Here is a 56,836-nt window from a genome sequence, read left to right on the forward strand (position 1 = left end):
CGCCGGTAGGCCGACCGCTGCCCCATCCTCTTTTTGATCAGGGCGCCGCGGTGGTCGAGCCGGAGCGCGAACCGGCCGCGCCGCTCGCCCCCGCGGGCGGTGAACACGGCCACTCCGGTGTGCTTGGACCCGGGGTCGATACCGACGTCGACGCCGTCGACCTCGGAGTTCTCCACGGTGCGGTCTTTCAACCGGATGGTGAAGGGGGTGCGGCGGTGCACGACCGCCCGGCCCTTATCCAGGAGTTGGCGGGCGCGTGCCGGGTGGCACGGCTGCAACGGCACGCGGTTGGTGTCGAGCACGAAAACGTGCGGGGGCACCTCACGGTGCTGCTCCCCGACCTCGGAGGGCGCGGGGGTGGCGCCGGCGCCGCCGGGGGAAGCGGCGCCGGTCTCCTCTCGCACATGTCCCGCACCGGGTGCCTCACGGCGCCCGCCCCCCGTTTCGTCCCTGTTCCCGGGGTTGTCTGCTGGGGCGGGTTCCAGAGTAGGCCGCTGAGGAGGCACGGCCTGGTGGGTCTTCTCTCCTGTGCGGAACGTAGCCAACGCGGTTCACCTCCCATGGTGTTGGCTGGTGCTGGTAACGGCGGGCCTCCACCCGGGTGGGTGGAAGGCCCCCGCCTTCAGGCAGGGGAACCCGTTACCGTCGCGCGCCTCCTCTGCCCTGGTCCGGGTCGGCGCCGCCGGTGAGCAGGAAGTGCAGCAGCGCCTTCTGCGCGTGGCGGCGGTTCTCGGCCTGGTCCCAGACCGCGCTGTTGGGCCCGTCGATGACCGAGGCGGCGATCTCCTCGCCGCGGTGGGCGGGCAGGCAGTGCAGCACGACGGCGCCGGGCGCGGCCAGGGCCAGGGCCTGCTCGTCGACGGCGTAGCCGAGGAAGGGGGTGACCCGCTGTTCGGCCTCGTCCTCCTGGCCCATCGAGGTCCACACGTCGGTGGCCAGCACGTCGGCGCCCGCGGCGGCCTCGGCGGGATCGCCGGCGACGGTGACCGAGGCGCCGGTGGCGCCGGCGATCTCGCCCGCGCGGGAGAGCACGCCGGCGTCGGGCCGGTAGCCCTCAGGCGCGGCGATGCGCACGTGCATGCCGGCCAGGGCGCCGCCCAGCAGGTAGGAGTGGGCCATGTTGTTGGCGCCGTCGCCGAAGTAGGCGAGGGTGAGCCCGGCGAGGCGGCCCTTGCGCTCGCGGACGGTCTGCAGGTCGGCGAGGATCTGGCAGGGGTGGAAGGTGTCGGTGAGGGCGTTGACCACCGGGACCGAGCCGGCTTCGGCCATGGTCTCCAGGCGCCGCTGGGCGAAGGTGCGCCAGACGACGGCGGCGACCTGGCGGTCCAGGACGCGGGCGGTGTCCTCGACGGGTTCGCCGCGCCCCAGCTGGCTGCCCTGGGCGTCGATGACCAGGGGGTGGCCGCCCAGCTCGGACACACCCACGGCGAAGGACACGCGGGTGCGCGTTGAGGGCTTGTCGAACAGCAGCGCCACGGTGCGCGGGCCCTCCAGCGGCCGGTAGGCGTAGGGGTCCTTCTTCATGGCGTCGGCGAGGTCGAGAACCGCGGCCTGCTCGGCGGGGGTGAGGTCGTCGTCGCGCAGGAAGTGCCGTAGGGGGTGGGGGGATGCGTTCATCGTGCCTCCTCGAGGATGGCCGGCAGGGCGGCGGTGAACTCCAGGACCTCGTCGCGGGTGATGGTCAGCGGCGGCGCGAGCCGCACCGTGTCGGGGGTGAGTGCGTTGACCAGGAATCCGTGTGCCGCGGCGGCGGCCTGGAATCCGGCCGAGGCGGCGTCGTTCAACCGGATGCCCAGCCACAGGCCGCTGCCGCGGACGCCTGCCAGCAGCGGGTGGTCGAGGGCGGTGATCTCGTGTTCGAGCAGTGTGCCCAGTTCGGCGGCCGAGGCCAGCAGGTTGTCGCCGTCGATGGTGTCGAGCACCGCCAGGGCGGCGGCGCAGGCCACGGGGTTGCCGCCGAAGGTGGAGCCGTGGTCACCCTTGGCGAAGGCGGTGGCGTAGCGGCCCAAGCCCACGCAGGCGCCGATGGGCAGGCCGCCGCCCAGTCCCTTGGCGAGGGTGAGCACGTCGGGGGTCACACCGTGGGCCTGGTGGGCGAACCAGCGGCCGGTGCGGCCGATGCCGCTCTGGATCTCGTCGAGGACGAAGGCGGCGCCCGCGGCGTCGCAGATCCTGCGGACCTCGGCGAGGTAGCCCTCGGGTGCCGGCACCACGCCGGCCTCGCCCTGCACGGGTTCGACGACGACGGCCGCGCAGGTCTCGTCGACGGCCTCGTGCAGGGCGTCGGCGTCGCCGTGGGGCACGAAGACCACGTCGGTGCCGTGCGGGCCGAAGGGGTCGCGGATGGCGGGTTTGCCGGTGATGGACAGGGCGCCCAGGGTGCGGCCGTGGAACCCGTCCTCGGTGGCCACGATGCGGGTGCGGCCCTCGCCCGCGGCGCGCTTGACGAGTTTGAGCGCGGCCTCGTTGGCCTCGGTCCCGGAGTTGGCGAAGAAGACACGCGCCTCGCCCGCGCCGGTGTCCAGGAGGGAGACGAGCCGCTCGGCCAGCTCGATCTCGCGCTCGTGCAGGAACAGGTTGCTGGTGTGGGCGATGGCCGCGGCCTGGTCGGCGACGGCGGCCACCAGCGCGGGGTGGGCGTGGCCGAGCGCGGAGACGGCGATGCCGGCGATGAGATCGAGGTAGGCCCTGCCGTCGGCGTCGAAGACCCGGCGGCCCTCGCCGCGGACCAGCGCCAGAGGCGGGGTGCCGTAGTTGGGCATCAGCACCGCCTCGAAGCGGGCCTGCAGGTCGGTGGTGGCGCTCACAGGTCACTCTCGCCTTCGAAGATGTCCACGGGCTCTGTGGGTTCCGCGGCCTCCGCGACGACCATGGTGCCGATGCCCTCGTTCGTGAAGATCTCCAGCAGCATGGAGTCGGGGGTGCGCCCGTCGAGGACGTGGGCCTGCGGGACCCCGCCCCGCACGGCCTGCAGGCACGCCTCCATCTTGGGCACCATGCCCGAGGACAACTCGGGCAGCATGGCCTCCAGTTCGCCGGCGGTGAGCCTGCTGATCAGCTCCTCGCAGGCGGGGTAGTCGGCGTAGAGGCCCTCGACGTCGGTGAGGACGACGAGCTTGCCGGCGCCCAGGCCCACGGCGAGCGCGGCGGCGGCGGTGTCGGCGTTGACGTTGAAGACGCCTTCGTCGGAGCGGGCGACGCTGGAGATGACGGGGATGCGCCCGTCGTCGAGGAGGGTGCGCACGACGCCGGGCTGGACGTCGACGACCTCGCCGACCTGGCCGAGGTCGACGGGGGCGCCGTCGACCCAGGCGGACTTGCGCTCGGCGGTGATCAGGTGGGCGTCCTCGCCCGAAAGGCCCACGGCGAAGGGGCCGTGGGCGTTGATCAGTCCGACGATGTCGCGGTTGACCTGGCCGACCAGGACCATGCGGACGATGTCCATGGTCTCGGGCGTGGTCACCCGCAGGCCGGCGGCGAAGGTGCTGGTGACGCCTAGGCGGTCCAGGTGCGCGCTGATCTGCGGGCCGCCGCCGTGCACGACGACGGGGCGCAGGCCGGCGTAGCGCAGGAAGACGATGTTCTGGGCGAAGCGCTCGCGCAGCGCGGGGTCGGTCATGGCGTTGCCGCCGTACTTGACCACGACGGTCTTGCCGTGGAACCGGCTGAGCCAGGGAAGGGCTTCGATCAGCGTGTTGGCCTTGTCCAGGGCCTGTTTGCGAGAGTTCATCGGATTCGCGGTGCGGGCGCCGCGCCGCGCGCGGAGCCCGGGCGCACCGTTCTTCCCTCCCTTTCCAACGTGTTCGCCCCGAAGCGGTGGCGTCAGGAGCTGTAGTCGGCGTTCTCGTGCACGTAGCCGGTGGTCAGGTCGGTGGTCCACACGGTCGCGGCCTCGCTGCCCGCCGAGAGGTCGACGGTCACGGTGACGTCGCGCCCGCTCAGGTCCACCTTGGCGCGGTCGTCGCCGATGGCGCCCCGGCGGCACACCCACACGCCGTTGATGGCGACGTTGACCTCGTCGGGCTCGAAGGCCGCCCCGGTGGTGCCCACGGCCGCCAGTGCCCGGCCCCAGTTGGGATCCTCGCCGAACAGGGCGCACTTGAACAGGTTGCTGCGGGCGACGGATCGGGCCGCCTCGACGGCGTCGTCCTCGCTGGCGGCGCCGACGACCTCGACGGCGATGGACTTGGTGGCGCCCTCGGCGTCGGCGATGAGCTGGCGGGCGAGGTCGTCGCAGACCTCGGTGAGCAGCGCGCCGAACTCCGCCTCGTCGGGGGCGGTGCCCGAGGCGCCGCTGGCCATGAGCACGACCGTGTCGTTGGTGGAGGCGCAGCCGTCGGAGTCGACGCGGTCGAAGGTGCGCCGGGTGGCGGCACGCAGCAGGCCGTCGCACTGGGCGGGGGTGAGGTCGGCGTCGGTGGTGATGACGCAGAGCATGGTGGCCAGGGCGGGCGCGAGCATGCCGGCGCCCTTGGCCATACCGCCGATGGTGTAGCCGGTGCCGCGCTTGAAGGCGATCTTGGCGACGGTGTCGGTGGTGCGGATGGCGTCGGCGGCGTCGGGGCCGCCGTCGCGCGCGGCCGACTCGGCGGCGGCCTGGACGCCCTCCAGCAGGCGGGGCATGGGCAGCCGCTCGCCGATGAGTCCGGTGGAGCACACGATGATCTCGCCGGCGGAGTCGTCCAGGGCCGCGGCGACGTGCTCGGCGGTGGCGTGGGTGTCCTGGAACCCGGCCGGGCCGGTGCAGGCGTTGGCGCCGCCGGCGTTGAGCACCACCGCGCGCACCCGGCCGCCCTTGGCCACCTGCTGCGACCACAGCACCGGGGCGGCCTTGACGCGGTTGCGGGTGAAGACCGCCGCGGCGGCGCGGGAGGGTCCGTCGTTGACGACGAGGGCGACGTCGCGGGCGCCGTCCCGCTTGAGGCCGGCGCTTACTCCGGCGGCGCGGAACCCGTTGGGTGCGGTGACGCTCACGGTGAGGGCCTTTCACGTGCGTTCGGATGCGGATGCGGCGGCCGCGGGGGCCCGCGGAGCGCTAGGGCGCGACGCCGGTGACGGGCAGGCCGGCGGCCTCGGGCAGCCCCAGGGCGATGTTGGCGCTTTGCAGGGCGCCGCCGGCGGTGCCCTTGGTGAGGTTGTCCAGCGCGGCCACGGCGACCATGCGCCCGGCGTCGGGGTCGACGGTGACCTGGACGAGCGCGGTGTTGGCGCCCAGCGTCATGGCGGTGCTGGGCCAGGTGCCCTCGGGCAGCAGGCGCACGAAGGGCTCGTCGGCGTAGCGGTCGCGGTAGGCGGCGGTGATCCGCTCGGCGGTGGCGCCGGGGCGCAGCGGCGCGGTGCAGGTGGCCAGGATCCCGCGGGGCATCGGGGCCAGCACGGGAGTGAAGGAGAGGGTGACCGGGGTGCCCGCCGCGCCCGACAGGTTCTGCACGATCTCGGGGTTGTGCCGGTGGGCGCCGCCGACGCCGTAGGGGCTGACCGATCCCATGACCTCGCTGCCGACCAGGTGGGGCTTGGGCGCCTTGCCGGCTCCCGAGGTACCGGTGACGGCGACGACGACGGCCTCGGGTTCGACCAGCGCCTCGGCCATCGCCGGGAAGAGCCCCAGGGTGGCGGTGGTGACGTGGCAGCCGGGCACCGCGATGCGGCGGGTGCCGGCCAGCGCCTCGCGCGCACCGGGGAGCTCGGGCAGCCCGTAGGGCCAGGTGCCGGCGTGCGGCGTGCCGTAGTAGCGCTCCCAGGCGGCGGAGTCGGTGAGGCGGAAGTCGGCGCCGCAGTCGACCACGAGGACGTCGGGGCCCAACTGCTCGGCGATGGCGGCGGACTGGCCGTGCGGCAGCGCCAGGAAGACGACGTCGTGGCCGGCGAGGGTGTCGGCGGTGGTGTCGGCCAGCACCCGGTCGGCCAGGGGCACCAGGTGCGGCTGGTGCTCGCCCAGCCGGCTGCCGGCGCTACCGCCGGCGGTGAGGGTGCCGACCTCCATCTCGGGATGCCCCAGCAGCAGGCGCAGCAGCTCGCCCCCCGCGTAGCCGCTGGCCCCGGCGACGGCCGCCGTGTATCCCATCGTCGCCCCCTTGTGGTGCACCCTCCGCAATCCTTGAACCATCATGCATCACCCTGCAAGATTATGCAAGTGGTGTGAGTGGAGCGGCAGCGGGTGCACGCCACCGCCCCTACGTCCTGTTCAAGAAGCCGGACACCACAGCACAGCGGCTGCGGCAATGGGGCTGTGATGCGCGAATCCCACCCGTCACCCGCCACCGCCCCTAACGGAGGCGCTGCGCGCCACGAGCCCATCGTGCCCGTCACCCGCCACCGCCCCTAACGGAGGCGCTGCGCGCCACGAGCCCATCGTGCCCGTCACCCGCCACCGCCCCTAACGGAGGCGCTGCGCGCCACGTACTTGTTCTGCGCCGGCTTGCCGCCGAGCGCACGGCGCACTTTTGCGCCGGAGGTCCGCCACCGGTGGTGCGGCTCCACCGGGGAAGAACCGCGTGCGCTCGGCGGCAAGCAAACACGTGACGCGAAGCGTCCCCGCTGGGGCGGTGGCGGGCTGACGGGCGGGCACGTGACGCGAAGCGTCTCCGTTGGGGCGGTGGCGGGCTGACGGGCGGGCACGTGACGCGAAGCGTCTCCGTTGGGGCGGTGGCGGGCTGACGGGCGGGCACGTGGCGCGAAGCGTCTCCGTTGGGGCGGTGGCGGGCTGACGGGCGGGCCGCGCTACGCGAGACGCGCCCATTGCCGCAGCCGCGATGGCGGCCGCCCCGGGTGGTACCCGGCGGGTTCCTGGAAAGCCGCGCCCCCGCCGTTCTTCAACACGGGCTATCGCCCCGCCAAACGCCCCGCGATGTCGGCGAGGCGGGAGGTGCGCGAGACCCGGTCGGACTCGCGGCGGTCGGCGCCGCGGTAGAGGCCGTAGACGAGGTGCGTGCCTACCCAGCGCAGCGGCTCGGGCTCCCAGCCGCGCACGCTGCGGCCCACCCACGGCAGCTGGGTCAGCTCGGTGGTCTCCCCCAGCACCAGGTCGCGCAGGGTGCGCCCGGCCAGGTTGCTCGTGGTCACGCCGCTGCCGACGTAGCCGCCGGCCCACCCCAGGCCGGTGCGGGGATCCAGGTTCACCGTGGGGCACCAGTCGCGCGGGACGCCGAGCACGCCCGACCACGCGTGGACGATGGGCACCTCGGCGGCGACGGGGAACAGCCGGGCCAGCACGCGCCACAGCTCGGCGATGGTCTGGGGCGGGGTGGCGCCGTCGACGTCGCGGGCGGAGCCGAAGCGGTAGGGCACGCCGCGCCCGCCGATAACGATGCGGCCGTCGGCGGTGCGCTGGGCGTAGCAGTAGGCGTGCGCCTGGTCGCCCAGCACCTCCTGGCGCTCCCAGCCGATGTGGCGCCACATCACATCGGTGAGCGGCTCGGTGGCGATCATGGAGCTGTTCATCGGCAGCCACTGGCGGCGCTGGCCCTGGAGGGTGGCGGTGAAGCCCTCGGTGGCGCGGATGACGTGGTCGGCGCGCACCGTCCCGTGCGGTGAGACGGCGCAGGCGCGCTCGGCGCCGGTGCGCGGGCGGATCTCGGTGACCGGGGTGTCCTCGAAGATGTCGGCGCCCAGCCGCTCGGCCGCCGCGGCGAGGCCGAGCACCAGCTTCGCGGGGTGCACGCGCGCGGCGTGCGGGCTGTAGGCGGCGGCCACGGCGCCGTCGACCTGCAGGCGCGGCTCGCCGCAGGGGTCGATCAGGTGCAGGTCCTCGGGCCAGTAGCCCCATTCGTGCAGTTCGGCGACCTCCTCCTGCAGCCGGGACTTCTGCGCGGGGTTGGTGGCGACCAGGCGCATGCCGCCCTTGGCGATGTCGGCGTCGATGCCCTCGTCGCCGGCCACCGCGATCACCTCGTCGACCGAGGACATCATGGCGCGCTGCAGGGCGACCACCGCGGCCTTGCCGTGGGTGGCCGCGTAGCGGCGCTTGGACCCGGCGAACTCGGCGGAGAGCCACCCGCCGTTGCGCCCGGAGGCCCCGTAGCCGGCGAACTCGCGCTCCAGCACGGCGACGCGCAGGTCCGGGCGCGCCTTCTTCAGGTAGTAGGCGGTCCACAGGCCGGTGTAGCCGGCGCCCACGATGCACACGTCGTAGTCGGCGTCGCCGGGCAGGGCGGCGCGCCTTTCGGGCAGGCCGACGTCGCGGAACCAGTAGGAGACCCCGCCGTTGCGGAAGCCCGTGGAACGGGGGACGGCGCGCATCTCGGCGGCGACGGTGAACGGACTCATGGGCGGCCCCCGGCTGGTCGGCTCTTCCGCGGGCGTGCCGGGCCTCGCTCCTGCGCTCGTCAGTCCAGACGCCGCCGCGCCCCGCACGCCCGCTCGTGTTCCTGCTGCACGTGACAGCCGATCAGACTACCGGGGCGCCGCCGCACGTCTGCGCGCGGAGGGTCCGGACGGAATCAATGGAATCCCCCGCGGGCGGCGGCGGCCCGCGCCGGCCGCGGCTCAGGCCTCCCGGGCGCTGTCGCGCAGGCGGCGGGCGAGTTCGGCCAGGCGGCGCAGCCCGTCCTCGCCGAGCGGGCCGAGTACGTGCTCGCGCAGCAGCAGCACGTGCTGGGCCCGGGCCTTGTCGGCGAACTCGCGGCCCGCGGGGGTCAGCTCCGCATAGACCACGCGCCGGTCCTCGGGGCAGGAGGTGCGCACGAGGTAGCCCTTGCGCTCCAGGCGGTCGGCGAGCTTGGTGAACCCGCCGCTGCTGAGGCTGACCTCGCGGGCCAGGCGGCTCATCGGCAGGCGGTTGCCCGGCGAGCGCTGCAGCCGGATCAGCACCTCGAACCAGGGGCCGGACATGTCGCCGCCGCTGGGGTCGACACCGCGCAGCAGCAGCGGGGACGTGTCGTGCAGGGCCTCGACCAGCAGCCCCCAGGCGGTGATGAGCTCGTCGTCGCCGATTCCGGCGCCGGTCCCGGCGTCCATCTGCCCGCTCACCTCTTGGCCCCCGCTTCCATCGACCCCCTACCTTGCTCGCCTACTTATATTACCGAAGAAATATCTTTCTCGTTAACGAATTGCTCGTCTGCGCCGGGCCTGCGCATAGGCGGGGCGCCGCGGCACGGCCGCGGCGCCCCCCGGCTCGGCTCGGCCGGGTGTCACTGGTGCCGGTCGCCGACGGCGTCCAGCGCGGAGCGGAGCGTGGAGACCAGGTGGTCGATCTGCTCCCAGCTGATGATCAGCGGCGGCGAGATCAGCAGCGAGTGCGGGATCGCCCGCAGGATCACGCCGCGGGCGCGGGCCTCGGCGAAGACCTCGGCGGTGGTGATGCCGCGCTCGCCCAGCGCCTCCTCGGTGAGCTGGACCGCCGCCATGACGCCGGTGCCCGAGCGGACCTCGGCCACCAGCGGGTGGTCGGCCAGGGAGCGCACCGCCCCGTCGAGCTGGGTCTCGACCTCGGCGGCGACCGTGAACAGGTCCTCGCGCTCCAGGATGTCCAGGTTGGCCGAGGCCGCGGCGCAGCAGGTGGGGTGGCCGGCGTAGGTCGTGCCGTGGTGGAACGGGTTGCCGGGCCGGTTCCAGAACGGCTCTGCGACCTCGCCGCTGGTGATGACCCCGCCCAGGGGCTGGTAGCCGCTGGTGACCCCCTTGGCGAAGACGATCATGTCCGGCCGCACGCCGTAGCGCTCGATCCCGAACCAGTTGCCCATGCGGGCGAAGGCGCAGATGACGCTGTCGACGACGAAGAGGACGCCGTGGCGGCGGCAGACCTCGGAGACGCCGGTGAAGTAGTCGGCGTCGACGGCGTAGACGCCGCCCGCGCCGATGACGGGCTCGGCGAAGAAGGCGGCGACGTTCTCCGGGCCGACCCGCAGGATCTCCTCCTCCAGCGCGCGTACGGAGTCGTGCGGCACCACCGAGGCGTCCTCGACCATCGGCCCGAAGCCGCTGCGGAAGCGGTCCATGCCGATGATGCCGGTGCCGATCCCGTGCAGCCCGTGGTAGCCGCCGGTCCGGCTGATGAGGTGCCGCTTGCCGGGCCGGCCCTGGGCCGCCCAGTAGCGGCGGGCGAGCTTGGCGGCGGTCTCGATGGACTCCCCGCCGCCGCAGGTGAGGATCACCCGCGGGTCGGCCACGGGGGCGTGGGAGGCGAGCCGCTCGCTGAGCTCCAGGGCGGGCCGGTTGGCGAAGTCGCCGTAGACGGTGAACGCGTCGAGGGTGGTGAGCTGGCGGTGCACGGCGTCGGCGATCTCGCGCCGCCCGTGGCCGACGTTGCAGTACCACAGGCTGGCGGTGCCGTCGAGGAAGCGGTCGCCGTTCTCGTCCCAGAGCCAGGGCCCCTCCGCCCGTTCGACGACGAACTTCGGCCCCTGGGACACCTTGTTCATATCGCTGAAAGTGTGCCAGAAGCGGCCGGCCTCCAGCCGCTCCCTCGATGTGCGCGCATACGAAACCACTGTTTCGGTCATAGAGCGACCTCCGAGCCGAGCTGTGCGTGCGGACACGCACCAAGAAAACGCCGATTGAAACAGCTGTTCCGCGAGTGCCCCGGGACCCCGGATCGCGGCAGGTGACTGCAGGTTAAGTTCTCAGCCCGACTCGGTTCAAGAGACGAAACAAAGAATAATCCCCGCGTTAACCGGGAGCATTCATCCTACGTTTGACCTCGCGGCCGTGGCAAACGCCTGACCTGCGAAGATGCGGGGAAAATTCTTCTAAGACAACTGTGTCGGCCCCGCCCCTCCGATGTTTGACAGGGGCGGGGCCGACACACAGCGGGTCGCGCCGGAGGGCGGCCCGCTCAGCCGCGCAGCACCGCGCCGGTGCGTTCGGCCGCCGCGGCGACGGCGGAGTCGCGCGCCGCGGCGATCTCCTCGGCCGCGAGCGTGCGGTCGGGGGCGCGGAAGCGCAGCGCGTAGGCCAGCGACCGGCGGCCCGCGCCCAGCTGCTCACCGGTGTAGACGTCGAACAGCCGCACGTCCTCCAGCAGCTCGCCCGCTCCCGCGCGCAGCGCGTCCTCGACCTCGGCGGCGGAGACGCCGTCCTCCACCACCAGGGCGACGTCCTGCAGGGCCACCGGATAGCCCGAGACCAGCGGCGCCCGCACCGGCTCGCCGGCCGCCTCGACCACATCGAGGTCGATCTCCACGGCGGCGGTGCGCTGCGGCAGCCCGTAGGCCGCGACCGTGCGGGGGTGCAGCTCGCCGGCGTGGCCCGCGAGCCGCTCCTCGCCGTCGACGCGCACGTACAGCGCGGCGCAGCGGCCGGGGTGCCACGGGGCGTGCTGGGCGGAGCGCACGATCAGCTCGGCGTTGGCCGAGCGGGCCGCCTCGCGGGCGGTCTCGATGGCGTCGGCCCAGTTCGCCGGGCTCCCCCGGCGCTGCCAGGTCGCGGGTTCCCGGTCGCCGGCCAGCACCGCGCCGACCCGGCGCGGCTGGTCGGGCAGTGCGCGGGCCAGCGTCTCCTGCTCCTGGGGGCTCGGCCCCCGATCGACGGGGAGCATGGGGGCGTGGTCGGGCGCACCGGGCCGCGGCCGGTAGACCAGGCCGATCTCGTAGAGGGCCACGTCGGAGAAACCCCGCCCCACGTTGCGCACCAGCGTCTTGAGCAGCCCCGGCAGCAGCGTGGTGCGCAGCAGCGGCTCGTCCTCGCTCAGCGGGTTTGCCAGCCGCAGCGCGTCGCGGCGGGGGTCGTCGCCCTCGATCTGCAGGCCGTCGAGGTCCCGTTCGCCCATGAAGGGGTAGGAGAGCACCTCGGCGAACCCGGTGGCGGCCAGCCGCCGGCCGATCGAGCGGCGCAGCCGCTGGCTCGGGGTGAGGCCGCGCCCCGCCGGCGCGCGCGGCGGGATGGAGGGGATCGTGTCGTAGCCCTCGATGCGGACGACCTCTTCGGCGAGGTCGTTGGGGTCGGTGAGGTCGGGCCGCCAGGTGGGCGGGGTGACCCGCAGCGTCTGGGCATCGCCCTGCTCGACCGTGCAGCCGACCTGCTCCAGCGCCGCGATCACGCGTTCGCGCCCGTAGTCCACCCCCGCGACGCGGTCGGGATGGTCGCCGGCGATGGCGATCGGCCGCGGCCCGGCCGCGGCCCCGCCGGCGATGTCGGTGTAGTGCGGGTCGACCGTTCCGCCGCCCAACTCGGCCAGCAACCGGACCGCGCGGGTGGCGGCGGCCGGCTGCACAGCGGAGTCGACGCCCCGCTCGAAGCGCCGCGAGGACTCCGAGGAGAGCTGGTGGCGGCGCGACGCCCGGGCGATGTGGGTCTCGGCGAATTGCGCGGCCTCGACCAGCACGTCGGTCGAGGACAGGCCGATCTCCGTGCTCAGCCCGCCCATGACGCCGGCCAGGTTGATCGGGCCGGACTCGTCGGTGATGAGGATGTCGTCGGGGTCCAGCGCGCGGGTGACGTGGTCGAGGGTCTCCAGCTTCTCGCCCGAGCGGGCGAGCCGGACCTCGATGGGGCCCTGCAGCGCCGCGCGGTCCCAGGCGTGCAGCGGCTGGCCCAGTTCCATCATCACGTAGTTGGTGACGTCCACCGCCAGCGAGACGGAGCGGACCCCGGTCAGCGCGAGGCGCCGCTTCATCCACAGCGGCGTGGGCGCCTCGGGGTCGAACCCGGTGACGCCGTGCAGCACGTAGCGCGAGCAGACGGCGGGGTCGGCGACCGAGGCCGGATACCCCCCGCCCCGCGTCCCCGCCGGTTCGACCTCGGCCGGATCGCGAAAGGCCGTGCCGTAGGCGGTGGCCGCCTCTCGGGCCACGCCGCGGACCGACAGCGCGTAGCCGCGGTCGGGCGTCACGGCGATGTCGAGCACGTCTTCGCGCAGGCCCAGCAGCCCGTAGGCGTCGTCGCCGGGTTCGGCGCTGCCAGCGGGCAGCACGATGATCCCGGTGTGGTCCTCCCACAGCTCCAGTTCCGAGGCCGAGCAGATCATGCCCTCGGAGACCTTGCCGTAGGTCTTGCGGGCGCTGATGGCGAAGCCGCCGGGCAGCTCGGCGCCGGGCAGGGCGGTCACGACCAGGTCGCCCTCGCCGAAGTTGCGGGCGCCGCAGACGATGTGCTGCGGCTCGCCGGTGCCGTTGGCCCGGCCCACGTCGACCCGGCAGTAGCGGATGGGCTTCTTGAACCCGGTCAGCTCCTCGATCTCCAGCACGCGGCCCACCGCGATGGGGCCGCTGATGTCGGCGCCGACGGCGTCGACGGTCTCGACCTCCAGACCCAGGGCGATGAGCCTGGCGGCCAGGTCCTGGGCGGTCGTGCCCTCGGGCAGGTCCGTGTACTCCTTGAGCCAGGAAACGGGGACGCGCATCAGAACTCCATCCCGAACGCCGAGGTGAACCGCACGTCTCCCTCGACCATGTCTCGCATGTCCTCCACTCCGCGGGCGAACATCAGGGTCCGCTCCACGCCCAGGCCGAACGCCCAGCCGCTGTAGCGGTCGGTGTCCACGCCCGCCGCGGTCAGCACGCGCGGGTTGACCACGCCGCATCCGCCGATCTCGATCCAGCCTTCCGAGGAGCAGGTGCGGCAGGGCTGGGCGGGGTTGCCCACCGAGGCGCCCCGGCACACGAAGCACTCCATGTCGACCTCGGCGGAGGGCTCGGTGAACGGGAAGTAGGACGGCCGGAAGCGCGTGTTCAGGCCGCTGCCGAACATGTTCTCCACGAAGGCGTCGATGGCTCCGCGCAGGTGGGCCATGGTGATGCCCTCGTCGACGACCAGCCCTTCGAGCTGGTGGAAGACGGGGGTGTGGGTGGCGTCCAGTTCGTCGGTGCGAAACGTCTTGCCCGGCGCGACGACGTAGACCGGCAGGTCGCGCTGGAGCAGCGCGCGCACCTGCACCGGCGAGGTGTGGGTTCGCAGCACCAGCCCGGACGCGCCCCCCGCCGGCGACTCCACGAAGAAGGTGTCCTGCATGGTGCGGGCCGGGTGGTCGGGCAGGAAGTTGAGCGCGTCGAAGTTGTACCACTCCGCCTCGACCTCGGGCCCCTCGGCCACCTCGAAGCCCATGCCGACGAAGATGTCGGTCATCCGCTCGGCGACGGTGGTGACCGGGTGCCGCCCTCCCTGCGGCAGGCGGCCGGTGGGCAGGGTGACGTCCACGGCCTCCTCGACGAGGACGCGGGCGTCGCGCTCCTCCTCCAGCTCGGCCTGGCGCTGCTTGAGCGCCTCGCCCACCTCGCGGCGGGCGCCGCCCACCCGCTTGCCGGCATCGGCGCGGGCCGAGGGCGGCAGCGCGCCGATCTCGCGGTTGGCCAGGGCCAGCGGGGACCGGTCGCCGGCGTGGGCCAGGCGCACCTCTTTGAGCTCCTCAAGCGTGGCGGCCCCCGCGATGGCCGTCAGCGCCTCGTCGCGCATCCGGGCGACCTCGTCGGGGTGCAGTGGAGTCACTTCGACCGGATCGAATGAATTGTTCGGTGCAGACATGGATGTTCGCCTCGCCGCCCGCGCCCGCGAGGGCGGGGCGGCCGTCACGGCCCAGCGCTGCGCGTGGGCTCAAGCCGACAGGGACCTGGGAGGAAACCGCCCGCCGCGGCCGCTCCGGGTGCGCTTATGCGAACTCGGGGGCGCCGGCGGGCACGGTAAATCGGAACTCGGCACCGCCGCTGGGGGCGCGCCCGACCGTGATCTCGCCGCCGTGGGCCTCGATCAGCCCCTTGACTATGAACAGTCCCAGGCCGGTGCCGCCGCGGCGCCGGGTGCGCCAGAACCGCCGGAAGACACGCGGAACGGCGTCGGGAGCGATCCCCTTGCCCTCGTCGCGTACCGACACCACGGCTCCGTCCTCGTGCGGCTCGATCACAATGGTGACAGTACCAGCGCCGTGCCGCACACCGTTTTCCAGCAGGTTGGACATGATCTGGCCGATCTTGTCGGCGTCCAGCCACAGCTCGGGCAGCGGCCCGCGGACGTCGAGCCGGTAGCGGTCGGCGGGCTCGCCCGCGGCCACGCGGCCGGCGACCAGGGTGCGCGCCAGTTCGCCGAGGTCGACCACCTGCTTGCGGATCTCCACCCGGCCGGACTCGATGCGCGAGACGCTCAGCAGCTCGGTGATCAGCCGGGTGACGCGGTCGGCGTCGGCGTTGACCGTCTCCAGCATGAACAGCTTCTGCTTGTCGGTGAGCCGGTCCCATTTGCCCAGCAGCGTGGCGGTGAAGCCCTTGACGCTGGTCAGGGGGGAGCGCAGCTCGTGGGCGACGGTGGAGACCAGGTCGGCGCGGCTGCGTTCGCCCCGGGCCCGGTGGGAGGCGTCGCGCAGGGTGACGACCAGCCGGCTCAGCTCGCCGCCCGGGGTGTCGCGGACGTAGCGCGCGGCCACCAGGATCTCGCGGCCGTCGGCCAGGAACAGCGGGCGCTCGGGCTGGCGGGTGCGGGTGCGCAGGCCGCCGTAGGGGTCGCTGCACTTCCACCAGTCGCGGCCGTCGGCGTCGTGCAGCGGCAGGACGTCGCGGAAGTCGTGCCCCAAAGCGTCCTCGGGCGCGAGCCGGGACAGCCGCCGGGCCATCCGGTTGAACGTGACCACACGGCCGTCGCGGTCGGCGACGAGGAGGCCGTCGGGAAGGTCCTCGGCCGAGAGCTCGGGCATCGCGCCCGCCGCGCTCGCGCCGCCGCGCTCCCCTGGTTGGTCGCCGCCCACGACCGCCTCCCCACGCCCTGATGTGACTGCCCGCCGGGGATCATTACCCGCAGTCTCCGCCCGCTACGCTCCGGGGACACGGCTGGGATGATCGCGAGACGGTCCCCCTGCGTTCCGCCGGCGACCCGTAGATGGGAGATTGAGCGTATCGGCAACAAGGGGGATGCGGGCAACCCGCAGAACGCGGGAAAACCTGGGCATACGCCGGAAAGCTCGGCGTGGCGGGCGCCTCACCAGCGACCGCGCGGCACCGCGCGGTGCTACCCGTCTCGCGGGTGGCTACGCGTCTGCCGCATAGCGGGGGGCGGCGCCGGAGGCGCCCCTCCGGCCGCGCTGCTCCCGCGCAGTGGTGTACAGGCACACCGCAGCGGCAGTGGCTAAATTGAGGCTTTCGGCAGCGCCGTAAATGGGGACGGCGACCGCGCCGTCGGTCAGGGCGCGGATCTCCTCGGGCAGGCCCCAGGCCTCGTTGCCGAACACCCAGCCCACGGCGCCGTCGAGTTCGCCCGCGTCGGCCGCGGCGTGCAGGTCGCGGTCGCCGCCGCCGTCGGCCGCGAAGACGCGGGCACCGAGCCCGCGCAGATGGGAGACGGCCTCGCCGACGGGGACGCCCACGACGACGGGCAGATGGAACAGGCTGCCGGCCGAGGCGCGCACGCACTTGCCGTTGTAGGGGTCGACCGAGGCGTCGGTGAAGACCACGGCGTCGGCGCCGGCGGCGTCGGCCGTGCGCACGACCGTGCCGGCGTTTCCGGGGTCGCGCACGTGGGAGAGGACGGCGACCAGCCGGGCGGGGCCGATCCCGCTCAGCGGGACGTCGACGAAGCCGCACACGGCCAGCAGCCCTTGCGGGGTGACCGTCTGCGCCAGCTCCGCCATGACCTCCAGGGTGACCCGGTGGACGGCGGCGCCGCTGTCGTGGGCCGCCTCGACCAGGTCGGCGTGGCGCTGGGCGGCCTCGGCGGTGGTGAACAGCTCGTGCACCCGGCCCGGGGCCGCCAGCGCCTCGCGGACGGCCTGCGGCCCCTCGGCCAGGAACCGGCGCTCACGCCGGCGGAACGCGCGCTTGGCGAGCCGACGAGCCCCCTTGATGCGGGGAGACCTGGCGCTTATGAACTCGTGGCTCGCCATCGCGTCGTGCTGTCGGACCGGGTCGCTCAGGCCGCGGACTTCTGCTGCACGTCGCCGGGCAGCGCGTTCTTGGCGGTCTCGACGAGGGAGACGAAGGCCGCCTCGTCGTTGACGGCCATCTCGGCGAGCATCCGGCGGTCGACCTCGACACCGGCGAGCTTGAGACCCTGCATGAACCGGTTGTAGGTCAAGCCGTTGGCGCGGGCCCCGGCGTTGATGCGCTGGATCCACAGCTTGCGGAACTGCCCCTTGCGATCCTTGCGGTCGCGGTAGGAGTAGGTCATCGAGTGGAGCATCTGCTCCTTGGCCTTGCGGTACAGGCGCGAACGCTGTCCGCGGTAGCCGCTGGCCCGCTCGAGGACGACCCGGCGCTTCTTCTTGGCGTTGAGAGCCCGCTTCACGCGTGCCACTGTGACTCCCTTGTGGGTTGGCGTCGTTATCCGCCGCGATCCCGGTCGGCGGGCGCATGGCGCCCCGCCGGAGGGATCCGGCCGGACGGATCGGACGGAATGGAACTCAGCCGCTAGCCGAGCAGCTTCTTCATCTTCTTGGCGTCGGCGGGGGCGAGCTCCACCTCGCTGCTGAGACGGCGGGTGCGCTTGCTCGACTTGTGCTCGAGCAGGTGGTTCTTGTTGGCACGGCGGCGCATGATCTTGCCCGAGCCGGTCACACGGAAGCGCTTGCTGGCTCCGCTGTGGGATTTGTTCTTCGGCATAGTCGCCGTCGTCTCCTACTCAGTCGCTCAATCCGGTGCCGCCGGTCCTCCCGGCGGCACGACTGCACTGCTTCGCGCACAGCACACCGGCACACCGCGGCGCACCTCCGCCTCCCCCACCGGGTTCGGCGGCGGTACACCGCGCTGCATCAACGTACGCGGGGCGCTACGCGCCCGGTCCGATCCGCCGGAGCTCAGGTCCCCTGGCCGGCCTGCTCCTGCTGGCGCTGCTCGCGCCGCGGCTTGGCGCCGCCGGCGCGGGCCTCGGCCTTGTGCTCGGAGCGGCGCTTGTGCGGTCCGAGCACCATGACCATGTTGCGGCCGTCCTGCTTGGGCTGCGACTCGACCGCTCCCAGCTCGGAGACGTCGTCGGCCAGCCTGGCCAGCAGCCGGCGTCCCAGCTCGGGCCGGGACTGCTCACGGCCGCGGAACATGATCGTCACCTTGACCTTGTCCCCGCCCTTGAGGAACCGCTCGACGTGACCCTTCTTGGTCTCGTAGTCGTGCGGGTCGATCTTGGGGCGGAGCTTGATCTCCTTGATGATCGTGTTCGACTGGTTCCTGCGCGACTCGCGCGCCTTGACCGCGGACTCGTACTTGTACTTGCCGTAGTCCATCAGCTTCGCGACCGGCGGGCGGGCCGTGGGCGCGACCTCGACGAGGTCGAGCTGGGCCTCTTCGGCGAGGCGCAGCGCGTCCTGCACGGGCACTATGCCCACCTGTTCGCCATTGGGACCGACGAGTCGGACCTCGGCCACCCTGATGCGGTCATTGATGCGGGGCTCAGCGCTGATGGGACCCCTCCCTAGCTTTGTCGTAACTCTTGTGGGGGGTCACCCGGCCCTGAACGGAACCGAAAAGCGAAAACCCCGCCGGCGGTGTGCAAGCGGGGTGATCCACCGAAACGCGTCCTCCCGGCGGGGCCCAATGCCACCGCCGCGACGCGCCGCCGCCGGAACCGACGGCGTCGAACAGCGCACCGTATGCGCCGCCGACCGGACCCGAACGGGGTTTTCCCCGGCGGGTGGGAGGATCCGCCTCCGCTTACGCGTGTCCGATGCTCGGTGCACCGGATCAGGTCAGGAGACCAGAATACCAGTAGTTTCGCTGCGTTCCATCCCAAGTGCCGGGCGACACCTGCGACCTGCAACAGTCTGCATCATCCAACAGCGGGGGCATGTGGGCTATTCCCGCCTCCGCGGGAGGGCGGTTGCCGGCGGCAGGTCGGCGTGCGGCGGGTCGGCCGGCGGAAAGGTCGGCGGAAAGGTCGGCGCATGTCCGATCACCCGGCGAAGCGACGACGACAGCGGAGGGCTGAGCCCGCGCGGATCGGTTCGGGTGCCCGCCGGTGGCGGTGGGCGACGGGGACGGCGCCCCGGGGGCGCGTTCCGGGGCGCCTCATCCACTCGCGCATCCGGACCGGAACCCCCAATGCCCGATTTAATTTAACTCGCTCCCGCGCCGGTCGCGTCGAGGGTGTCCGCGGGCAACGCTCGACGCAGAAGCCGGGCACGGAAACCCGACATTCGGCACCTTCGGGGCGGTGGCGGGGCGACGAGACGCGCCCCGCGACCACCCGGGCGGGCTCGGGCCGCACGGCGGGCAATCTGGGGTGCCAAATCGTCCCGTGATGTCCGGTATGCGGGGGCGCCGGGACGGCCCGCGCGACCCGGATCGGCGATGATCATGGCGTTTGAAGCGGAATCCACGCCAAAACCGCTCCAAACGCGCACCTCGTGGCACCCCGGCCGCCTCCACCCCCGCCACGTCCGGGCATTCCAGACAAACCACCCCGGATTCCTTCCGCATACCGGAAGGCCCGGCGCTCCGGTGCACCGCGCAGCAACACCGCGCGCCATCGGCGGGCATCGTCACCTCCGCTGAAGCGATATGCCCGAAACGTCCCCGCCTGGGCCGTGTCCCAGGACGGCGGGGGCTGCCGTCCAGGAACCCACCGGGTACCAACCGGGGCGGCCACCATCGAGGCTGCGGCAATGGGTGCGCCCCGCGAAGCGCGGTCACAGCTTGCCGCCGAGCGCACGCCGTCCTTCTCAGATGGAGCCGCACCACCGGTGGCGGGCCTCCGGCGCAACGGTGCACCGTGCGCTCGGCGGCAAGCTGGCATCGGCGCTTCGCGCAACCCAGCCCCATTGCCGCAACCTCCTGTGGTGACCGACTCCTTGAACACGACGGGGGCGGCCCCCTCCGACCTCGCCGCCGCGTCGGGCGGCCCGCCATCCGCCTCCATCAACCGGTGACCGCCCGCCCCAACCCCCATCGGCCGTCGCCGCCTCGTCGCATGCTCAACCGGCGAGCACCGGGACCGATTCGCGCGGGCTGCACCCTGCGCGGCCCTCGCCGCCCCGTCGCACGGGTCACCGGCGGGCACCCGAACCAACCCACGCGGGCCCAACCCTCCGCCGCCCTCCACCGACCTCGCCGCCCCGTCACATAACAGACGTCGCGCTTCAGCCGGGCTCCCCGCCGCCTGCGGCTCGGCGGGCGAGTTCGGCCAGGCCCGCGGTGCGCATCGCCTCCACGGGGGCCTGCTCGGTGCCGGTCATCAGTTCCACCTGGCGCGCCGCCTGGTGCAGCAGCATCGGGAAACCGCCGACGACGATGCGCCCGGCCGCCTGAGCCGCGGCGGCCAGGGCGGTGGGCCACGGGCTGTAGACCACGTCGAACACCGCCGCCCCGCAGGCGGCGACGCGGTCGGCGAAGGGATCGCCGGCGCCGCTGGGCAGCGTGGAGACCACCACGTCGACATCGAGCCGGCTGTCGATCTCGGACAGCGGCGCCACGCCGACGCGCATGCCCATGCGCTCGGCCGCAGCCACCACGCCGGATGCGCGCGCGGGCTCGCGTGCCAGGACGGTGACGCCGCCGTCGGCCGCGGCGCCCGAATCGCGCAGCGCGGCCACCGCCGAGGCGGCGGTCGCGCCGCCGCCCAGCACCGCGGCCGAGGACACCTCCCCGACTCCCGCCTCGCGCAGCGCGGCGGCCATGCCGTGGACGTCGGTGTTGAACGCCCGCCGCCGCCCGCCGAGGACGAGCGTGTTGGCGCCGCCGACCTCGCGGGCGACCGGCTCAGCCTCGTCGGCGAGACGCAGTGCCTCGCGCTTGAGCGGCATGGTCAGGCTCAGTCCCGCCCAGCTGTCGTCGCAGCCTTTGAGGAAGCCGGCCAGCTCCTCCTCAGCGCACTCGTAGCACCCGTAGCTCCACTCCCCCTCCAGGCCGAGCGCCGCGTAGGCGGCCGTGTGCAGCACCGGCGACAGCGAGTGGCCCACCGGCGAGCCCAGCACCGCCGCCCGCATCACGCATCGCCCCGGTTCTGCTCGAACTCCTGCTTGAGCTGCAGGAACTCCTCGTAGGTCGAGGCGAACTCGGTCACGCCGTTCTCGGGGTCGGTGGCCACGAAGTAGAGCCAGTCGCCCTCGGCCGGGTCCAGCGCGGCCTCGATCGCCTTGCGCCCGGGGCTGACGATGGGGCCGGCCGGCAGGCCCGTGCGGCCGTAGGTGGCGTAGTCGCTGCCGCTGTTCTTGCACTCGCGGACCTGGGCGCTGGTCAGCGCGATCCCGTACTCGTCCAGCACGTAGAAGCAGGTGCTGTCCATGCCCAGTTCCATGCCCTGCTGCAGCCGGTTGTAGATGACGCGGGCGACCTTGGGCATGTCCTCGGCCGAACCCGACTCCGCCTGGACGACGGCCGCCACCGCCATGGCCTCGTTGGGCGTCAGGTTGAGCCGCTCGGCCCGGTCCTCCAGCGAGACGTCCTCGGCCACCTGGTGGAACCGGTCGACCATGCGCTTGAGCAGCGCGGCCGCGCCGGCGGCGGGCGGCATGTCGTAGGTGTCGGGGAACAGGTAGCCCTCCGCGCCCTGCTCGGCGTAGTCGGGCAGGCCCAGCTTCCCCCCGTCCTCGTAGGCGGCGCGCAGCTCCTTCATGGGGATCCCCGTCTCCTCGGAGATGAGGGTGAGGATCTCCTCGCCGCGCAGGCCCTCCTTGAAGGTGATGTGCGCACGCTTGCGGGAGGCGGGATCCATCAGCATGGCCACCGCGGCTTCGCCGCTCATGCGCTCGTGCAGCCGGTAGGTGCCGGGTGCGACGCTGCCGCCGTGGTCGCCCAGGGCGTTGAGGAACGCCTGGGAGCTGGCCACGACCCCCTTGTCGGCCAGATCCTGGGCGATGGCGCTGGCGGAGGAGCCTTCGGCGACGGTGAACTCGACGCTGCCGCTGCCCTGGCCCTCGTAGTCGGGCGGGAAGACGTAGGCGCGGCCCACGTACCCGCCCGCGGCCAGTGCGGCGACCAGCGCCACAGACAGCACGATGATCAGGGTCTTGCGCGAGGGACCGCCCCGGCCGCGCGCCGCGCGGGCCGCGCCGCCCCGCGCCCTGCCGCGGCGGTCGCGTCCGCCGCCGGAGGCGCGGCGGGGGCGCCGGCGGCCGGGCGCTTCGCTGCGGACCGGGTCGTCGTCCTCCTCGATCCCGTCGTAGTCGGCGCCGTCGGCGGGATCCTCGGCGGGGGTGGCGCGGCGCCGCCGCCGGCCGGCGGCGGCATCGCGCGTGCGGCCCCGCCGCGGGGCGCGCCCGCGGCGCTCGACCGCCGGCTCCTCCTCGTCGCCCCCGTCCGCGGGCGGTGCCGCGCCGGCGCGGCGCCGCCCGCCCGCGGCGGGGGCGTCGTCGTAGAAGCGGTCGCGCTCGCTGCGCTGGGAGCGGCCCGCCGTCGCGCGCCCGTCCTCCTCGGCGGCGGTCGGCGGGGCGGCCGCCTCGAAGGCTCCGGTGTCGGCGGCCCCGCGGCGCCTGCGGCCGCCGCGGGGCTCGTCGCCGCGGCCGTGGTCCTGCGGCCCGGTGGCCGCATCCTCCGCGGCGGGGAACGATCCGGTCTCCGCCGAGCGCCGGCGCCGGCCCTGGGCGCGCCCGTCGTCGGGGCGGCCGGGCTCGGAGACGGCGGGAAACGCCCCCGACTCGGCGGAGCGCCGGCGGCGGCCGCCGCGCGGCTCGCCCTCAGGGGCATCGCCGCGCGAGCGCTTGCGGCGCACGGGAACGGCATCGAAGTCCAGCACGCGCGGCGGGGCTGGGTGGAAGTCGTCGTCCTGGCCGCCGGGGTCCTGGCGGCTCCAGGCCAGATGCTCCTCGGCCTCCTCCTCGGAACGGGATCTGCGGCGGCGCCCGTGCGGCCCGCCGCCGCCGGCGGGCGGCTGGGGTGCGGGGCCGGTCGGCGAAGCGGGCTCGGCGGTCTCGGCCGGGTCGCGGTGGCGCCGCCCGCGGGGGCGGGCGCCCTGGGTGTCCTCCCAGCGGGGCAGGCGCTGCTCGGCGCCGTAGTCGGGGCCGCCCGGCTCCGGGGAGTGCGCGGGCCAGGGGTCGGTCAGCGGATCGGCGACGCGGCTGGTCCGGGCCGCTGCCGAGCGCCACGGATCGGTGCGCGGGTCGGCGTAGGGATCGGCCGGGTAGGCGCCGGAGGGGCGGGCGCCGCGGCCGTCGTCGAGGGGGTCGGGCTCGGGCTCGCGGCGGCGTCCGCGCCTGCCGCGCTCGTAGCCGCCGCCGTCGTAGGGGTCGCGGTCGCTCATGCGCCGCTCCCGATGGCCTCGCCGGGTGGGCGGCCGCTCTGGCGCTCGGTGTCCAGGGCGCTTTGCAGCAGCACGACGGCCGCGGCCTGGTCGACGACCGAGCGCCGCGCCCTGCCGCCGCGGGCGCCGCGCCGGCCGTAGGAGGCGCCGGCGCGCAGCTGGTCCTGGGCGGTGACGGTGGTCATCCGCTCGTCCACCAGGCGCACCGGCACGGGAGCGAGCCTGCGGGCCAGCGCGGTGGCGAAGGAGCGCGCGCGGCGCGCGGCGGGCCCCGCCTCGCCCGAGAGCGAGGCGGGGTAGCCGACGATGACCTCGCGGGCCTCGTGTTCGAGCACGAGCCGGGCGATCCGGTCCAGATCGCCCTCGCCGCGGCGGACGGTCTCCAAAGGCGTGGCGAGCATGCCGCTGGGATCGCTGCAGGCGACCCCGATCCGCGTGCTACCGGGATCCACCGCGATGCGTACGCCGGGCCTCAAGAACCGGGCTCCCCCACGCGGGAACAGGGCAGGGCGCCGGGGGGCGCTCCGGGGAGGGTGCTCGTCAACTCGGGGTCCTTTCTGACCGTGGGGGCGGGTCAGGAGGTCTGGGCGACCCGCTGCTCGACGGCGTCCAGGGCGCTGTCGACGGCGGACGCGTCGCTGCCGCCGCCCTGGGCGAGGTCGGGCTTGCCGCCGCCTCCGCCGCCGAGGGCGCGGGCGGCCAGGCCGACGAGGTCGCCGGCCTTGAGCCCGCTGTCCTGGCCGCTCTTGTTCACCGCGACGACGACGACCGGGCGGTCTTCAGGGACCGCGGCGACGGCGACCACGGCCGGGCCGTCCTCGCCGAGGCGCTGACGCACGTCGGCGGCCAGGCGGCGCAGGTCGTCGGCCGTGGTGCCGTCGGGCGCCCGGTGGGTGACCATCAGGGCCGGCCCGTGCCGGCGCGCGCCCGCCGCCAGTTCGCCGGCGGCCTCCAGAACCTGGGCGGCGCGCAGCCGCTCGATCTCCTTCTCGGCGCTGCGCAGCCGGGCGACGATGGAGTCGATGCGCTCGGGCAGCTCCTCGCGCGGGGTCTTCAGCTGCTCGGAGAGCTGGCCGACCAGCAGCGACTCCCGCGAGAGCCGGCGGAAGGCGTCGATGCCCACCGCCGCCTCGACGCGGCGCACGCCCGAGCCGACCGAGGACTCCCCCAGCAGTTTGACGACGCCCAGCTGGCCGGTCGCGGCGACGTGGGTGCCCCCGCACAGCTCGCGGGAGTAGTCGCTCATCTCGACGACGCGGACCCGGTCGCCGTACTTCTCGCCGAACATCGCCAGCGCGCCCATCGACAGGGCCTCCTCCAGGGAGGTCTGGAAGTCGCGCACCTGGATGTCGCCGGAGAGCACGGTGTTGACCTCGTCCTCGACCTCGGCGAGCTCGGCGGTGCCCAGGGGCTTGCTCGCGGTGAAGTCGAAGCGCAGCCGGCCGGGCTGGTTCTCCGAGCCGGCCTGCCCGGCCGAGGGGCCCAGGGCGTTGCGCAGCGCGGAGTGGATGAGGTGGGTGGCCGAGTGGGAGCGCGACACCGAGGCGCGGCGGTCGGCGTCGATGACCGCCTCGACCCGGTCGTCGAGGGCGAGGGTGCCCTCGCGGACGGTGCCGCGGTGCACGAACAGGCCGGGGACGGGCTTTTGCACGTCCTCCACATCGACGGTGCCGCGGCCGGGCGCGGTGACCGTCCCCTTGTCGGCGAGCTGGCCGCCGCTTTCGGCGTAGAAGGGAGTGCGGTCCAGCACCAGCTCGACCCGGTCGCCCGCGGAGGCGGCGCCGACCGACTCGCCGTCGACGATCAGGCCGAGCACGCGCGACTCGGCCTCGTGGTCGGTGTAGCCGAGGAAGTCGGTGGCGCCGGCGTTCTCCAGCAGGCGTCCGTAGACGCTGACGTCGGCGTTGCCCAGCTTCTTGGCCTTGGCGTCGCGCTTGGCGGTCTCGCGCTGCTCGGCCATCAGGGTGCGGAAGGTGTCCTCGTCGACCCCCAGCCCCTGCTCGGCGGCCATCTCCAGGGTGAGGTCGATGGGGAAGCCGTAGGTGTCGTGCAGCTGGAAGGCGTCGGCGCCGGAGACGGTGGTGCCGCCGGCCGCGCGGGTTTTCTCGGCGGCGCGGTTGAACAGCGCGGTGCCCGAGCGCAGGGTGTCGGAGAAGTGCTTCTCCTCGGCCTCGATGACCTCGTGGATGCGCTCGGCGTCGGTGCGCAGCTCGGGGTAGATGCCCTCCATCGCCGTGATGGCGGTGCGGGTCAGGTCGTGCAGAAAGGAGGTGTCGGTGCCCGAGAGCAGCCGCAGGTTGCGGATGGAGCGCCGCAGGATGCGGCGCAGCACGTAGCCGCCCTTCTCGTTGCTGGGCCGGACCCCGTCGGAGGCGAGCATGACGGCGCTGCGCACGTGGTCGGCGACCACCCGCAGCATGACGTCGGAGCGCTCGTCGGAGCCGTAGGCCACGCCGGTGCGCTCCGCGGTGTCCTGCAGGATGCGGCCGAGGGTGTCGGTCTCGTAGATGTTGTCGACGCCCTGCAGCACCGTCGCGAGCCGCTCCAGGCCCATGCCGGTGTCGATGTTCTTGCGCGGCAGGTCGCCGAGGATCGGGTAGTCCTTCTTGGTCCCGCCCTCACCGCGCTCGTACTGCATGAAGACGAGGTTCCAGACCTCGACGTAGCGGTTCTCGTCGGCGGCCGGCCCGCCCTCGGCGCCGTACTCGGGGCCGCGGTCGTAGAAGATCTCCGAGCACGGCCCGCAGGGGCCGGGTACGCCCATGGACCAGTAGTTCTCCTCGATCCCGAAGCGCTGGATGCGCTCGGCGGGGACGCCGACCTTCTCCCGCCAGATCGCCTCGGCCTCGTCGTCGTCGAGGTAGACGGTCACCCACAGCCGTGCGGGGTCGATCCCGAAGCCGCCGTCGGCCACCGGCGCGGTCATCAGCTCCCACGCCAGCGGGATCGCCTTCTCCTTGAAGTAGTCGCCGAAGGAGAAGTTGCCGAGCATCTGGAAGAAGGTGGCGTGCCGCGACGTCTTGCCGACTTCCTCGATGTCGATGGTGCGGATGCATTTCTGAACGCTGGTGGCGCGGTCGTAGGGGGGCGTGCGCTGGCCCAGGAAGTACGGCTTGAACGGCACCATGCCTGCCGGGACGAACAGCAGTGTCGGGTCGTCGGCGACCAGGCTCGCCGATGGGACCACGGTGTGTCCGTTCTTCTCGAAGAATGCGAGGAAGCGGCGAACGATTTCTGCCGTCTCCATCAGCGGCCGTCCTTCGGGTCGGGGGCGTCGATAGCGCCGCGGGTCGGGTCCGATCGGCCCGGCTGGTCGATGGGCAGGGCGGGGCGGCTGCGACCGCTGTCGTAGCGGCGGTGCAGCTCGGCCTCCCGCTGCCGCATCGCGTCGTGGATGTCCTCGTTGAACTCGCGGAGGGCGGCGCGGTAATCGGCGACCTGGTCCTCGACGCGGCCGGCGATTCCCGCCGGGCTCCACGCACGGGCCGTGCGGTTGAGCTTGTGCACAACATACCCGCCGAGCGCGGCACCTGCGACAAGATACAGCAGGCGGCGGATCATCGGCGCTCCCTCCTGCGGCGGTGGCGCACCAGGGCCAGGGCGCGGCGCTGGCCGAGCACCCGGCGCACGCCGTAGGAGAACGAGGCCGCCTTGACCAGCGGTCCGGCCACCACCGAGCGGGTCAGCGCGGTCACCGTCGAGACGTCCTCGGTGGCGGTGGCGACGTTGGCGGTGATCTCCTCCACCCGGTCGAGGGAGGCTCCGGTGCGTTCGACGGTGCCGGCGACGTCGTCGAGCATGGGGCGGACGCGCTCCCCGAACTCCGCGACGACCTTGGTGGTCTCCGAGAGCAACCGGGTGAGCTTGACGAGGGCCACGCACATGAACGCGACCAGCACCGTCCAGACCACCGCCGCGATGAGCGCTGCTACGTCTCCTGCGGTCAACATGCCAGACTCCGTTGACGAATCGGGGTGGCGGCATCTCCGTGAGCGGCATTCGGGGGGTCCGCCCGGCCTTTCCGCGGCGCGGACGGGGCATCGGCGCCTCCGGTTGGCACCGGGCCGACGGAATGCGGAGATCCGAATACGCCGACCCTACCGTGTCCGAGACGGATCCGCCCGTGTGCTCCGGGGTGTGTGGCACCGGCCGCTTCGCAAGCCGTACTGACCGTCCGGCGTCGACGGAAACCCCGAGATGTCGCAGAATCAGGGCATAGTTTCGGCCACAGACCCGGTGGCACAGTCCCCCCGTGCAGACAGGATGCCTATGAGCCGCCCTCCCGAGCGCGAGATCTCCGTCCTGGTACCGCCGCATCTGGCCCCGCCGGCCCCCGGGGATCCGGGTGCCGTCGGGCCCTATGTGCTCATCGGGCGCCTGGGGGCGGGCGCCACGGGCACGGTGTTCGCCGCGATCGATGCGAACGCGGCGGGCGAGGACCTGGTGGCGGTGAAGGTGCTGCACCCGTTCTCGGTCGAGGATCCCGACGACCGCGCGCGGCTGCACGCCCGGCTCAGCGCGCTGGCGTCGGTGGACGGGCGCTGCTACGTGCCGCCGACGGCCTTCGACGCCGCGGCGCAGCAGCCGTGGCTGGCGATGCCCTACGTCGCGGGTGTGGCGCTGGACGGCTTCGTCGGCGAGCACGGCCCGCTGGGGCGGGGCCGGCTCATCGCGCTGTCGGCGGCGCTGGGCGAGGCGCTCTCCGCGCTGCACGGCGCGGGGGAGCCGCACGGCGACCTCAAGCCCTCCAACGTGCTGCTGAGCAGCCGCGGGCCGCGCCTGCTGGACTGCGCGCTGCCGGGCGAGGGCGAGCTGCTGCGCCGCAACGCCGCGCCGTGGACGGCTCCCGAGCGGCTGGAGGGCGGCGAGCCCTCCGCCGCGGCCGACGTCTTCGCCTGGGCGGCGATCGCGGTGTTCGCCGCCACCGGCCGGCCGCCGGTCGAGGAGGAGGGCGCCGCCGCGGCGGCGACTCCGTGGCTGGCGGGCGTGCCCGCCGAGATGCGCCCGATCGTGCGCCGCGCCCTCTCCGACGACCCCCGCGACCGGCCCACGGTGCGCGAGCTGCTGGGGTCGACCATCGCGGCGTGGGAGGCCGTCAGCGGCTCCGACGCCGCCCCGGTGCAGGGCACGGCCGTCACGCAGGTGCTCTCCCGGGAGTGGCGCGGCATCGTCGAGCCGGACCGGCTGCCGCGGCTGGTGCGGCTGGGGACCGGCGGGCGCCGCAAGGCGGGGCGGGCGGTGCTGGCCGCGTGCGCCTCGGTGGTGGCTCTCGCGCTGATCGGCGGCGGCGGTTACGCGGCCTATGCGGCGCTGTCGGGGGGCATGGCGCCCGAGCCGGAGCCCGCGCCCTCCTCCCCCGCTCCCTCCCCCGACGCCCGCCAGGGCCCGGTGATCGTCCGGTTCGACCCGGCCGAGCAGGAGAACCCGGCCGAGGGGCCGTGGGTGTACACGCGCGTGGAGCGCAGCCCGTCGGCGCCGGCCACCCCCGCGGCGACCCTCGCGCCCGACGAGTGGAGCGCGCAGTGGACCGCGGCGGGCGAGGACGCTCGCCAGGAGGCGGTTATCACCGAGGAGACCGAGGTCCTGTGCGCCCGGTTCTGCGTGCCGGGCCCGGGCTACATCGAGAACGACCGCGGCACCTACGAGATGAGCGCGCAGGACTTCATCGACTACCTCTCCTGGGGCCGGCCGGTGATCGCCGAAGTGGAGTTCGCCGACGGGGAGGGCGACGCCGGCGGCGAGGGGCCGCGCGAGATCACCCGCATCGTCGAGGTCTACCCCACGCCGCCGGATTAGCACGCGCTCCGTCGCGGGCGGCCGGTGCGGCCGGGAACCGCTCCGGCGGCCGCCGGACGCCGGAGAACCTCCCCCGGGGACCCACCGCGGTGCAGGAAGCGTCCTCAGCCCTCGCCGCGCAGGACGCCCTTGATGCGCTGGAGGACCTCGCCGAAGCGGCGTTCGGCGCCGTGGGTGGTGGGGGTGTAGTACTCCCGGCCCACGAGCGCGTCGGGCGCGTACTGCTGGGCGGCGACGCCGCCGGGATGGTCGTGGGCGTACTTGTAGCCGGCGCCGTGCCCGAGTTCGCGGGCGCCCTTGTAGTGGGCGTCGCGCAGGTGGGCCGGCACCGGACCGGCGCGGCCCTGGCGGACGTCGGCCATCGCGGCGTCGATCGCCGCGATAACGGAGTTGGACTTGGGCGCCAGCGCGATGTGCACGACGGCCTGGGCGAGGTTGATGCGGGCCTCGGGCAGCCCGATCAGCTCCACGGCCTGGGCGGCGGCGACCGCGACCTGCAGCGCGGTCGGGTCGGCCATGCCCACGTCCTCGCTGGCGTGCACCACGATGCGGCGGGCGATGAAGCGGGGGTCCTCTCCGGCCTCGATCATCCGGGCGAGGTAGTGCAGCGCCGCGTCGGGGTCGCTGCCGCGCATGCTCTTGATGAAGGCGCTGATGACGTCGTAGTGCTGGTCGCCGGTGCGGTCGTAGCGCACGGCGTGGCGGTCGGCGGCGCGCTCGATGTCGGCGACGCTGATCTCGGTGCGGTCGCCGGCGACGAGGGCGGCGGCCTCCAGGTAGGTCAGCGAGCGCCGGGCGTCGCCGCCGGCGAGGCGGATCAGCTGGTCGGCGGCGTCGTCGGCGAGCGTGTGGCTGCCGCCCAGGCCGCGCTCGTCGTGCAGCGCGGCGTCGAGGACGCCGCGGATGTCCTCGTCGGTCAGCGACTCCAGGGTGAGCAGCAGGGAGCGCGACAGCAGCGGGCTCACCACGGAGAAGAAGGGGTTCTCGGTGGTGGCGCCGATGAAGCTGACCCAGCGGTTCTCCACGGCGGGCAGCAGCGCGTCCTGCTGGGTCTTGCTGAAGCGGTGCACCTCGTCGACGAACAGCAGTGTGCGGGTGCCGCGCATGCCCATCTGGCGGCGGGCGTCGTCGATGACCGCGCGGACGTCCTTGACTCCGGCGCTGACGGCCGACAGCTCCACGAAGCGGCGCCGGGTGACGCGGCTGACCACGGTGGCCAGAGTGGTCTTGCCGGTGCCGGGCGGCCCCCACAAGAACAGCGACATGGGGGCGTCGTCTTCGACCAGGCGGCGCAGCGGGCTGCCCTCGCCCAGCAGGTGGGCCTGTCCCGCCACCTCGTCGAGGGTGCGCGGGCGCATGCGCACGGCCAGCGGCTCCTGACCGCGCTGGGCTTCGGCTCCGGCGTCGTCGAACAGCGTTTCGGACACGCCGTCCAGCCTAGGCGAAGGCAGCGGGGCGCCGGCTCAGCCCGCCTCGTTCATGCGCACGATGAGCAGAGCGATGTCGTCGCCCCGGCCGGCCGGAGTGAGGTCGATGAGCGAGGCCGCGGCCGCCTCGACGTCGGTGGCCAGTCCGCGCAGGTCCTCGCCGACGATGCGCAGTCCCTCGTCCATGGGGACCTTCGAGCTCTCCACGAGTCCGTCGGAGCACATCAGCAGGGTGTCGCCGGCGCGCAGGCGGCGCGTGGTCACCGGGTACTTGCTGTCGCCGTCGACGCCCACCGGCGGGCCGGTCTCGGGCTCCCACAGGTCGTAGGAGTCGGGGGTGGCGATGACGGCGGGCGGCTGCCCGGCCCAGGCGGCCTGCATCTCGCCGCTGTCGAGGTCGAGCACGAGGTACCCGCAGGTGGCGAAGATGATCTCGCCGGTCTCCGACAGCAGCCGGTTGGTCTCGGCCAGCACCACGCCCGGGTCGACCTGGTTGCTGGCGTAGGCGCGGAAGGCGATGCGGATCTGGCCCATGGCCGCGGCGGCCTCGACACCGTGGCCTTGGACGTCGCCCACCACCAGGCCGACGCGGCGGCCGGGCAGGCGGATGACGTCGTAGAAGTCGCCGCAGACCCGCCAGCCGGCGCGGGCGGGCAGGTAGCGCACGGCGATGCCGAGTTCGTCGAAGCGGGCGATCTGCGGCGGCAGCATGCGGCGCTGGATGGCATCGGCGAGCTGGAGTTCCTCCTGCTGGCGCCGCACCCGCTGCAGCGCCTGCCCGGCCAGCCCGGCGAGCGTGAGCATGAGGGCGCGCTCGTCGGGGGTGGCGTGGTGGGGCTCGCCCCAGGCGACCTGCCAGACGCCCAGGGCCACCCGGCGGTCGCCGAAGATGGGGATGGTGGCCCAGGACTGGGCGCTGGTGCGGTGCAGGGACTCGGCGACGCCGGGGAAGCGCTCCAGGATCTCGGCGCGGCTCTCGAAGAAGCGGGGCTGGCGGTCGGCGATGACGGCGCCGACCGGGTGGGCGACGTCGGAGGCCGACGGATCGCCGGCCGAACCCATGGGTCCGGGTGCGTCCTCGGGTACGGGAGGCGACGGGCGCAGGCTGCCGTTCTCGACGAGCATCACGGCGGCGCCGGAGCCGCCGAAGATGGGCGCGAACTCCTCGGTGAGCAGGCCGGTGACCTCCTCGACCGTGGTGGCGGAGACGAGTTTGGCGGCGAGGTCGGTGACCTGGCGGCCTTGGGCGGCCTCGATGCGGCGGCGGTCGGCCAGGCGGCGGATGAGCTGGACGTGCTCGGTGACGTCGTCGATGATGCCCACCAGTCGGGGGTGGTCGCCGCCGATGTAGCGCGCGCGGGCGTGCAGCGAGCGCTCGTCGCCGAGGCGGTCGAACATGCGGAAGCGCTGCTCGTAGTCGCGCCCCTGCTGGGAGGCTTCGATGGCGTCGCGGACCCGGGCGATGTCGTCGCGGTGGACGCGGGCGAGGATCTCCTCGAGCCCGCGGGCTCCCCCGGCCAGCAGCCGGCCCAGCGGCGAGGGGCCGAACAGCTCTCTCAGCCGTCCGGTGCGCAGGTCCAGGGTCCACAGGGCGGTGTCGGCGTTCTCGGTGCGCAGCTCGCTGATGACGCGGAGGGTCTCCTCCTCGCGCAGCGGCTCGCGGAAGACCACGACGACACCGGCGGGTCTGCCGTCGGGGCCGGTCTCGGGCAGCGCGCGGGCCTCGGCGACGATGCGGTGGGGGGCGCCCTCGTAGTCCGCGGTGACGAGGGCGCGCTGGTGCACGGGGGCGCCGGCGAGGGCGGCCCGGTGCAGCTCCCAGGCCGAGGCCGGGTCGGTGCCCGAGAGCGCCTCGGGCCAGGGGCGGCCGACCGAGTCGGCCTGGGCCCGCCCGGTGAACTCGGTGAACGCCTGGTTGACGAGCGCGACGCCGGCCGCCTGGTCGGCCACGATCATGGCGATCGGAGCCGCGCCGAAGGCTGTGCCGGCCTGGCCCTGTTCACCCCCGGGCCCGGCAGCGGCACCGGCGAAGCCGTCAGTGGAGCCGGTTGCACCGTTCACGAATAGATCATCCCTGTATCGTCACAGACGTCCTTTTCGCGCCGTCGCGCGCTCCTCCCGGGGACATCCGATTCGGCTCAGTCTAGCCAGATCACCGCCTGTCCGTGCAGGTGAAGGATGCCTTGTCCGGAACCTGATCCGAAGCGGCCGCACCCCTGCGTTTCCATGCACCATTGAGCACAGAAGAACCGAAAAGCAACTCGAATACCAGGAATCACACCGAAATACGCGGCCCCGTCGGGCGGCATTCGCAGAATCGTTACACCTGCGTTACCACCACCGCATAACTGCGTAAAGTCCGCATCCAGCCTAAGCCACCGGTCCGGCGAGGCGGTCACGCCCCGGTCCACCGAAAAAGTCCGGCCTAAAATTCAGTCATGCGTGAACCAATGATCCCCACGGGCCCGGCCCTCAGGAACGCGCTCATCCTCCACAACTGGACCTGCCGCCTCTGCAGCTACAGCAATCCCGACAGCGAAGACATCTGCTGCCAACGCTGCGGAGCCGCGAAGAAGTAGCAGGCATAGCCCATCCTCCGCTGCCTTCCTGCCGGGAGGAGTGTCGCGGCCGGCGAGGCGGCACGGGAAGACGCCGACGGCTGCGCGCCGGCGATACCGCCGTCAGGGGGTGTGTGCAGGACCGCCCTCGGCACCGGGGACAGTCGTCCAGACAGACCTCTGAACGGGATCGGGGAACATCACCGACGCCGTTCCGGCCGCGGAGCGCTTGTGCTCCGGCAGGAGAACGGCCCGGAGCCGCGCGCGTCTCCGGGCCGCGTCGTTCGCCCGCCGATCAGGCCTCGTCCGCCTCGGGCACGTAGTCGATTCCCGCCTCGGTGCGCTGGTCCGGGGTGATCGGAGTAGGCGCGCCCGTGAGGGGGTCCCCGCCGGAGGCGGTCTTGGGGAACGCGATGACGTCCCGAATCGAGTCGCCGCCGGTGAGGTGGGCGACGATCCGGTCCCAGCCGAAGGCGATGCCGCCGTGCGGCGGCGGCCCGAACCGGAAGGCGTCGAGCAGGAAGCCGAACTTGGTCTCCGCCGCCTCCTTGCTGATCCCCAGTGTCTCGAAGACGCGCTGCTGCATCTCGCTGCGGTGGATACGGATCGATCCGCCGCCGATCTCGCTGCCGTTGCAGACCATGTCGTAGGCGTAGGCCAGGGCGCTCGCCGGGTCTTGGTCGAAGGAGTCCGCCCACTCGGGCTTGGGCGCGGTGAACGGGTGGTGGACGGGGGTCCAGCCGCCTTCGCCGTCCTCCTCGAACATGGGCGCGTCGACGACCCACAGGAACGACCACTGCGACCTGTCGATGAGGTCCAACCGGGCACCGATCTCCAGGCGGGCCGCGCCGAGGAGCTCCTGCGACGCCCCCTGCGGGCCGGCGGCGAAGAACACCGCATCGCCCGGTTCGGCCCCGGTACGCCCGGCCAAGCCCGAGCGCTCCCGCTCGGAGAGGTTCTTGGCGACCGGGCCGCCCAGCGTGCCGTCCTGGTTGACGAGCACGTAGGCCAGTCCCTTGGCACCGCGCGCCTTGGCCCAGTCCTGCCAGCCGTCCAGCTCCTTGCGGGTCTGCGAGGCTCCCCCGGGCATGACGACCGCGCCGACGTAGGGCGCCTGGAAGACGCGGAAGGACGTGTCGGCGAAGTACTCGGTGAGGTCGGTCAGCTCCTGGCCGAAGCGCAGGTCGGGCTTGTCGGAGCCGAAGCGCGCCATGGCCTCGGCGAAGGTCATGCGCGGCATCGGGGTGGGGACCTCGTAACCGAGCACCTCGCGCCAGAGGCGGACCACGAGGTCCTCGGCGACGCCGATGACGTCGTCCTGCTCCACGAAGCTCATCTCCAGGTCGATCTGGGTGAACTCCGGCTGGCGGTCGGCACGGAAGTCCTCGTCGCGGAAGCAGCGGGCGATCTGGTAGTAGCGCTCCAGGCCGCCGACCATCAGCAGCTGCTTGAACAGCTGCGGCGACTGGGGAAGCGCGTACCAGTGGCCGGGCTGCAGCCGTACCGGGACCAGGAAGTCGCGTGCGCCCTCGGGCGTGGACCGGGTGAGATAGGGGGTTTCGACGTTGACGAACCCGTGGTCGCGCATCACGTCGTGGACGACGTAGCCGGCCTGGGAACGCACGCGCAGCGCCGAAGCCGTCTCGGGACGCCGCATGTCCAGGTAGCGGTAGCGCAGCCGGGTCTCCTCGGCGACGTCTTGGGAGCCGTCGAGGGGAAAGGGCAGCGGGTCGGACTCGCTGAGCACCTCGATCTCCTCGGCGACGACCTCGACGGCGCCGGTGGCGATCTCGGGGTTCTCGTTGCCTTCGGGCCGCACGCGGACCGTGCCGGTCACCTTGATGCAGTACTCGGCGCGCAGGTCGTGGGCCAGGTCGTCCTCGCGGACGACCACCTGGACCACGCCCGAGGCCTCGCGGAGGTCGAGGAAGACGACGCCGCCGTGGTCGCGGCGGCGGGCGACCCACCCGGCCAGGACGACGGTCGCGTCTGCATGCTCGGCGCGCAGCGCGCCGGCGTCATGCGTGCGGATCAACGGAGTTCTCCTTCGGTGTCTCACGTACCTACTCATCTTGCCTGACCTGCGCGCCGGTCCGGTCCCGCGCGGGGAGGGCCCGGGCCGCCGGGAGGGCGCTGCCGCGGTCATGCGGAGCAGGCAGGGCTGCGGTCGGCGTGCTCGCCGTGGGGCGGCACGGCTGCTGCGGGGCGGCTGACCCCGCGGGCCGTCGGCGCGGCGCGTCGGGCCCGTGGGCGGGTCAGCGCCCCGGGATATCGCCCAGGAACGGATTGGTCGCACGCTCGCGGCCGATGGTGGTCTGAGGGCCGTGGCCCGGCCGGACGTCGGTGCCGTCGGGCCAATCGCGGCAGACGCGCTCCAGGCTGCGCATGATCTCGGCGTGGTCCCCGCCGGGGAAGTCGGTGCGCCCGATGGAGCCGGCGAAGAGGAGGTCGCCCGTGAACAGCACGGGTTCGTCCCCGGTGCCGGAAGCGAGCCCGTAGCAGACCGACCCGGGGGTGTGGCCGGGCACGTGCTCGACCGACAGCTCCAGTCCGGCCAGCGCGAGCGTCTCGCCGCCCGAGAGTTCGCGCAGGTCCGCGGGCTCCTCCAGGTTCGCCTGGCCCAGCAGCGCCGACAGCTGGGAGGCGAGCGCGGGGTCGAGCCCCTTGGCCGGGTCGGTCAGCAGCGGCCTGTCGGCGCCGTGCACGTAGACGGGGACGCTGTGGGCGCGGGCCACGTCGGCCGCCGACCAGATGTGGTCGAAGTGGCCGTGGGTCAGCAGCACGGCCGAAGGCACCAGGTCGTGCTGGACGAGGAGGGAGGAGAGCCGCTCCGCGGCGTCCTGGCCGGGGTCGACGACGACGCACTCCGCTGCCCGATCCTCCGCCGCGACGATGTAGCAGTTCGCGGCGAGCGGCCCTGCGGGGAAAGCGGAGATGAACACGGTGGGTGCCGACTTCCTCTCGGACGATGGTGCGATCGGGTGCGCAGCGGGCGCGGCGGCGGCCCGCCGTACCGTGCCCGGAACCCGAGCCTACCGAGGTGCGCGCGCGGCGGCGACCGGGTTGCGCGGTGCCCCGATCGCGCACGTCGTGCCAACACATCACCATTCGATCACCGCCGGACGCACGACTCTTTGCCAATCGCCCCGTCAGTGTCATATTGGTCGCGTCGCACCCGCCCGGTGTGTCCGGACGGCATGCCTCGACGCGGCTTTCGGTCGCTGATGTGCGACGACGCTGACAGGAGGCGGACGGTGTCCGGTGAGGTGTGCGGATATCGTGCTTAGTCACGGCGGTTCACACCGGCTCTTTTCGAAGCCGCCGCCGGACCACCCGGACCTGGCCGCAGGCGCCAGGCTCATGACTGCTGGAGGACACGGTGACCACGGACCCCTGGGGCCGCGTTGACGACGACGGCACGGTCTACGTGCGCACGAGCGAGGGCGAGCGCGTCGTCGGATCGTGGCAGGCGGGCGCGCCCGAGGAGGCCCTCGCGTTCTTCCGCCGCAAGTACGACGCCCTGGTGACCGAGGTCGAACTGCTGGAGAAGCGGCTGCGCACCACCGACCTGTCGGCCTCCCAGGCCCTGTCGAGCATCGACAAGCTGCGCACCGCGGTGCGCGATGCCAACGCCGTGGGCGACCTCGACGCGCTGTCGCGGCGCCTGGACGTGCTGACCGAGCAGGCCGAGAAGCGCAGGGTCGAGCAGAAGCAGGCCCAGGAGCAGGCGCGCACCGAGGCCCGCGAGGTCAAGGAGCGCATCGTCGCCGAGGCCGAGCGCGTCGCCGCCGAGACCACGCACTGGAAGTCCGGCGGCGAGCGCATGCGCCAGCTGATCGACGAGTGGAAGGCGGCCCCCCGCACCGACCGGCCCACCGAGCAGGCGCTGTGGAAGCGGATGTCGGCCGCGCGCAACTCCTTCTCCAAGCGCCGCAAGGCCTACTTCGCCGGGCTCGACCAGCAGCGCGAGCAGGTGCGCCAGGAGAAGGAGCGCATCGTCGCCGAGGCCGAGGCCCTGGCCGACTCCACCGACTGGGGACCCACCTCGGGCCGCTACCGCGAGCTGATGCAGCAGTGGAAGGCCAGCGGCCGCGCCGACCGCGCCAGCGAGGACAAGCTGTGGGGCCGGTTCAAGGCGGCCCAGGACCGGTTCTTCCAGGCGCGCAACGCCGTCTTCGCCGAGCGCGACGCCGAGCTGCGGGTCAACGCCGAGGCCAAGGAGCGCATCCTGGAGGACGCCCGCCGGGAGCTGGCCGAGATCTCCGACCCGCGGGCGGCCCGCGCGCGGCTGCGCGACTTCCAGGAGGCCTGGGAGGAGGCGGGCCCGCTGCCCCGCGACCAGCGCGACCGGCTGGAGGGCGCCTTCCGCAAGATCGAGGACGAGGTCCGCAGAGCCGAGGACCACGAGTGGCAGCGCACCAATCCCGAGGGGCGGGCGCGGGCCGAGTCCACGGCCACCCGGCTGCGCGACTCCATCGCACAGTTGGAGGGCGATCTGGAGCACGCCAAGGCGCGCGGCAACGACCGCCGGGTCCGCGAGATCGAGGAGGCGCTGAGCGCCCGCCGGTCCTGGCTGGACGAGGCCGAGAAGGCGCTGGACGAGATGAGCTGAGCCGGCCGCGGGCGCGGCGGCCGGCCCGCTGGGACCGCCGCGCCCGGGCTCGAGCCCGGCCTAGTGCTTGGCCACGGTGAGCACGACCGCGGAGTCCTCCAGGGCCTCCAGCGAGTGGCTCTTCTGGGGCACGACGATCAGGTCGTTGGCCCTGCCCTCCCAACTGTCGCCGTCGGCGTCGAGCCGGACCCGGCCGCGCACCACCAGGACGGTGGCCTCGCCCGGGTTGGGGTGCTCGGAGAGGGAGTTGCCCCGGGTGAGGGCGATGAGGGTCTGGCGGAGGGTGTGCTCGTGCCCGCCGAAGAACGTCTCGGAACTGCGTCCGGCGGAGGCGGCCTGGGCCGTCTCCAGGTGCTTTCGTGCCAGGGCGTCCAGCGACAACTTGTTCATGTTCGACAGTCTGACCGCTGCGCAGCGCCTCACACCCGCAAAACGCCGCGGACGCGCCGCGCCGGGCGCTGAGCGGCCGCCTAGTTCTTCATGCGGTAGACGTCGTAGACTCCGTCGACGCCGCGCACGGCCTTGAGGACGTGGCCGAGGTGGGTGGGGTCGGCCATCTCGAAGGTGAACCTGCTCAGCGCGACGCGGTCGCGGCTGGTCTGCACGGTGGCCGAGAGGATGTTGACGTGCTGGTCGGAGAGCACGCGAGTGATGTCGGACAGCAGCCGCGACCGGTCCAGCGCCTCGACCTGCAGCGCCACCAGGAACATGGAGTCCTCGCTGGGCTGCCATTCGACCTCGACCATCCGCTCGCGGTCCAGCGCACTGGTGTTCACGCAGTCGCTGCGGTGCACCGAGACCCCGTTGCCGCGGGTCACGAAGCCGACGATGCTGTCGCCGGGCACGGGCGTGCAGCACTTGGACAGCCGCACCCACACGTCGGGGTCGCCCTCGACGACCACGCCCGGGTTCCCGGCGGGGCGCGGACGGGGTCGGGCCCGGGTGGGCAGGGAGGACTCGGCGATGTCCTCCTCGGCGCTCTCGATGCCGCCGAGGGAGTCGACGAGCTTCTGCACCACGTTCTGCGGCCCGATGCGGCCCTCGCCGACCGCCGCGTAGAGGGAGTCGACGTCGCCGTAGCGCAGGTCGCGCGCCAGCGCGATCAGCGCCTCGCCGCTGAACAGGCGCTTTATCGGCAGCTCCTGTTTGCGCATGACGCGCGCGATGGCGTCCTTGCCCTGCTCGATGGCCTGTTCGCGGCGCTCCTTGGTGAACCACTGCCGGATCTTGTTGCGCGCGCGGGCGCTCTTGACGAACTGCAGCCAGTCGCGGCTGGGTCCGGCGTCGCTCGCCTTGGAGGTCAGGATCTCCACGGTCTCGCCGTTGTGCAGTTCGCTCTCCAGCGAGACGAGCCGGCCGTTGACGCGTGCACCCACGGTGCGGTGGCCGACCTCGGTGTGCACCGCGTAGGCGAAGTCGATGGGGGTGGCGCCCTGCGGCAGCGCGATCGCGTCGCCCTGGGGGGTGAAGACGAACACCTCCTGCACCGACAGGTCGAAGCGCAGGGACTCCAGGAACTCGCCGGGGTCCTTGGTCTCCTGCTGCCAGTCGATGAGCTGGCGCAGCCAGGCCATGTCGGCGGTGCCCCTCTTGCCGCCCTCCTTGGCCGCGGCCCGCTCCTCCTTGTACTTCCAGTGCGCGGCGATGCCGTACTCGGCCCGGCGGTGCATGGCGCGGGTGCGGATCTGCAGCTCGACCGGGTTGCCCGACGGACCGATCACGGTCGTGTGCAGCGACTGGTACATGTTGAACTTGGGCATCGCGATGTAGTCCTTGAACCGTCCGGGGACGGGGTTCCACCGCGCGTGGATGGTGCCCAGTGCCGCATAGCAGTCGCGCACGCTGTCGACCAGCACCCGCACGGCGACGAGGTCGTAGATCTCGTCGAAGCCGCAGTTGCGGGCGATCATCTTCTGGTAGATGGAGTAGTAGTGCTTGGGCCGGCCGCGCACCGTGGCCTTGATCTTGGCGTCGCGCAGGTCGGCCGAGACGGCCTCGATGACGTCCTGCAGGTAGACGTCGCGGCGCGGGGCCCGCTCGGAGACCAGGCGGGCGATCTCGTCGAACCGCTTGGGGTAGAGCGTGGCGAAGGCGAGGTCCTCGAGCTCCCACTTGATGGTGTTCATGCCCAGCCGGTGGGCCAGCGGCGCGAAGATCTCCAGGGTCTCGCGGGCCTTCTTCTCCCGTTTGGCCTGGGGCAGATAGCGCAGGGTGCGCATGTTGTGCAGCCGGTCGCACAGCTTGATGACCAGGACCTTGATGTCGCGGGACATGGCCACGACCATCTTGCGCACGGTCTCCGCCTGGGTGGCCTCGCCGTACTTGACCTTGTCGAGCTTGGTCACCCCGTCGACCAGCTCGGCGATCTCGTCGCCGAAGTCGTCGCGCAGCTGGTCCAGGGTGTAGCTGGTGTCCTCGACGGTGTCGTGCAGCAGCGCCGCGGCCAGGGTCGGCTCCTGCATGCCCAGCTCGGCCAGGATGGTGGCCACGGCCAGGGGGTGGGTGATGTAGGGGTCGCCGCTCTTGCGCTTCTGGTCGCGGTGGTGGTGGGCCGCCACGTCGTAGGCGCGCTCGATCAGGCGGACGTCGACCTTGGGATGGGTCGCCCTGACTGTCTTGATCAGTGGTTCGAGGACCGGGTTCATGGATACCCCCCGCTGTGCACCGAGGCGTGCGAGTCTGCGGCGGACCCGCACGGTGGACGACGGGCTGGAGCGGGTCGTAGGAGCGCTCCGGGGACCGGTGCCGGGGGCCGGAGCGGGATGTTCGGGTTCGGCGGCGGATACCGCGGGCTCGGCGGCGTGCTCGGCGGGCGGCGCGGGGGCCTGCGCGTCGCGGGAGGGCTCCGGTCCGCTCGGGGAGGCGCCGCGCAGCGCGGAGGCTGCCTGGGCCGGTACCGCTTCGCCTGCCATGGACATCCCTCCCGCGGCGTGCTCCGGGGGCCGGGTCCGCTCCTCGTGTCGGGAGGGGTACCGCGCCGCGACGGTGGTCGCCGTCGCACGGCCCGCCGGGTCGACGTCTGCGTGTTAAACGTCAGGTGTCACCTGTACCAACGCGTCGCCGCAGCTCTGTATGCCCGCGAGTCTACTGCCGCGCCGCAGCGGGGTTCGCGTGTCAGGGCCGCAGCAGCGGTTCCGTGCGAGCCCCGGAGGCCGGATCTCTTACAGCACGGCCAGCGCGTGCAGCTCCACGTCGGTCAGCTTCCGCCGGCCCTGGAGGAACCCGAGTTCCACGAGGACCGAGAATCCAACGACGGTACCACCCGCCTTGTCCACCAGTTCCACCGCGGCCCGTCCTGTACCGCCGGTGGCGAGGACGTCGTCGACGATCACGACGCGGCTGCCCGGACTGACGGCGTCGGCGTGCATCTCGACCGTCGCTGAGCCGTACTCCAGATCGTAGGACGCGCGGTGGGTCTCGCGCGGGAGTTTCCCGGCCTTGCGCACGGGCACGAAGCCGGCCCCCAGTTCGAGCGCGACCGGGGCGGCGAGGATGAAGCCGCGGGCCTCCAGCCCGAGGACGGCGTCCACCGAGCCCTTCTCGTAGTGGTCGGCGATCCCCTCGACCACGGCCCGCAGGGAGGCGGGCTCGGCCAGCAGCGGGGTGATGTCCTTGAAGACGACCCCTTCCTCGGGGAAGTCGGGGACGTCGCGCAGGCCGGCCTTGATGCGGGCGCTCAGATCGGCGGGCTGGTCAGCGGGCATGGCGGAGGGATCCTCGTCATCGTCGTCGGCACGGGAGCGGCTGGCGGGCCGCGCCCGGCGGCCGCGGGGGGTGGGCGGGGCGCGGGGCGGGCGCGGGCGCGCGAAGGCGACGGGCCCCGCGCACGGGGCCCGTGGCGTCGCGTCGGGCCTACCTGGGGCCGTCGTTCTTGTCGTCGTTGCCCGGGAAGTCGGGCCGGTCCTCGACCGGGGTGTCGTCGGTCACGCCGCCGTCGGGCTTGACGACGTCTCCGACGCCCGCCTTGAGCATCCGGATGCGCGTGCCCGGGGAGATCTCCAGCTCGATCTCGTTGTCGCGCACCTCGACGACCGTGGCGTAGAAGCCGGCCTTGGTCAGCACTTCGACACCCGGCTGCAGTTCGCTCTGCATCTTGGTCTCCTGCTGCTTGCGCTTCTGCTGCGGGCGCAGGATCAGCAGCCAGAAGACCAGCGCGATCAGCACGAACGGCAGGATCATCCCGAGGAGCCCACTGCCTTCCTGGGCGCCCTCGGCCAATATCGTCTGGGCCAGCACGGGGTGTCCTTCCATCTGTTGTTCCGACCTTCGCTCGCCGCGCCGCCACTGCGGGGCACGGCCGCGTCACGGCAGTCGCCGTCGCAGGTCAACGTGCGGACGGCGAAGCGTGTTCCCCTCGGCCGGGGTGCCGCGGGCATCGTTGCCGTTTCGCAAGGTCCGGTCCCCAGCTTACCTACCGGCCGTCCGGTTTCCGCCGCGGAACGTTTCGCGCGGCGAGGAGTCCAGGGGGCGGGTTGCGGCAACGGGGCGGTGATGCGCCAAGTGCTGTGCCCCCATTGCCGCACCTCAGCGGTTCCCGGCTCCTGCGGTGCCCGGAGGGCGCCTTCGGCCCACCCCGGTCTAGGTCGCACCGCCCGCTTCGGGCGCCTCGGCCGGACGGGCGGCGGCCGCGCTGTCGGCGGCGGCAGCGGCGCCGAACGCGGCGTCGGGCGGCGGCTCGATGCCCAGATGGCTCCAGGCGTCGGGGGTGGCGATGCGGCCGCGCGGGGTGCGGGCGATGAAACCCGAGCGCACCAGGAAGGGCTCGGCGACCACCTCGACGGTCTCGGGTTCCTCGCCCACCGCCACGGCCAGGGTCGACAGGCCCACCGGGCCCCCGCGGAACTTGCCGCACAGCGCCTCCAGCACGGCGCGGTCCAGCCGGTCCAGTCCGTGCCCGTCGACCTCGAACAGCGCCAGCGCCGAGCACGCGGTCTCCAGGGTGAGGCGGCCGTCGCCGTGCACCTCGGCGTAGTCGCGCACGCGCCGCAGCAGCCGGTTGGCGATGCGGGGGGTGCCGCGCGAGCGGCCGGCGATCTCGGCGGCGGCGTCGGCGTCGACCTCGACGCCCAGCAGCCCGGCCGAGCGGTGCAGGATCCGCTCCAGGTCGGGAGCGGTGTAGAAGTCCATGTGCGCGGTGAAGCCGAAGCGGTCGCGCAGCGGCGCCGGCAGCAGGCCGGCCCGCGTGGTGGCACCGACGAGGGTGAAGGGGGCGATCTCCAGTGGGATCGCGGTGGCGCCCGGCCCCTTGCCGACCATCACGTCCACCCGGAAGTCCTCCATGGCGACGTAGAGCATCTCCTCGGCGGGGCGCGCCATGCGGTGGATCTCGTCGAGGAACAGCACTTCGCCCTCGTGCAGGGTCGACAGCACAGCGGCGAGGTCGCCGGAGCGCTCGATCGCCGGACCGGAGCTGATCCGCAGCGGGGCGCCGAGCTCGGCCGCGATGATCATGGCCAGCGTGGTCTTGCCCAGGCCGGGTCCGCCCGACAGCAGCACGTGGTCGGGCGCGCGGCCGCGCCGCTGGGCGCCGCGCAGCACCAGCGACAGCTGCTCGCGGACCCGTTCCTGGCCGACGAAGTCCTCCAACCGCCGCGGGCGCAGCGCGCCCTCCAGCGCACGCTCGTCCAGGTCGGCCTCGGCCGAGACGGCGTCTCGCTCGTAGTCGCTCATCGTGGGAGCCTCCTACACCCTGCTGAGCCTGCGCAGCGCGCTGCGCAGCAGCAGAGCCACGTCGGGGGCGTCCGCTGCCTCGGGGGCGACCGCATCGGCGGCGGCCTCGGCGTCCTTGGCCGACCAGCCGAGGTTGACCAGTCCCGAGACCACCTGCGGGCGCCACGGCGCCGCGGCCCCGACCGCGGTGCCGCCGTGCTCGGCGACGGCCGGGTCGGCGGCCGGGGGCGGGCCGAGCTTGTCGTGCAGCTCCAGGGCGATGCGCTGGGCACCCTTGGGGCCGATTCCGGGGACGCGGGTGAGGGCGGCGGTGTCCTCGGCGGCCACGGCCGCGCGCAGCGCGTCGGGGGTGTGCACGGCCAGGATGCCCAGGGCCAGGCGCGGGCCCACGCCGCTCGCCTGCTGGAGGCGCTCGAACACGTCGCGCTCGTCGTCGTCGGCGAAGCCGTAGAGGGTCAGCGAGTCCTCGCGGACCACCAGCGAGGTGGCGACGGTCGCCTGCTCGCCCACCCGCAGGCCCGCCAGCGTCGCCGGCGTGCAGTGCACGGTCATGCCGACGCCGCCGACCTCGATCACGGCCGCCCCGCCGGTGCGGGCGGCCACCCGGCCGCTGAGGAACGCGATCACGGCTGAGGTCACCTTCCCTGGGGGTCGGGGATCGGGCGGGAGCGGCGCGCCAGCTCGACCTTGCGCGCGAGTTCCTGCTGGGCCTGGGCGATGCGGTTCTGGGCGCCGCCGCGCCAGATGTGGCAGATGGCCAGGGCCAGCGCGTCGGCGGCGTCGGCGGGCTTGGGCGCGGCCTCCAGCCCGAGCAGCCGGGCGACCATGGCCTGGACCTGGGCCTTGTCCGCGCGGCCGCTTCCGGTGATGGCGGCCTTGGCCTCGCTGGGGGTGTGCAGCGCGACGGGCAGCCCGCGGCGCGCCGCGCAGGTGATGGCGACGGCGCTGGCCTGGGCGGTGCCCATGACGGTGCTGACGTTGTGCTGGGCGAACACCCGCTCGACGGCGACCGCCTCGGGGGCGTGGTCGTCGAGCCAGCGCTCGATGCCGCGCTCGATGCCCAGCAGCCGGTCCGCCAGGTCGCTGCCGGGTTCGGTGCGTACGACGCCGACCGCGGTCAGCGACAGCGGCCGCCCCACGGATCCGTCGACGACCCCCAGGCCGCAGCGGGTGAGCCCGGGGTCGACCCCCAGCACGCGCATCGTCGGCGGCTCCCTTCCGGCCTCGGTGCTCGAACGTCCGTTCGCAGAGCCTACCGCCCGGAGGGGGAGCCGCGCGCGGGACACGGCCGGGGGGCGCCTGCGCACCCGGGCCGGGGCGCTCACATGCCGTTGCGGGCGCGGATGGCGGAGAGGTCCTCGCTGATGCGGAACAGCACGATCAGCACCTCCAGGCCCACCCGGGTGAGCAGCACCGCCACGGCGCCGCCCACCAGCGAGCCGAGCAGGGTCAGCAGCCCGGTCATCGGGCTGAACCCCATCAGGCCGAAGGAGCTGACCACGCCGCTGAGGGTGAAGATCGCGATCAGCACCAGCCAGAGGATGAACAGCACCTTGATGATCTGGGTGGTGACGAAGCTGCGGAACTGGAAGTCGAACAGTGCCGCGAAGAAGCCGGGACCGGCCGCGGGAGGGGGCGCCGCGGGGCCGGGGCCCGCGCCCTGGGGGCCGGGGCCGCCGTAGGGCGGCTGACCGTACTGCGGCCCGGGGCCGGGCTGCGGGCCGGGGTAGCCCGAGGCGTTGGAGTATCCGGGCCGGTTCTGCCCGGGCTGCCCGCCGCCGTCGGGCGGGCCGGGCTCGTAGGGGTTCTCGCCGGGGGGATTCATGTGCGTCCTTCCTCCAGGAGGCCGGGCGGACGGCTGGGCGATGGTTGGCACCCTATCGCGCGGGGCCGCTCGCCCAGGGCGTGTTTAACAACGGCGACGCTTTCCAGGAACCCACCGAGTACAACCTGGGGCGGCCACCAGCGAGGTTGCGGCAATGGGACCGGGTTGCGCGTAGCGCTGTGGGCCGGCTTGCCGCCGAGCGCAGGATGCACCTTCGCGCCGGAGTCCCGCCCCTGACGGTGGGGCTCCACCTGGAAAGGACTGCGCGCGCTCGGCGGCAAGAAACGCGTGACGCGCAGCGTCTCCGTCGGGGTGGTGGTGGGCTGGCGGGCGGGCACATGACGCGCAGCGTCCCCGCTGGGATGGTGGCGGGCTGACGGGCGGGCCGCGCTGCGCGAGGCGCACCCATTGCCGCAGCCGCCGTGGTGACCGGCTTCTTAAACAGGACGTAACGCCTTTCGGGTTTCCGACTCCCCCTGAGACCTGTGACGGCGCCCCAAAGCGCCCCGCACACCCGAGGGAAAAGCCGCGCGCCCCGCGTCCGGTCTTCCGGGTGCGGGGCGCGCGGCGAAAGTGTGTGCGCGTGGGCGCGTGATCGGGCGGTCAGCCGATCTTGGCCATCACGTCGTCGGGGATGTCGGCGTTGGTGAAGACGTTCTGCACGTCGTCGGAGTCCTCCAGCGCGTCGACCACGCGCAGGACCTTCTTGGCGTCGTCCTCGCCCAGCGGAACCTCGACGCTGGGCAGGAAGGAGGTGTCGGCGGACTCGTAGTCGATGCCGGCCTCCTGCAGGGCCGTGCGGACGTTGACCAGCTCGCCGGGCTCGCTGACGACCTCGAAGGACTCGCCCAGGTCGTTGACCGCCTCGGCGCCGGCCTCGACCACGGCGAGGGTGACGTCGTCCTCGCTGAGCCCCTCCTTGGGCACGATCACCACGCCCTTGCGGCTGAACATGTAGGACACCGAGCCCGCGTCGGCCATCGACCCGCCGTTGCGGGTGACCGCCACCCGCACCTCGGAGGCGGCGCGGTTCTTGTTGTCGGTGAGGCACTCGACGAGCAGGGCGACTCCGCCGGGGGCGTAGCCCTCGTACATGACGGTCTGCCACTCGGCGCCGCCGGCCTCCTCGCCGGAGCCGCGCTTGCGTGCGCGCTCGATGTTGTCGAGCGGCACCGAGTTCTTCTTCGCCTTCTGGATGGCGTCGTACAGGGTGGGGTTGCCCTCCGGGTCTCCGCCGCCCGTGCGCGCGGCCACCTCGACGTTCTTGACGAGCTTGGCGAAGAGCTTGCCCCGCTTGGCGTCGATGACGGCTTTCTTGTGCTTGGTGGTGGCCCACTTGGAGTGGCCGCTCATGCCTGTCCTTTCACCATGTCGACAAAGAGCCGGTGTATCCGCGGGTCACCGGTGAGTTCGGGATGGAAAGAGGTAGCCAGCAGGCCGCCCTGTCGTACCGCGACGATCCTACCGGCACGCTCGCCGTGGGCGGTCTTGCCGAGCACGCGCACACTCTCGCCGACCGACTCCACCCAGGGGGCGCGGATGAAGACCGCCTCGAAGGGGCCGCCGGAGACGCCCTCGACGTCGATCCGGTCCTCGAAGGACTCGCTCTGGCGCCCGAACGCGTTGCGCCGCACCGTCATGTCGAGTCCGCCGAGGCTCTGCTGGCCCTCGGCGCCGTCGAGGATGCGGTCGGCGAGCAGGATCATCCCGGCGCAGGTGCCGTAGGCGGGCATGCCCTCGCCGATGTGCTTGCGCAGCGGCTCGACGAGGTCGTAGCGCGCGGCGAGCTTGGCCATCGTCGTGGACTCCCCGCCGGGCAGGATCAGTCCGTCGACCCGGTCGAGCTCCTCGGGGTGCAGCACGGGCTCGGCCGGTACGCCGAGCTCCCCGAGCATGCGCAGGTGCTCGGCGGTGTCGCCCTGCAGGGCGAGAACGCCGATGGTGGGTGTCGCGGTCAAAGACTCCTCGCTTCGGTGGCGTGGGGGGAGGGTCGCGGCGCAGCCGGAGCCTGGCGGCGGCCGGGCCCCCGCCGCGCCGGCGCTACCAGCCGCGCCCGGCGTAGCGCTCGGACTCCTCCAGGTCGTCCAGGTTGATGCCGACCATCGCGTCGCCGAGTCCGCGGGAGACCTTCGCGATGACCTCGGGGTCCTGGTAATGCAGGGTGGCCTGGACGATGGCGTCGGCGCGCTTGGCGGGGTCGCCGGACTTGAAGATGCCCGACCCCACGAACACGCTCTCGGCGCCGAGCTGGCGCATCAGTGCCGCGTCGGCGGGGGTGGCCACGCCGCCGGCGGAGAACAGCGGCACCGGGAGCTTGCCCAGGCGCGCGACCTCCTTGACGACCTCGTAGGGGGCCTGCATCTCCTTGGCGGCGCCGAACAGCTCGGCCTCGTCCAGGGTGCCCAGGCGGCTGATCTCGCGGCGGATGGCGCGCATGTGGCGGGTGGCCTCGACGACGTTGCCGGTGCCGGCCTCGCCCTTGGAGCGGATCATCGCGGCGCCCTCGGCGATACGGCGCAGGGCCTCGCCGATGTTGGTGGCGCCGCAGACGAACGGGACGGTGAAGGCCCACTTGTCGATGTGGTAGGCCTCGTCGGCGGGGGTGAGGACCTCGGACTCGTCGATGAAGTCGACGCCGAGGGACTCCAGCACCTGCGCCTCGACGAAGTGGCCGATGCGCGCCTTGGCCATCACCGGGATGGAGACGGCCTCGATGATGCCGTCGATCATGTCGGGGTCGGACATGCGGGCCACACCGCCGTGCCGGCGGATGTCGGCGGGCACCCGCTCCAGGGCCATGACCGCCACGGCCCCGGCGTCCTCGGCGATCTTGGCCTGCTCCGGGGTGACCACGTCCATGATCACGCCGTTCTTGAGCTGCTCTGCCATTCCTCGCTTGACGCGGGTGGTGCCGACGGCGCTGCCGGCCGGGGTGTCAACGGTGCTGGTCACGGTGGCGGACTCCCAAAGGGTCGGGGCGGACCGGGAGGCTGGACCCGGTGCGCGCGGATGGTCAACATGGCACGTCAGCGGCGTGCGGCCGGTGCTGTCCCGGCTTCCATGGTAGTTCACCGGTTCGTATGGCTCTGTGGTGATAACAGCGCGGGAGCGGTGGCTGTTCCCCCGGTGCGGGCGGTGCCAGGCGCGCCGCCTCGCTCCCCCGCGCGTGTTGCCCGCGGCCCTTCGGGGTGCTTCGACGCGCCGCCTTCCCTCCTCGCTCAGTCGCTCGTCCCTCGCTCCCTCGCTCGTCAGTCCAGACGGCGCCGCGCCCCTCGGGCGGGCTCACGGGGAGACGGGGGCGGGCGGCTCGTCGTCCATCTCGAAGAACTCCGGCATCGGGGCGCTGCCGGCCAGCCGCAGGAGCCGCACCAGCCGGCCGGCGCGGGCCTCGCGGATGCTCGCCACGGCGTCGTTGTAGAAGCGCCGCGCCAGCATGACCCGCTTGGCGGCGGCCTCGACCTCGGCGAAGACGTCGGCGGTCGCGTCGTCGGGCCACTCCAGCGCCTCGGCGAAACCGGGTTCGTCCACGACCGCCCGCAGGGCCCGCGACAGGTTGCTCTCGGCCAGTTCACGGGCCGCGCGGCCCTGGCCGTGGGCGCGGCGGGACTGCGCCGCGGCGTCGCCGAGCAGGACCGCCGAAGCCGGCTCCAGCGCCGGGGAGGCCGCCAGATCCAAAACGGCGGCCCCGCGCCGCAGCAGTGCCGCGTCCAGCGCCGCGTAGGCCGTCTCGACGCGGGTGTGCATCCGGTCCAGGCGCCCGGCCCGCCACGAGACGTAGGCCGACAGCAGCACCAGCGCCGCGACGGCCAGGGCCAGGACGGTGATCCACTCGGGCATCGGCGGTCAGACACTTTCCTTGCGTCCTGCGGTCACCGGTCCCCCGCTGCCGTCCAGCGGGAGGACGGTCTCATAGACGCGCACGACGTCGGCGGCCACCGTGTGCCAGTCGTAGGCGCGCACGGCCGCGCGGGCGGCGCGGGAGAGCACCCGGCGGCGCTCGGGGTCGTCGAGCAGTTCGGCGGCGCCGCGCGCCAGGTCGGCCGGGTCGCCGGTGGCGAACAGCCGGCCCGCCTCCCCGTCGCGCAGCACGTGGGCGAACGCGGGGATGTCGCTGGCCAGGATCGGGGCGCCGGCCGACATCGCCTCGGCGAGCACGATCCCGAAGCTCTCGCCGCCGAGGTTGGGGGCGCAGAACACGTCCACCGAGTGGTAGGCGCGCACCTTGTCGACCTCGTCGACCCGGCCCAGGGCGACCACGCGTTCACGCAACTCCGGCGCCACGCGATCGGCGACCTCGCCGGTATCGCCGGGGCCGGCGATCAGCAGCCGCAGGCCCGGGCGCTCGCGGCCGAGGACGTCAAAGGCGTCCAGCAGCACGCCCAGGCCCTTGCGGGGCTCGTCGAGGCGGCCCAGGAAGCCGATGGCGCCGCCCTCGCCCGGCCACCCCTCGAAGGGGCGGGCCTCGGCGTAGCGGTCGACGGCCACCCCGTTGGGGATGAGCACGGCGTCGCCGCCCAGGTGCTCCACCAGGGTCTTGCGCGCCGCGTCGGAGACGGCGATGCGGCCGTTGATCTTCTCCAGGGCGGGCTGCAGCACGCCGGCCGAGACGGCAAGGGCGCGGGAGCGCGGGTTGGAGGCGTGGAAGGTGGCCACGATCGGGCCTTCGGCCGCCCAGCACGCCAGCAGGGACAGGCTGGGCGCCGCGGGCTCGTGCACGTGCAGCACGTCGAAGGCGCCCTCGCGGATCCAGCGCCGGACGCGTCCGGCGGCGCGGAACCCGAAGGACAGCCGGGCCACCGACCCGTTGTAGGGGACCGGGACGGCGCGCCCGGCCGAGACGAGGTAGGAGGGGAGCTCGGCCTCCTCGGAGTCGCAGGGCGCCAGGACCGAGACCTCGTGGCCCAGCTGCAGCAGTGCTTCGGCGAGATCGCCGACATGCTGCTGCACACCGCCCGGGACCTCCCAGGTGTAGGGGCAGACCAGACCGACCCTCATGGGTTCGCTCGCCTCCGACTCGCGCTGCGGCCGCGCCGCGGAGCGGGGGCCGTCGGCACGGCGGGGGACGCCTTTACCGTACCTCCGGAGGGCCCGCCGCGGCCGGGGCCAAGGTCGGCGGTGAAGACCCGCTGGAGCATGTGCCAGTCCCGGGGGTGTTCGGCGATGGCGCTCTCGAAGACCTTCGCCAGCTCGGCTGTCATGGCGCGCACCCGCTCGGTCCGGCCGCCCCGTGCCGGGACCGGGATCTCCTCGTGCACGTGGATCCGCATCCGCTCGCCCTCGTACCACAGCGACACCGGCAGCAGGGCCGCCCCGGTGCGGTCGGCCAGCGCCGCGGGCCCGGCCGGCAGGCGCGCCGGCTCGCCGAAGAGGCCGGCCTCGACCCCGGACTCGGTGAGGTCGCGGTCGGCGAGCAGGCAGACGAGCCGGCCGGCGCGCAGTCTGCGGGCCAGCACGCCGGCGCTGGAGGCCGAGCCCCCGGTCAGCGGCAGCACCTCCATGCCCAGCCCTTCGCGGAAGGCGACGAACCGCTCGAACAGCGGCTCGGGCTTCAGCCGCTCGGCCACGGTGGTCAGCGGGATGCCGTAGTGGGTGATCCACGCACCGGCGAGGTCCCAGTTGCCCATGTGCGGCAGTGCGGCGACGACGCCGCGTCCGGCGGCCAGGGCGCGCTCGACGCGCTCCACACCGGTGGCCTCGACCCGGGCCCGGACCTGGTCGGCGCTGAGGGCGTCGAGCAGGAACATCTCGTAGAAGTAGCGCAGGTAGGAGCGCATCCCGGCGCGGGAGGCCGCCCGGATGCGCTCGGGGCCGGCCGCGGTTCCCAGCACGCGCCGCAGGTTGGCCTCCAGGCGCCGCACGCCCGGGCCGCGGCGGAGCCAGGCGAGGTCGGCGAGGACGCGGAAGGCGGCGCGCCCCGCGGGTTCGGGGACGCGGTGCAGCAGCCTCCAGCCCAGTGTGTACAGCGCCGTGGTGGCGCGCTCTCCCATGCCCGGTCCCCTTCGTTCAGACGGCGCCGGTGTCGCCGGCGGGGCGGCGGGGCCGGGTGAGCCGGTTGCGGGTCTCGATCAGCCGCTGCACGACGGTGATGCCGCTCAGCGCCGCCAGGATCCACAGTCCGGCGGGCAGCACATAGGGCACGCCCAGTCCGCCCAGGCCCACGGCCACCAGCAGGATCACCAGCCGCTCGGAGCGCTCGGCGATGCCGACGTCGCAGTTGGCGCCCAGGCCTTCGGCCCGCGCCTTGATGTAGGACACGCCGAACCCGCTGACGAGGCAGAACAGGCTGACATAGCCCAGCACCGGATCGTCGCCGCCCCCGAAGAACCACAGCAGCAGGCCGCTGAGGATCGCGGCGTCGGAGAGGCGGTCCAGCGTGGAGTCGAGGAAGGCGCCCCACTTGGTGGTGCTGTCGGAGGCGCGGGCGACGGCGCCGTCGAGCATGTCGAGCAGCACGAAGGCGGTGATGACCACGGAACCGACGTAGAGCTCGCCGCGGGGGTAGAAGGCGAGCGCGCTGACGACGACGCCGAGGGCGCCGGTGAGGGTGACCATGCTCGGTGTGACCCCGAGCCTGGCCAGCAGTCGGCCGATTGGCAGCAGCATTCGGCCGAACAGGGGACGCAGATATCTCAGCATGATCTCTCAAGATCGTATTGCGCGGGTGAGGGGGCGGCTATGCGGCGCTCCGGGAGCCGCGCTCAAGGTAGGCCGCGCGTCACCCGCCGCCGCCCTGGTCGGTGCGGCAGGCGGGGGCTCCGCCGGGCATCCTGTGCCGGTGCCGGGAGACCCAGTGGTAGGCGGCCGAGCCCAGTGCGCGCAGAGGGGCCCGGCGCAGCAGCCACCCGGCGGCCGGCAGCAGGGGGCGCGGGCTGGCCAGCAGCAGCACGGCGACGGCGTCGATGCCGCCCCACAGCCGCCTCCCCGAGGCGTCGAGGAGCAGGACCTCCTCCTGGGCGCGGGCCCGGGCCGAGTCCGACAGGTCGCTCTCCTGGTAGGGGACCGTGCGCAGCCGCGGTTCGATGAAGCGTCGGGCGAGCCGGGCGCTGCTGGTGCAGAAGCCGCAGTCGCCGTCGAAGACCAGCACGGGGGCGGGGCTCTGCGTGGCGATGGGACTCACCTCCTCCGCGGCGGTCAGGGCTGGGGCCAGGACTCGGCGAGGGCCTCGCGGGTCTCCTGGAGGAGCTGGGGCAGCACCTTGGTGCGCCCGATGACGGGCATGAAGTTGGTGTCGCCGCCCCAGCGGGGCACGATGTGCTGGTGCAGGTGGGCGGCGATCCCGGCGCCGGCGACCGTGCCGAGGTTCATGCCGATGTTGAACCCCTCGGGCCCGTAGGCGCGGCGCACCGCGGTGACGCCGGCCTGGGTCAGCGCGGCGAACTCGGCGGCCTCGGAGTCGTCGAGCTCGGTGTAGTCGGCGACGTGCCGGTAGGGGCAGACGAGCAGATGCCCGCTGTTGTAGGGGTAGAGGTTGAGCACGGCGTAGGCGGTCTTGCCGCGGGCCACCACCAGCCCTTCGGCGTCGGGCAGGCCGGGCGCGCGGCAGAACGGGCAGCCGTCGTCGGGCGCCGGGCCGCTGGGCCTGTTCTCGCCCTTGATGTAGGCCATGCGGTGCGGCGTCCACAGGCGCGCGAAGCCGTCGGGGTCGCCATAGGCGGAATCCCGCTCGGCTTCACTCATCGTGCCCTCACCTCACCGCGTATCGACGTCTCACCCTGCGCGTTCGGCCCCGCGGCGGCCGTACTCCCTCCAGCATAGGTCGCCCGCGGCCGCGGGGCCGAACGGCGGTGCTGTGACGATCACTCCGGTTTGGCCGAGCCCTGGTCGGAGGAGGGCCCCTGGGCGCCCTCGGTGGAGGCCGCCAGCGTCCGGTCCTCGCCGTCGGCGGCGGTCTCGGCACCGGCGCCTTCGCCGCCCGCGCCTTCGCCGGCCTCGTCCTTGCGGCCCTCGCCCGCGGGGCCCTCATCGGAGTACCGGCTGCTCAGCTTGACCGGAGCGCTCCGGGACCGGCGCCGCAGCAGGTTGAGGACCTCCACGAACAGCGAGAAGCCCATGGCCGTGTAGATGTAGCCCTTGGGCACGTGGAAGCCGAGGCCGTCGGCGACCAGGGTCATGCCGATGAGCAGCAGGAAGGCCAGGGCCAGCATCTTGACGGTGGGGTGCTTGTGCACGAACCGGCTCAGCGGCGCGGCCAGCACCAGCATGACGATCACGGCGATGACCACGGCGGCGACCATCGCCCAGATGCCGTAGGGCTGGTCGCCGATCATGCCCACCGCGGTGATGACCGAGTCCAGCGAGAAGACGATGTCCAGCGCGACGATCTGCACGAGCACCGCGCCCAGCGTGGCGCGCACCGCCGAGCCGGCGTGGTCCTCCTCGCCTTCGAGGCTGTCGTGGATCTCGTAGGTGGCCTTGCCGATGAGGAAGAGACCGCCCACGAGCAGGATGAGCGACTGGCCGCTGAAGTCGTGGCCGGCGACGGAGAACAGCGGGGCCGTCAGCTGCATGATGAGCGTGATGGAGCCGAGCAGCGCCAGGCGGCTGATCAGAGCGAGGCCGATGCCCCACTGGCGGGCGCGTGCCTGCTGGTGTTCGGGCAGCTTGCTCGCCAGGATCGAGATGAAGACGAGGTTGTCGATGCCGAGAACGATCTCCAACGCGGTCAGCGTGAAGAATCCGATGATCAGATCCGTGGTCATGGCGGGGTCGTCAGCTCCGAGTGATCAGCCGTCAGGGGACATGTGGGGGCGCATGGAGTCTAGGTCATCCCGATGTGTGCGATCGGTAAAACCCGGCACTGCGCGGCGGCCGGATGAGGACGCTCAGATTCCCAGCAGGGTGCGCAGGTGGCGCGGCGGCGGGGAGCCGTGGGCCAGGACGCTGTCGTGGACGGTGCGCCGGGGTGCGCCCGGAAGCGCGGCGGCCAGGTCGCGCACGATCGCCGAGACCTCCTGGTCGCCGACGTAGTAGGTGGCCAGCTGCGCGCTGCTGAGCTGGGCGCGGCGCCATTTGCCCGCGGCCTCGCCCTCCTCCTGGTGGCCGCGTTCCACGAGCAGGGACATGGCCTCGGATTCGGTCATGCCGTGCGCGTGGACGCGGACGTCCAGGATCGCGTTGATGATCATGCGGAGCCGGGTCTTGAGCTGGACGAGCCGCAGCCGCCGGTTGCGGTCGGGGTCGTCGGCGCACCAGCCGTCCTCCTGCAGGGCCTCCTCGGCATAGACCGCCCAGCCCTCGATGAAGGTGCCGCTGAGCAGGGCCCGGCGCAGCCGGGTGCCGCCGGAGTAGCGGGCGGCGTGGGAGAGCTGCAGCGCGTGGCCGGGCACGCCCTCGTGGACCATCAGCTCGCGCAGCATGTCGGCGTTGTACTCGCGGTAGAAGGACTCGCGCCGCGCAGCGGGCCAGTCGGCCGGCGGCGGGGCGACGGCGATGAGCGTGGGGCGCTCGGGCCGGGGCGAGAGCGGTCCGGGCGGGTCGCAATAGGCCACCGACATGCCGCGGCGGGACTCGGGCATCGGGATCACCCGCACCGGGTGGTCGGGCAGGGTGGCGAAGTCGAGGTCGCGGACGCGCCCGGCCAGGTGCTCCAGCGCCTGCTCGCAGGTGGGCCGCACGGTCTGCTCGGCGGTCGCGCCCTCAGCCGCGATGCGGTCGAGCACCTCGCGCACCTGGCCGGGGCGCGGCGGCGCGCCGGCGAAGTCGGAGGCGGTCTCGGCGATGGCCTCCTCGGTGGCCAGCAGGTCGCTTTCGGCCCGGGTGAGCAGCGCGTCCTGGGACAGTTCGGAGTCGAGCGTGTACCACAGCCGGGCGGCGTGGTCGCGCGCTCCCAGGCGCGGGTCGGCGTCGGCGGTCTCGGCCCGGGAGCGCAGCCAGCCGATGTGCTCGCGCAGCGCCGCCGCCGCGGTCTCGCGGGCGTCGTCGGCCGTGGAGCGCAGCGACGGGACCTGCGCGACGAGGGGGTCGACACCGCTGCCGAGCAGTCCCAGGACGCCCTCGGCCCACCCGATCGCGGTCTGCACGTGGACGCGCGGCATGCCGGGGCCGCCGTCGAGGCGGCTGCGCGCGGTGGCGAGGAACTCGGGGACGGCGGCGCAGCGCGCGGCGATCGCCCGCAACCGCTCGTCGGCCGGCAGGTCCTCGGCGGCGATGAGGCCGTAGAGGGCGTCGCCGGGAAGGTGCACCAGCGGGTCCCAGGCCTGCGGCCGCAGCTCGGTGAGCTGCCACAGGTCGGCGGAGACGCGGTTGCGCAGCATCTCAAGGTCGACCCGGTCGGCGGCGGGCAGCAGCAGGTCGTCGATCTCGTCGAGGGCGCCCAGGGCGTCGGTCAGCACACCGGCGCGGCGGGCGTCGGCCTCGGCGGAGTGGTCGGTGAGCCGGTCGGAGAAGCGGTGGTCCCCGAGGTCGTCGGCCCACTCGGGGGCGTCGCCGAGCAGGGCGTCGAGGATGTTCTCGCCGACGGAGCGGAAGCGGTCCGTCATGGCGTTGGCACCGGGGTCGGGCTGGTCGCCGGAAGGGTCGGAAGTCATCGCGTGCTATCTTCCCCCGTCGCCGCGTGCGACGCACACCCTGTCAGCAGGACCGCAGGCGGCCGGGCGCGGACCGAAAGCGCCTGCGCCGGGCGGAAACGAGCGGAGGAGACCGTGCAGATCACCCGTATCGTCGACTTGAGCCGGACCGTGGGGCCGCAGACCCAGGCGTTTCCGGGCGACCGCAAGCCGCAGGTGGAGCGGTCGGCCACGGTCGCGGTCGAGGGCTACAACTCCAGCGACGTGCACATCAGCTCGCACAGCGGCACCCACGCCGACGCGCCCTTCCACTTCCTCGACGGCGGGCCCCGGCTGGAGGAGCTGCCGCTGGAGCGCTTCACCGGCCCGGCGGTGGTGGTGGACGCGACGGGGCGTCCCGACCGCTCCCCCATCACCGCGGCGGACCTGGAACCGTGGCGAGAGGGCTTCGCGCCGGGCGCGGCGGTCCTGGTGCGCACCGGGTGGGACGAGTACTACGGCACGCCGCGCTACTTCGACCATCCCTACCTGGACGCGGATGCGGCCCGGCTGCTCGCCGATTCGGGCGTGCGGTGCGTGGGCGTCGACGCGCCCAGTCCCGACTCCACGCCGCACGGCCCGCATCCGGTGGGCGATTGGGCGGCGCACACGGCCCTGCTGGGAGCGGGCGGCGTCATCGTCGAGAACCTGTGCGGGCTGGAGCGCATCGACTTCGCCGACCCGCTGTTCATGGCGCTGCCGATCCGCCTCAGCGGCGGCGACGGCGCGCCGGTGCGGGCGGTGGCCCTCCAGGCGGGTTGAGTCCGCGCGCCGGCCGCCGCCGGTACAGGGTGTCGCCGCCCGCGCCCCCGGCCGGAGCGCGGGCAGGCGCAGGCCCGGCGCGCGGCTCGCCGCCGAGCGCAGGTGCGGCGTGCGCTCGGCGGCGCGGGGCGGTGACGGGCCGCTACCGCCAGGAGCCCTGGCCGCCGGTGGAGGTGGGCTGGCCGGCGCCGCCGGGGTCGCCGACGGTGATGGCGTGCTCCACCAGCGTGATCAGGGTCGACTTGGTCGAGGAGCGGTCGCGCGCGTCGACCTGGACGATGGGGATCTCCGGGCTGAGCGTGAGCGCGTCGCGCACCTCGTTGGCCGCGTGCGGGTAGTACCCGTCGAAGCCGTTGATCGCCACGACGAACGGCAGCCGCGCCTCTTCGAAGTAGTCGATGGCCGGGAAGCAGTCGGCCAGGCGGCGGGTGTCGACGAGCACGACGGCGCCGATGGCGCCCTTGACCAGGTCGTCCCACATGAACCAGAAGCGGTGCTGGCCCGGGGTGCCGAACAGGTAGAGGATGAGGTCGGAGTCCAGGGAGACCCGGCCGAAGTCCATGGCCACGGTGGTGGTCTGCTTGTCCGGCGTCTTGGCGAGGTCGTCGACCCCGACGCTGGCGCTG

At 73.3% G+C, this 56,836-nt stretch carries 49 protein-coding genes and 1 pseudogene (1 of these 50 running past the window's edge); 4 read left to right on the forward strand and 46 right to left on the reverse strand.

Features of this window, described 5'->3' with window-relative positions:
- The 22 genes from FZ103_RS25600 to FZ103_RS16725 all read right to left on the reverse strand — a co-directional run.
- Window positions 1–320, reverse strand: a 320-nt coding sequence (locus FZ103_RS25600; RefSeq protein WP_343233571.1) for an RRXRR domain-containing protein, incomplete at its 3' end; no start/stop codon positions are given.
- Window positions 321–639: 319 nt separating this feature from the next.
- On the reverse strand, window positions 640–1,617 hold the full coding sequence (argF, locus tag FZ103_RS16625; RefSeq protein WP_156002435.1) for an ornithine carbamoyltransferase: 978 nt from the start codon (window positions 1,615–1,617) through the stop codon (window positions 640–642).
- Window positions 1,614–2,807, reverse strand: coding sequence for an acetylornithine transaminase (locus tag FZ103_RS16630; RefSeq protein ID WP_186356420.1), 1,194 nt, complete (start codon window positions 2,805–2,807; stop codon window positions 1,614–1,616). The genes argF and FZ103_RS16630 overlap by 4 nt, the downstream gene beginning before the upstream one ends.
- A complete protein-coding gene (gene argB / locus FZ103_RS16635; RefSeq protein WP_156002436.1) occupies window positions 2,804–3,730 on the reverse strand; it encodes an acetylglutamate kinase in 927 nt (308 codons plus the stop codon). The genes FZ103_RS16630 and argB overlap by 4 nt, the downstream gene beginning before the upstream one ends.
- 92 nt (window positions 3,731–3,822) lie before the next feature.
- On the reverse strand, window positions 3,823–4,974 hold the full coding sequence (gene argJ / locus FZ103_RS16640; protein ID WP_186356421.1) for a bifunctional glutamate N-acetyltransferase/amino-acid acetyltransferase ArgJ: 1,152 nt from the start codon (window positions 4,972–4,974) through the stop codon (window positions 3,823–3,825).
- Between the two features lie 61 nt (window positions 4,975–5,035).
- Entirely contained in the window at window positions 5,036–6,064 is a 1,029-nt protein-coding gene (gene argC, locus FZ103_RS16645) for an N-acetyl-gamma-glutamyl-phosphate reductase (protein WP_156002437.1), read from the reverse strand.
- Between the two features lie 758 nt (window positions 6,065–6,822).
- Window positions 6,823–8,265: an FAD-binding oxidoreductase gene (locus FZ103_RS16650; protein ID WP_255430076.1), complete on the reverse strand. Its 1,443-nt coding sequence runs from the start codon at window positions 8,263–8,265 to the stop codon at window positions 6,823–6,825.
- A gap of 219 nt (window positions 8,266–8,484) precedes the next feature.
- Window positions 8,485–8,955 carry a MarR family winged helix-turn-helix transcriptional regulator gene (locus FZ103_RS16655; protein WP_156002438.1) on the reverse strand — a complete coding sequence of 157 codons (471 nt, stop codon included), beginning with the start codon at window positions 8,953–8,955 and terminating at the stop codon, window positions 8,485–8,487.
- 173 nt (window positions 8,956–9,128) lie between these two features.
- Window positions 9,129–10,358, reverse strand: a complete 1,230-nt coding sequence (locus tag FZ103_RS16660; RefSeq protein ID WP_156002914.1) for an aspartate aminotransferase family protein — start codon at window positions 10,356–10,358, stop codon at window positions 9,129–9,131.
- Window positions 10,359–10,771: 413 nt separating this feature from the next.
- Window positions 10,772–13,276, reverse strand: coding sequence for a phenylalanine--tRNA ligase subunit beta (pheT, locus tag FZ103_RS16665; protein ID WP_156002439.1), 2,505 nt, complete (start codon window positions 13,274–13,276; stop codon window positions 10,772–10,774).
- The gene (pheS, locus tag FZ103_RS16670; protein ID WP_156002440.1) at window positions 13,276–14,394 is read right to left on the reverse strand and encodes a phenylalanine--tRNA ligase subunit alpha; all 1,119 of its coding nucleotides are present in this window, start codon (window positions 14,392–14,394) and stop codon (window positions 13,276–13,278) included. The genes pheT and pheS overlap by 1 nt, the downstream gene beginning before the upstream one ends.
- A 124-nt stretch (window positions 14,395–14,518) precedes the next feature.
- Window positions 14,519–15,553 carry an ATP-binding protein gene (locus FZ103_RS16675; RefSeq protein WP_156002915.1) on the reverse strand — a complete coding sequence of 345 codons (1,035 nt, stop codon included), beginning with the start codon at window positions 15,551–15,553 and terminating at the stop codon, window positions 14,519–14,521.
- A gap of 330 nt (window positions 15,554–15,883) precedes the next feature.
- Window positions 15,884–16,735, reverse strand: a complete 852-nt coding sequence (locus tag FZ103_RS16680) for an RNA methyltransferase (protein WP_156002441.1) — start codon at window positions 16,733–16,735, stop codon at window positions 15,884–15,886.
- Window positions 16,736–16,761: 26 nt separating this feature from the next.
- On the reverse strand, window positions 16,762–17,145 hold the full coding sequence (gene rplT / locus FZ103_RS16685) for a 50S ribosomal protein L20 (RefSeq protein ID WP_186356422.1): 384 nt from the start codon (window positions 17,143–17,145) through the stop codon (window positions 16,762–16,764).
- Between the two features lie 113 nt (window positions 17,146–17,258).
- On the reverse strand, window positions 17,259–17,450 hold the full coding sequence (rpmI, locus tag FZ103_RS16690; RefSeq protein ID WP_156002442.1) for a 50S ribosomal protein L35: 192 nt from the start codon (window positions 17,448–17,450) through the stop codon (window positions 17,259–17,261).
- Between the two features lie 194 nt (window positions 17,451–17,644).
- On the reverse strand, window positions 17,645–18,244 hold the full coding sequence (gene infC, locus FZ103_RS16695) for a translation initiation factor IF-3 (RefSeq protein ID WP_186356523.1): 600 nt from the start codon (window positions 18,242–18,244) through the stop codon (window positions 17,645–17,647).
- Between the two features lie 1,674 nt (window positions 18,245–19,918).
- Window positions 19,919–20,764 carry a shikimate dehydrogenase gene (locus tag FZ103_RS16700; protein WP_156002443.1) on the reverse strand — a complete coding sequence of 282 codons (846 nt, stop codon included), beginning with the start codon at window positions 20,762–20,764 and terminating at the stop codon, window positions 19,919–19,921.
- Complete coding sequence (gene mltG / locus FZ103_RS16705) at window positions 20,764–23,016, reverse strand: endolytic transglycosylase MltG (RefSeq protein WP_156002444.1); 2,253 nt, start codon at window positions 23,014–23,016, stop codon at window positions 20,764–20,766. Before mltG ends, FZ103_RS16700 begins: the two co-directional genes overlap by 1 nt.
- The gene (ruvX, locus tag FZ103_RS16710) at window positions 23,013–23,492 is read right to left on the reverse strand and encodes a Holliday junction resolvase RuvX (RefSeq protein WP_156002445.1); all 480 of its coding nucleotides are present in this window, start codon (window positions 23,490–23,492) and stop codon (window positions 23,013–23,015) included. The genes mltG and ruvX overlap by 4 nt, the downstream gene beginning before the upstream one ends.
- Before the next feature lie 98 nt (window positions 23,493–23,590).
- Complete coding sequence (gene alaS / locus FZ103_RS16715; RefSeq protein ID WP_156002446.1) at window positions 23,591–26,263, reverse strand: alanine--tRNA ligase; 2,673 nt, start codon at window positions 26,261–26,263, stop codon at window positions 23,591–23,593.
- Window positions 26,263–26,577 carry a hypothetical protein gene (locus FZ103_RS16720; RefSeq protein ID WP_156002447.1) on the reverse strand — a complete coding sequence of 105 codons (315 nt, stop codon included), beginning with the start codon at window positions 26,575–26,577 and terminating at the stop codon, window positions 26,263–26,265. Before FZ103_RS16720 ends, alaS begins: the two co-directional genes overlap by 1 nt.
- Window positions 26,574–26,966, reverse strand: coding sequence for a DUF948 domain-containing protein (locus tag FZ103_RS16725; protein ID WP_156002448.1), 393 nt, complete (start codon window positions 26,964–26,966; stop codon window positions 26,574–26,576). Before FZ103_RS16725 ends, FZ103_RS16720 begins: the two co-directional genes overlap by 4 nt.
- 319 nt (window positions 26,967–27,285) lie before the next feature.
- Here FZ103_RS16725 and FZ103_RS16730 point away from each other — a divergent pair, with 319 nt between their 5' ends.
- Window positions 27,286–28,812, forward strand: a complete 1,527-nt coding sequence (locus tag FZ103_RS16730) for a protein kinase (RefSeq protein WP_156002449.1) — start codon at window positions 27,286–27,288, stop codon at window positions 28,810–28,812.
- A 104-nt stretch (window positions 28,813–28,916) separates the two neighbouring features.
- Here FZ103_RS16730 and FZ103_RS16735 read toward each other — a convergent pair whose 3' ends face one another.
- A complete protein-coding gene (locus FZ103_RS16735) occupies window positions 28,917–30,239 on the reverse strand; it encodes a replication-associated recombination protein A (RefSeq protein WP_186356423.1) in 1,323 nt (440 codons plus the stop codon).
- 36 nt (window positions 30,240–30,275) lie between these two features.
- Window positions 30,276–32,300: a SpoIIE family protein phosphatase gene (locus tag FZ103_RS16740; RefSeq protein ID WP_343233572.1), complete on the reverse strand. Its 2,025-nt coding sequence runs from the start codon at window positions 32,298–32,300 to the stop codon at window positions 30,276–30,278.
- Between the two features lie 377 nt (window positions 32,301–32,677).
- Here FZ103_RS16740 and FZ103_RS24920 point away from each other — a divergent pair, with 377 nt between their 5' ends.
- Window positions 32,678–32,818 carry a hypothetical protein gene (locus FZ103_RS24920; RefSeq protein WP_186356424.1) on the forward strand — a complete coding sequence of 47 codons (141 nt, stop codon included), beginning with the start codon at window positions 32,678–32,680 and terminating at the stop codon, window positions 32,816–32,818.
- A 274-nt stretch (window positions 32,819–33,092) separates the two neighbouring features.
- Here FZ103_RS24920 and aspS read toward each other — a convergent pair whose 3' ends face one another.
- Both aspS and FZ103_RS16750 read right to left on the reverse strand, forming a co-directional pair.
- Window positions 33,093–34,832 carry an aspartate--tRNA ligase gene (aspS, locus tag FZ103_RS16745; protein WP_156002451.1) on the reverse strand — a complete coding sequence of 580 codons (1,740 nt, stop codon included), beginning with the start codon at window positions 34,830–34,832 and terminating at the stop codon, window positions 33,093–33,095.
- Window positions 34,833–35,052: 220 nt separating this feature from the next.
- The gene (locus tag FZ103_RS16750; RefSeq protein ID WP_186356425.1) at window positions 35,053–35,739 is read right to left on the reverse strand and encodes an MBL fold metallo-hydrolase; all 687 of its coding nucleotides are present in this window, start codon (window positions 35,737–35,739) and stop codon (window positions 35,053–35,055) included.
- 437 nt (window positions 35,740–36,176) lie between these two features.
- Between FZ103_RS16750 and FZ103_RS16755 the strand changes: the two genes are divergently transcribed.
- Window positions 36,177–37,409, forward strand: coding sequence for a DUF349 domain-containing protein (locus FZ103_RS16755; protein WP_186356426.1), 1,233 nt, complete (start codon window positions 36,177–36,179; stop codon window positions 37,407–37,409).
- A 60-nt stretch (window positions 37,410–37,469) separates the two neighbouring features.
- On the opposite strand, the gene FZ103_RS16760 is transcribed toward FZ103_RS16755, so the two are convergent.
- The 19 genes and pseudogenes from FZ103_RS16760 to FZ103_RS16850 all read right to left on the reverse strand — a co-directional run bounded on the left by FZ103_RS16760 (window position 37,470) and on the right by FZ103_RS16850 (window position 55,382).
- Complete coding sequence (locus FZ103_RS16760; RefSeq protein WP_156002453.1) at window positions 37,470–37,799, reverse strand: cupin domain-containing protein; 330 nt, start codon at window positions 37,797–37,799, stop codon at window positions 37,470–37,472.
- Between the two features lie 80 nt (window positions 37,800–37,879).
- On the reverse strand, window positions 37,880–40,054 hold the full coding sequence (locus FZ103_RS16765) for a bifunctional (p)ppGpp synthetase/guanosine-3',5'-bis(diphosphate) 3'-pyrophosphohydrolase (RefSeq protein WP_156002454.1): 2,175 nt from the start codon (window positions 40,052–40,054) through the stop codon (window positions 37,880–37,882).
- Between the two features lie 516 nt (window positions 40,055–40,570).
- Window positions 40,571–41,113, reverse strand: coding sequence for an adenine phosphoribosyltransferase (locus FZ103_RS16770; protein WP_156002455.1), 543 nt, complete (start codon window positions 41,111–41,113; stop codon window positions 40,571–40,573).
- Window positions 41,114–41,261: 148 nt separating this feature from the next.
- Complete coding sequence (gene yajC, locus FZ103_RS16775; RefSeq protein ID WP_186356427.1) at window positions 41,262–41,660, reverse strand: preprotein translocase subunit YajC; 399 nt, start codon at window positions 41,658–41,660, stop codon at window positions 41,262–41,264.
- 327 nt (window positions 41,661–41,987) lie between these two features.
- A complete protein-coding gene (gene ruvB / locus FZ103_RS16780; protein WP_156002456.1) occupies window positions 41,988–43,079 on the reverse strand; it encodes a Holliday junction branch migration DNA helicase RuvB in 1,092 nt (363 codons plus the stop codon).
- A 12-nt stretch (window positions 43,080–43,091) separates the two neighbouring features.
- On the reverse strand, window positions 43,092–43,706 hold the full coding sequence (gene ruvA, locus FZ103_RS16785; RefSeq protein ID WP_186356428.1) for a Holliday junction branch migration protein RuvA: 615 nt from the start codon (window positions 43,704–43,706) through the stop codon (window positions 43,092–43,094).
- A gap of 8 nt (window positions 43,707–43,714) precedes the next feature.
- Window positions 43,715–44,281, reverse strand: a complete 567-nt coding sequence (gene ruvC / locus FZ103_RS16790) for a crossover junction endodeoxyribonuclease RuvC (protein ID WP_156002458.1) — start codon at window positions 44,279–44,281, stop codon at window positions 43,715–43,717.
- 119 nt (window positions 44,282–44,400) lie between these two features.
- Entirely contained in the window at window positions 44,401–44,904 is a 504-nt protein-coding gene (locus tag FZ103_RS16795) for a DUF4282 domain-containing protein (protein ID WP_156002459.1), read from the reverse strand.
- Window positions 44,905–45,507: 603 nt separating this feature from the next.
- Window positions 45,508–46,257 (reverse strand): YebC/PmpR family DNA-binding transcriptional regulator, encoded by a 750-nt coding sequence (locus FZ103_RS16800; RefSeq protein WP_156002460.1) that lies wholly within the window; start codon window positions 46,255–46,257, stop codon window positions 45,508–45,510.
- Window positions 46,254–46,862, reverse strand: a complete 609-nt coding sequence (gene pdxT, locus FZ103_RS16805; protein ID WP_156002461.1) for a pyridoxal 5'-phosphate synthase glutaminase subunit PdxT — start codon at window positions 46,860–46,862, stop codon at window positions 46,254–46,256. Before pdxT ends, FZ103_RS16800 begins: the two co-directional genes overlap by 4 nt.
- A gap of 82 nt (window positions 46,863–46,944) precedes the next feature.
- Window positions 46,945–47,856 carry a pyridoxal 5'-phosphate synthase lyase subunit PdxS gene (gene pdxS, locus FZ103_RS16810; RefSeq protein WP_186356429.1) on the reverse strand — a complete coding sequence of 304 codons (912 nt, stop codon included), beginning with the start codon at window positions 47,854–47,856 and terminating at the stop codon, window positions 46,945–46,947.
- 330 nt (window positions 47,857–48,186) lie between these two features.
- Window positions 48,187–48,741: a hypothetical protein gene (locus FZ103_RS16815; RefSeq protein ID WP_156002462.1), complete on the reverse strand. Its 555-nt coding sequence runs from the start codon at window positions 48,739–48,741 to the stop codon at window positions 48,187–48,189.
- Between the two features lie 6 nt (window positions 48,742–48,747).
- On the reverse strand, window positions 48,748–49,899 hold the full coding sequence (locus FZ103_RS16820) for a glycosyltransferase family 4 protein (protein WP_156002463.1): 1,152 nt from the start codon (window positions 49,897–49,899) through the stop codon (window positions 48,748–48,750).
- Entirely contained in the window at window positions 49,896–50,891 is a 996-nt protein-coding gene (locus FZ103_RS16825; protein WP_156002464.1) for a phosphatidylinositol mannoside acyltransferase, read from the reverse strand. Before FZ103_RS16825 ends, FZ103_RS16820 begins: the two co-directional genes overlap by 4 nt.
- A 16-nt stretch (window positions 50,892–50,907) precedes the next feature.
- Complete coding sequence (pgsA, locus tag FZ103_RS16830) at window positions 50,908–51,540, reverse strand: phosphatidylinositol phosphate synthase (RefSeq protein ID WP_156002465.1); 633 nt, start codon at window positions 51,538–51,540, stop codon at window positions 50,908–50,910.
- Window positions 51,541–51,619: 79 nt separating this feature from the next.
- Complete coding sequence (locus FZ103_RS16835) at window positions 51,620–52,021, reverse strand: DUF393 domain-containing protein (protein ID WP_343233573.1); 402 nt, start codon at window positions 52,019–52,021, stop codon at window positions 51,620–51,622.
- 14 nt (window positions 52,022–52,035) lie between these two features.
- Window positions 52,036–52,581: an HIT domain-containing protein gene (locus FZ103_RS16840; protein WP_156002466.1), complete on the reverse strand. Its 546-nt coding sequence runs from the start codon at window positions 52,579–52,581 to the stop codon at window positions 52,036–52,038.
- A gap of 233 nt (window positions 52,582–52,814) precedes the next feature.
- Window positions 52,815–53,603 (reverse strand): annotated as a pseudogene (locus FZ103_RS16845) (TerC family protein); the annotation flags it as partial.
- Between the two features lie 123 nt (window positions 53,604–53,726).
- Window positions 53,727–55,382: a DUF885 domain-containing protein gene (locus FZ103_RS16850; RefSeq protein WP_156002919.1), complete on the reverse strand. Its 1,656-nt coding sequence runs from the start codon at window positions 55,380–55,382 to the stop codon at window positions 53,727–53,729.
- A gap of 162 nt (window positions 55,383–55,544) precedes the next feature.
- Between FZ103_RS16850 and FZ103_RS16855 the strand changes: the two genes are divergently transcribed.
- Complete coding sequence (locus tag FZ103_RS16855; protein WP_186356430.1) at window positions 55,545–56,210, forward strand: cyclase family protein; 666 nt, start codon at window positions 55,545–55,547, stop codon at window positions 56,208–56,210.
- A gap of 142 nt (window positions 56,211–56,352) precedes the next feature.
- On the opposite strand, the gene FZ103_RS16860 is transcribed toward FZ103_RS16855, so the two are convergent.
- Window positions 56,353–56,836 carry the 3' portion of an ATP/GTP-binding protein gene (locus tag FZ103_RS16860; protein WP_156002920.1) on the reverse strand. It continues 107 nt past the right edge of the window, so the window shows 484 of its 591 coding nt (coding positions 108–591); its start codon lies beyond the right edge, outside the window; the stop codon is at window positions 56,353–56,355.

The organism is Streptomonospora sp. PA3 (assembly GCF_009728995.1).
GTDB lineage: Bacteria > Actinomycetota > Actinomycetes > Streptosporangiales > Streptosporangiaceae > Streptomonospora.

What these genes read in the sequence shown, in the direction of transcription:
- pgsA (WP_156002465.1), bottom strand. Translation starts at nt 51,540, where the DNA reads ATGCTGAGATATCTGCGTCCCCTGTTCGGCCGAATGCTGCTGCCAATC.
- FZ103_RS16800 (WP_156002460.1), bottom strand. Translation starts at nt 46,257, where the DNA reads ATGAGCGGCCACTCCAAGTGGGCCACCACCAAGCACAAGAAAGCCGTC.
- ruvB (WP_156002456.1), bottom strand. Translation starts at nt 43,079, where the DNA reads ATGAGCGACTACGAGCGAGACGCCGTCTCGGCCGAGGCCGACCTGGAC.
- FZ103_RS16655 (WP_156002438.1), bottom strand. Translation starts at nt 8,955, where the DNA reads ATGGACGCCGGGACCGGCGCCGGAATCGGCGACGACGAGCTCATCACC.
- rpmI (WP_156002442.1), bottom strand. Translation starts at nt 17,450, where the DNA reads ATGCCGAAGAACAAATCCCACAGCGGAGCCAGCAAGCGCTTCCGTGTG.
- FZ103_RS16820 (WP_156002463.1), bottom strand. Translation starts at nt 49,899, where the DNA reads ATGAGGGTCGGTCTGGTCTGCCCCTACACCTGGGAGGTCCCGGGCGGT.
- alaS (WP_156002446.1), bottom strand. Translation starts at nt 26,263, where the DNA reads ATGGAGACGGCAGAAATCGTTCGCCGCTTCCTCGCATTCTTCGAGAAG.
- pheT (WP_156002439.1), bottom strand. Translation starts at nt 13,276, where the DNA reads ATGCGCGTCCCCGTTTCCTGGCTCAAGGAGTACACGGACCTGCCCGAG.
- FZ103_RS16725 (WP_156002448.1), bottom strand. Translation starts at nt 26,966, where the DNA reads ATGTTGACCGCAGGAGACGTAGCAGCGCTCATCGCGGCGGTGGTCTGG.
- ruvC (WP_156002458.1), bottom strand. Translation starts at nt 44,281, where the DNA reads ATGCGCGTGCTGGGGGTCGACCCCGGGCTCACCCGCTGCGGCCTGGGG.
- FZ103_RS16850 (WP_156002919.1), bottom strand. Translation starts at nt 55,382, where the DNA reads ATGACGGACCGCTTCCGCTCCGTCGGCGAGAACATCCTCGACGCCCTG.
- pheS (WP_156002440.1), bottom strand. Translation starts at nt 14,394, where the DNA reads ATGTCTGCACCGAACAATTCATTCGATCCGGTCGAAGTGACTCCACTG.
- FZ103_RS16675 (WP_156002915.1), bottom strand. Translation starts at nt 15,553, where the DNA reads ATGCCCGAGCTCTCGGCCGAGGACCTTCCCGACGGCCTCCTCGTCGCC.
- FZ103_RS16765 (WP_156002454.1), bottom strand. Translation starts at nt 40,054, where the DNA reads ATGAACCCGGTCCTCGAACCACTGATCAAGACAGTCAGGGCGACCCAT.
- FZ103_RS16760 (WP_156002453.1), bottom strand. Translation starts at nt 37,799, where the DNA reads ATGAACAAGTTGTCGCTGGACGCCCTGGCACGAAAGCACCTGGAGACG.
- FZ103_RS16815 (WP_156002462.1), bottom strand. Translation starts at nt 48,741, where the DNA reads ATGCCCGAGTGGATCACCGTCCTGGCCCTGGCCGTCGCGGCGCTGGTG.
- argB (WP_156002436.1), bottom strand. Translation starts at nt 3,730, where the DNA reads ATGAACTCTCGCAAACAGGCCCTGGACAAGGCCAACACGCTGATCGAA.
- FZ103_RS24920 (WP_186356424.1), top strand. Translation starts at nt 32,678, where the DNA reads ATGCGTGAACCAATGATCCCCACGGGCCCGGCCCTCAGGAACGCGCTC.
- FZ103_RS16650 (WP_255430076.1), bottom strand. Translation starts at nt 8,265, where the DNA reads ATGAGTCCGTTCACCGTCGCCGCCGAGATGCGCGCCGTCCCCCGTTCC.
- argF (WP_156002435.1), bottom strand. Translation starts at nt 1,617, where the DNA reads ATGAACGCATCCCCCCACCCCCTACGGCACTTCCTGCGCGACGACGAC.
- FZ103_RS16720 (WP_156002447.1), bottom strand. Translation starts at nt 26,577, where the DNA reads ATGATCCGCCGCCTGCTGTATCTTGTCGCAGGTGCCGCGCTCGGCGGG.
- FZ103_RS16795 (WP_156002459.1), bottom strand. Translation starts at nt 44,904, where the DNA reads ATGAATCCCCCCGGCGAGAACCCCTACGAGCCCGGCCCGCCCGACGGC.
- FZ103_RS16770 (WP_156002455.1), bottom strand. Translation starts at nt 41,113, where the DNA reads ATGCCCGCTGACCAGCCCGCCGATCTGAGCGCCCGCATCAAGGCCGGC.
- FZ103_RS16730 (WP_156002449.1), top strand. Translation starts at nt 27,286, where the DNA reads ATGAGCCGCCCTCCCGAGCGCGAGATCTCCGTCCTGGTACCGCCGCAT.
- FZ103_RS16660 (WP_156002914.1), bottom strand. Translation starts at nt 10,358, where the DNA reads ATGAACAAGGTGTCCCAGGGGCCGAAGTTCGTCGTCGAACGGGCGGAG.
- argC (WP_156002437.1), bottom strand. Translation starts at nt 6,064, where the DNA reads ATGGGATACACGGCGGCCGTCGCCGGGGCCAGCGGCTACGCGGGGGGC.
- FZ103_RS16840 (WP_156002466.1), bottom strand. Translation starts at nt 52,581, where the DNA reads ATGAGTGAAGCCGAGCGGGATTCCGCCTATGGCGACCCCGACGGCTTC.
- FZ103_RS16825 (WP_156002464.1), bottom strand. Translation starts at nt 50,891, where the DNA reads ATGGGAGAGCGCGCCACCACGGCGCTGTACACACTGGGCTGGAGGCTG.
- mltG (WP_156002444.1), bottom strand. Translation starts at nt 23,016, where the DNA reads ATGAGCGACCGCGACCCCTACGACGGCGGCGGCTACGAGCGCGGCAGG.
- yajC (WP_186356427.1), bottom strand. Translation starts at nt 41,660, where the DNA reads ATGGAAGGACACCCCGTGCTGGCCCAGACGATATTGGCCGAGGGCGCC.
- FZ103_RS16700 (WP_156002443.1), bottom strand. Translation starts at nt 20,764, where the DNA reads ATGCGGGCGGCGGTGCTGGGCTCGCCGGTGGGCCACTCGCTGTCGCCG.
- FZ103_RS16680 (WP_156002441.1), bottom strand. Translation starts at nt 16,735, where the DNA reads ATGGCGAGCCACGAGTTCATAAGCGCCAGGTCTCCCCGCATCAAGGGG.